The 50,734-nt window shown below is 42.2% G+C and carries 48 protein-coding genes and 3 pseudogenes; 14 read left to right on the top strand and 37 right to left on the bottom strand.

Going from position 1 to position 50,734, the window contains the following annotated elements; all coding sequences use genetic code 11:
* The coding region (murJ, locus tag O9334_RS00255) for a murein biosynthesis integral membrane protein MurJ (RefSeq protein ID WP_287998277.1) at window positions 1-1,453 on the top strand (1,453 nt) is incomplete at its 5' end.
* A 193-nt stretch (window positions 1,454-1,646) separates the two neighbouring features.
* Here murJ and O9334_RS00250 read toward each other — a convergent pair.
* The 3 genes from O9334_RS00250 to O9334_RS00240 are packed head-to-tail and all read right to left on the bottom strand — an operon-like array spanning window position 1,647 to window position 5,550.
* Window positions 1,647-2,297: a hypothetical protein gene (locus O9334_RS00250; protein WP_287998274.1), complete on the bottom strand. Its 651-nt coding sequence runs from the start codon at window positions 2,295-2,297 to the stop codon at window positions 1,647-1,649.
* 41 nt (window positions 2,298-2,338) lie between these two features.
* Window positions 2,339-3,619, bottom strand: a complete 1,281-nt coding sequence (gene hisS / locus O9334_RS00245; protein WP_287998271.1) for a histidine--tRNA ligase — start codon at window positions 3,617-3,619, stop codon at window positions 2,339-2,341.
* Window positions 3,620-3,639: 20 nt separating this feature from the next.
* Window positions 3,640-5,550 carry a heavy metal translocating P-type ATPase gene (locus O9334_RS00240; protein WP_287998268.1) on the bottom strand — a complete coding sequence of 637 codons (1,911 nt, stop codon included), beginning with the start codon at window positions 5,548-5,550 and terminating at the stop codon, window positions 3,640-3,642.
* A 6-nt stretch (window positions 5,551-5,556) separates the two neighbouring features.
* On the opposite strand from O9334_RS00240, the gene O9334_RS00235 reads away from it, so the two are divergent.
* The 4 genes from O9334_RS00235 (at window position 5,557) to O9334_RS00220 (ending at window position 10,423) form a co-directional block, all read left to right on the top strand.
* A complete protein-coding gene (locus O9334_RS00235; RefSeq protein ID WP_287998263.1) occupies window positions 5,557-5,865 on the top strand; it encodes a hypothetical protein in 309 nt (102 codons plus the stop codon).
* A 134-nt stretch (window positions 5,866-5,999) separates the two neighbouring features.
* A complete protein-coding gene (locus O9334_RS00230; protein ID WP_287998259.1) occupies window positions 6,000-6,206 on the top strand; it encodes a type II toxin-antitoxin system HicB family antitoxin in 207 nt (68 codons plus the stop codon).
* Window positions 6,207-6,533: 327 nt separating this feature from the next.
* Window positions 6,534-9,839 carry a patatin-like protein gene (locus O9334_RS00225; RefSeq protein WP_287998256.1) on the top strand — a complete coding sequence of 1,102 codons (3,306 nt, stop codon included), beginning with the start codon at window positions 6,534-6,536 and terminating at the stop codon, window positions 9,837-9,839.
* Between the two features lie 305 nt (window positions 9,840-10,144).
* Window positions 10,145-10,423, top strand: coding sequence for a UPF0175 family protein (locus O9334_RS00220; RefSeq protein ID WP_002797556.1), 279 nt, complete (start codon window positions 10,145-10,147; stop codon window positions 10,421-10,423).
* A 148-nt stretch (window positions 10,424-10,571) separates the two neighbouring features.
* Here the strand turns inward: O9334_RS00220 and fabI are convergent, their stop codons facing one another.
* Window positions 10,572-11,348, bottom strand: coding sequence for an enoyl-ACP reductase FabI (gene fabI / locus O9334_RS00215; protein WP_002797558.1), 777 nt, complete (start codon window positions 11,346-11,348; stop codon window positions 10,572-10,574).
* Between the two features lie 214 nt (window positions 11,349-11,562).
* Between fabI and ntcA the strand changes: the two genes are divergently transcribed.
* Both ntcA and O9334_RS00205 read left to right on the top strand, forming a co-directional pair.
* The gene (gene ntcA, locus O9334_RS00210; protein ID WP_002793163.1) at window positions 11,563-12,240 is read left to right on the top strand and encodes a global nitrogen regulator NtcA; all 678 of its coding nucleotides are present in this window, start codon (window positions 11,563-11,565) and stop codon (window positions 12,238-12,240) included.
* Window positions 12,241-12,247: 7 nt separating this feature from the next.
* On the top strand, window positions 12,248-13,735 hold the full coding sequence (locus O9334_RS00205; RefSeq protein WP_287998246.1) for a DUF3084 domain-containing protein: 1,488 nt from the start codon (window positions 12,248-12,250) through the stop codon (window positions 13,733-13,735).
* Window positions 13,736-13,748: 13 nt separating this feature from the next.
* Here the strand turns inward: O9334_RS00205 and O9334_RS00200 are convergent, their stop codons facing one another.
* From O9334_RS00200 to ccsB, 5 genes are all read right to left on the bottom strand, one after another.
* The gene (locus O9334_RS00200; RefSeq protein ID WP_190380914.1) at window positions 13,749-14,333 is read right to left on the bottom strand and encodes a Uma2 family endonuclease; all 585 of its coding nucleotides are present in this window, start codon (window positions 14,331-14,333) and stop codon (window positions 13,749-13,751) included.
* Window positions 14,334-14,473: 140 nt separating this feature from the next.
* On the bottom strand, window positions 14,474-15,718 hold the full coding sequence (locus O9334_RS00195; RefSeq protein ID WP_080754292.1) for an ATP-binding protein: 1,245 nt from the start codon (window positions 15,716-15,718) through the stop codon (window positions 14,474-14,476).
* Between the two features lie 285 nt (window positions 15,719-16,003).
* A complete protein-coding gene (locus O9334_RS00190; RefSeq protein ID WP_287998243.1) occupies window positions 16,004-17,326 on the bottom strand; it encodes a serine/threonine protein kinase in 1,323 nt (440 codons plus the stop codon).
* A gap of 56 nt (window positions 17,327-17,382) precedes the next feature.
* Window positions 17,383-18,276: an aspartoacylase gene (locus tag O9334_RS00185; RefSeq protein ID WP_045359310.1), complete on the bottom strand. Its 894-nt coding sequence runs from the start codon at window positions 18,274-18,276 to the stop codon at window positions 17,383-17,385.
* Window positions 18,277-18,453: 177 nt separating this feature from the next.
* Window positions 18,454-19,440 (bottom strand): c-type cytochrome biogenesis protein CcsB, encoded by a 987-nt coding sequence (gene ccsB / locus O9334_RS00180; RefSeq protein WP_045359308.1) that lies wholly within the window; start codon window positions 19,438-19,440, stop codon window positions 18,454-18,456.
* 132 nt (window positions 19,441-19,572) lie between these two features.
* Between ccsB and ftsH the strand changes: the two genes are divergently transcribed.
* Window positions 19,573-21,537, top strand: a complete 1,965-nt coding sequence (ftsH, locus tag O9334_RS00175) for an ATP-dependent zinc metalloprotease FtsH (protein WP_287998237.1) — start codon at window positions 19,573-19,575, stop codon at window positions 21,535-21,537.
* 135 nt (window positions 21,538-21,672) lie between these two features.
* Here ftsH and O9334_RS00170 read toward each other — a convergent pair whose 3' ends face one another.
* The 3 genes from O9334_RS00170 to O9334_RS00160 all read right to left on the bottom strand — a co-directional run bounded on the left by O9334_RS00170 (window position 21,673) and on the right by O9334_RS00160 (window position 24,670).
* Complete coding sequence (locus O9334_RS00170) at window positions 21,673-23,589, bottom strand: hypothetical protein (RefSeq protein ID WP_287998232.1); 1,917 nt, start codon at window positions 23,587-23,589, stop codon at window positions 21,673-21,675.
* Entirely contained in the window at window positions 23,558-23,911 is a 354-nt protein-coding gene (locus O9334_RS00165) for a hypothetical protein (protein WP_045359305.1), read from the bottom strand. The genes O9334_RS00170 and O9334_RS00165 overlap by 32 nt, the downstream gene beginning before the upstream one ends.
* A gap of 207 nt (window positions 23,912-24,118) precedes the next feature.
* Window positions 24,119-24,670, bottom strand: coding sequence for a thioredoxin family protein (locus O9334_RS00160; RefSeq protein WP_045359304.1), 552 nt, complete (start codon window positions 24,668-24,670; stop codon window positions 24,119-24,121).
* 36 nt (window positions 24,671-24,706) lie between these two features.
* On the opposite strand from O9334_RS00160, the gene O9334_RS00155 reads away from it, so the two are divergent.
* Together O9334_RS00155 and O9334_RS00150 are read left to right on the top strand one after the other, a co-directional pair.
* The gene (locus O9334_RS00155; protein WP_004163818.1) at window positions 24,707-25,111 is read left to right on the top strand and encodes an NIL domain-containing protein; all 405 of its coding nucleotides are present in this window, start codon (window positions 24,707-24,709) and stop codon (window positions 25,109-25,111) included.
* A gap of 235 nt (window positions 25,112-25,346) precedes the next feature.
* Window positions 25,347-26,756 (top strand): isochorismate synthase, encoded by a 1,410-nt coding sequence (locus O9334_RS00150; RefSeq protein ID WP_287998224.1) that lies wholly within the window; start codon window positions 25,347-25,349, stop codon window positions 26,754-26,756.
* A gap of 150 nt (window positions 26,757-26,906) precedes the next feature.
* Here O9334_RS00150 and O9334_RS00145 read toward each other — a convergent pair whose 3' ends face one another.
* From O9334_RS00145 to O9334_RS00055, 19 genes and pseudogenes are all read right to left on the bottom strand, one after another.
* Window positions 26,907-28,283: an aldehyde dehydrogenase gene (locus tag O9334_RS00145; RefSeq protein ID WP_287998220.1), complete on the bottom strand. Its 1,377-nt coding sequence runs from the start codon at window positions 28,281-28,283 to the stop codon at window positions 26,907-26,909.
* Between the two features lie 31 nt (window positions 28,284-28,314).
* Entirely contained in the window at window positions 28,315-29,793 is a 1,479-nt protein-coding gene (locus O9334_RS00140; RefSeq protein WP_045359300.1) for a hypothetical protein, read from the bottom strand.
* 63 nt (window positions 29,794-29,856) lie between these two features.
* Window positions 29,857-30,648 carry a TIGR03943 family putative permease subunit gene (locus O9334_RS00135; protein WP_287998214.1) on the bottom strand — a complete coding sequence of 264 codons (792 nt, stop codon included), beginning with the start codon at window positions 30,646-30,648 and terminating at the stop codon, window positions 29,857-29,859.
* 24 nt (window positions 30,649-30,672) lie between these two features.
* Complete coding sequence (locus O9334_RS00130) at window positions 30,673-31,683, bottom strand: permease (RefSeq protein WP_045359294.1); 1,011 nt, start codon at window positions 31,681-31,683, stop codon at window positions 30,673-30,675.
* 414 nt (window positions 31,684-32,097) lie between these two features.
* The gene (gene larE / locus O9334_RS00125; RefSeq protein ID WP_045359292.1) at window positions 32,098-32,907 is read right to left on the bottom strand and encodes an ATP-dependent sacrificial sulfur transferase LarE; all 810 of its coding nucleotides are present in this window, start codon (window positions 32,905-32,907) and stop codon (window positions 32,098-32,100) included.
* Between the two features lie 215 nt (window positions 32,908-33,122).
* On the bottom strand, window positions 33,123-33,383 hold the full coding sequence (locus tag O9334_RS00120; RefSeq protein WP_002780565.1) for a type II toxin-antitoxin system RelE family toxin: 261 nt from the start codon (window positions 33,381-33,383) through the stop codon (window positions 33,123-33,125).
* A complete protein-coding gene (locus tag O9334_RS00115) occupies window positions 33,384-33,599 on the bottom strand; it encodes a hypothetical protein (RefSeq protein ID WP_045359291.1) in 216 nt (71 codons plus the stop codon).
* 96 nt (window positions 33,600-33,695) lie between these two features.
* Window positions 33,696-34,073, bottom strand: a pseudogene (locus O9334_RS00110) (PEP-CTERM sorting domain-containing protein); the annotation flags it as partial.
* An 11-nt stretch (window positions 34,074-34,084) separates the two neighbouring features.
* Window positions 34,085-34,651: an IS630 family transposase gene (locus tag O9334_RS00105; protein WP_080754277.1), complete on the bottom strand. Its 567-nt coding sequence runs from the start codon at window positions 34,649-34,651 to the stop codon at window positions 34,085-34,087.
* A gap of 11 nt (window positions 34,652-34,662) precedes the next feature.
* Window positions 34,663-35,154, bottom strand: a complete 492-nt coding sequence (locus tag O9334_RS00100; protein WP_045359021.1) for a helix-turn-helix domain-containing protein — start codon at window positions 35,152-35,154, stop codon at window positions 34,663-34,665.
* A 66-nt stretch (window positions 35,155-35,220) separates the two neighbouring features.
* Window positions 35,221-35,541 (bottom strand): annotated as a pseudogene (locus O9334_RS00095) (PEP-CTERM sorting domain-containing protein); the annotation flags it as partial.
* A 271-nt stretch (window positions 35,542-35,812) separates the two neighbouring features.
* A complete protein-coding gene (locus O9334_RS00090) occupies window positions 35,813-36,241 on the bottom strand; it encodes an HNH endonuclease (protein ID WP_045359288.1) in 429 nt (142 codons plus the stop codon).
* The gene (locus tag O9334_RS00085; protein ID WP_045359286.1) at window positions 36,238-36,624 is read right to left on the bottom strand and encodes a hypothetical protein; all 387 of its coding nucleotides are present in this window, start codon (window positions 36,622-36,624) and stop codon (window positions 36,238-36,240) included. Before O9334_RS00085 ends, O9334_RS00090 begins: the two co-directional genes overlap by 4 nt.
* Before the next feature lie 160 nt (window positions 36,625-36,784).
* A complete protein-coding gene (locus tag O9334_RS00080; RefSeq protein ID WP_002793145.1) occupies window positions 36,785-37,126 on the bottom strand; it encodes a XisI protein in 342 nt (113 codons plus the stop codon).
* Window positions 37,114-37,299 (bottom strand): annotated as a pseudogene (locus O9334_RS00075) (element excision factor XisH family protein); the annotation flags it as partial. The gene O9334_RS00080 and the pseudogene O9334_RS00075, both read right to left, overlap by 13 nt.
* Window positions 37,300-37,310: 11 nt before the next feature.
* Entirely contained in the window at window positions 37,311-37,493 is a 183-nt protein-coding gene (locus tag O9334_RS00070) for a hypothetical protein (RefSeq protein WP_072024829.1), read from the bottom strand.
* A 243-nt stretch (window positions 37,494-37,736) separates the two neighbouring features.
* Window positions 37,737-38,942 (bottom strand): argininosuccinate synthase, encoded by a 1,206-nt coding sequence (locus tag O9334_RS00065; protein WP_008197419.1) that lies wholly within the window; start codon window positions 38,940-38,942, stop codon window positions 37,737-37,739.
* Window positions 38,943-39,104: 162 nt separating this feature from the next.
* Window positions 39,105-41,096 (bottom strand): DICT sensory domain-containing protein, encoded by a 1,992-nt coding sequence (locus O9334_RS00060; RefSeq protein ID WP_190380162.1) that lies wholly within the window; start codon window positions 41,094-41,096, stop codon window positions 39,105-39,107.
* Window positions 41,097-41,261: 165 nt separating this feature from the next.
* Complete coding sequence (locus O9334_RS00055) at window positions 41,262-41,396, bottom strand: hypothetical protein (RefSeq protein ID WP_002736350.1); 135 nt, start codon at window positions 41,394-41,396, stop codon at window positions 41,262-41,264.
* Window positions 41,397-41,478: 82 nt separating this feature from the next.
* Between O9334_RS00055 and O9334_RS00050 the strand changes: the two genes are divergently transcribed.
* Window positions 41,479-42,417 (top strand): SGNH/GDSL hydrolase family protein, encoded by a 939-nt coding sequence (locus O9334_RS00050; protein ID WP_190380163.1) that lies wholly within the window; start codon window positions 41,479-41,481, stop codon window positions 42,415-42,417.
* Between the two features lie 135 nt (window positions 42,418-42,552).
* Here O9334_RS00050 and O9334_RS00045 read toward each other — a convergent pair whose 3' ends face one another.
* On the bottom strand, window positions 42,553-43,680 hold the full coding sequence (locus O9334_RS00045) for a 5-(carboxyamino)imidazole ribonucleotide synthase (RefSeq protein ID WP_287998192.1): 1,128 nt from the start codon (window positions 43,678-43,680) through the stop codon (window positions 42,553-42,555).
* Entirely contained in the window at window positions 43,677-44,186 is a 510-nt protein-coding gene (locus O9334_RS00040; protein WP_045359278.1) for a pentapeptide repeat-containing protein, read from the bottom strand. Before O9334_RS00040 ends, O9334_RS00045 begins: the two co-directional genes overlap by 4 nt.
* A 270-nt stretch (window positions 44,187-44,456) precedes the next feature.
* Between O9334_RS00040 and O9334_RS00035 the strand changes: the two genes are divergently transcribed.
* The gene (locus O9334_RS00035; RefSeq protein WP_045359277.1) at window positions 44,457-45,320 is read left to right on the top strand and encodes a branched-chain amino acid ABC transporter permease; all 864 of its coding nucleotides are present in this window, start codon (window positions 44,457-44,459) and stop codon (window positions 45,318-45,320) included.
* 138 nt (window positions 45,321-45,458) lie between these two features.
* Here O9334_RS00035 and O9334_RS00030 read toward each other — a convergent pair whose 3' ends face one another.
* Both O9334_RS00030 and O9334_RS00025 read right to left on the bottom strand, forming a co-directional pair.
* Window positions 45,459-45,842 carry a DUF4346 domain-containing protein gene (locus O9334_RS00030; RefSeq protein WP_045359276.1) on the bottom strand — a complete coding sequence of 128 codons (384 nt, stop codon included), beginning with the start codon at window positions 45,840-45,842 and terminating at the stop codon, window positions 45,459-45,461.
* 560 nt (window positions 45,843-46,402) lie between these two features.
* Complete coding sequence (locus O9334_RS00025) at window positions 46,403-47,344, bottom strand: hypothetical protein (protein WP_045359274.1); 942 nt, start codon at window positions 47,342-47,344, stop codon at window positions 46,403-46,405.
* 90 nt (window positions 47,345-47,434) lie between these two features.
* Between O9334_RS00025 and O9334_RS00020 the strand changes: the two genes are divergently transcribed.
* Window positions 47,435-48,256, top strand: coding sequence for a sulfotransferase family protein (locus tag O9334_RS00020; protein WP_045359273.1), 822 nt, complete (start codon window positions 47,435-47,437; stop codon window positions 48,254-48,256).
* A 96-nt stretch (window positions 48,257-48,352) separates the two neighbouring features.
* Here the strand turns inward: O9334_RS00020 and O9334_RS00015 are convergent, their stop codons facing one another.
* On the bottom strand, window positions 48,353-48,553 hold the full coding sequence (locus O9334_RS00015; protein WP_002769558.1) for a hypothetical protein: 201 nt from the start codon (window positions 48,551-48,553) through the stop codon (window positions 48,353-48,355).
* Between the two features lie 163 nt (window positions 48,554-48,716).
* Between O9334_RS00015 and O9334_RS00010 the strand changes: the two genes are divergently transcribed.
* The gene (locus O9334_RS00010) at window positions 48,717-49,607 is read left to right on the top strand and encodes an alpha/beta fold hydrolase (RefSeq protein ID WP_045359269.1); all 891 of its coding nucleotides are present in this window, start codon (window positions 48,717-48,719) and stop codon (window positions 49,605-49,607) included.
* A 6-nt stretch (window positions 49,608-49,613) separates the two neighbouring features.
* On the opposite strand, the gene O9334_RS00005 is transcribed toward O9334_RS00010, so the two are convergent.
* Window positions 49,614-50,444 (bottom strand): hypothetical protein, encoded by an 831-nt coding sequence (locus tag O9334_RS00005; RefSeq protein ID WP_045359267.1) that lies wholly within the window; start codon window positions 50,442-50,444, stop codon window positions 49,614-49,616.
* Window positions 50,445-50,734 lie beyond the last annotated feature (290 nt).

Raw genomic sequence — 50,734 nt, 5'->3', positions numbered from 1 at the left:
TGCCTACGTTATCCCCGGTTTTCTGTTAATTCTCCTCGGTGGTATTAACGGCCCTTTTCACAGCGCTTTGGTCAGTGTTTTGGCCAAAAGAGATAAATCCGAGTCCGCGCCGATTGTCGAGACTATTACCACCCTAGTCAGCGCGATTTTATTAGCTGTCACTGTCTTTTTAATCGTTTTTGCCAATATTTTTATCGATGTTCTCGCTCCCGGTTTAGATGCCGCCACCCGCAGCATGGCCATTCAACAACTGCAAATTATGGCCCCCATGGCGGTTTTAGCGGGTTTAATCGGCATTGGTTTCGGTACTCTCAACGCGGCAGACCAATACTGGCTACCGAGTCTCAGTCCGCTTTTTTCCAGTGTGGCGGTAATTATCGGGGTGGGTTTGCTGGCCTGGCTACTTGGCGATCGCATTGATAATCCGCAATACATTCAACTAGGGGGTTTTGTCCTCGCCGGCGGTACTCTCGTCGGGGCGCTCTGGCAATGGTTAGCACAAGTGGGCGCACAAGTCAAGTCAGGTTTAGGAAAATTAACATTTCGTTGGGATTGGCGGATTCCGGGGGTGTCGGAGGTGTTGCGGGTGATGATTCCAGCGACCTTATCTTCAGGAATGTTGCATATTAACGTTTATACCGACCTCTTTTTCGCTTCTTTTATCGAAAATGCTGCCGCTTCCATGCGTTACGCCAGTTTTATCGTTCTCACGCCCTTGGGCATCATGTCTAACATGATTCTCGTGCCGTTTATGCCGATATTTTCTCGACTGACGGAACCGGAAAATTGGGGAGAATTGAAGCAAAGAATCCGTCAGGGTTTATTATTGACGGCTTTAACCATGTTACCCTTCACGGCTATCTTTATCGCCCTCGCTTTCCCGGTAGTTCGGGTTATCTATCAACGGGGTGCCTTTAATCTGGCTGCCTCGGAACAGGTGGTTCCCGTATTAATGGCCTACGGTTTCGGGATGTTTTTCTATCTTGGCCGCGATGTTTTAGTACGAGTGTTCTATGCTTTGGGTGATGGTGACACTCCCTTTAAGGTGAGTATGGTGAATATTTTTCTTAATGGTGTGCTGGATTTCCTCTTGTATAAACCTTTTGGTACTCCGGGGATTGTTTTAGCAACCGTGGGGGTTAATATCCTTTCTATGGGCATTTTTACGGTAATTTTAAATCGTCGTTTAGGGGGTTTACCCTTGGGAGAATGGGGTTTATCCTTATTGGGATTAACGGTAATTACAATACTTTCTGGTGTTGCTAGTTGGGGTGCTAGTTGGGGTTGGGAAAAGGTTTTCGGTGCTGGTAATATTTTCTTACAATTGTTACAGTTGGGTTTTGCTTCGACCGTAGCGGTGGGTTTATTCCTCCTCGGTGCGATGTTATTGAAGTTACCAGAATTAGACCTGTTAATCTCGCGAGTTCGTCAGAAGTTCTTGAAAAAATCTTAGGTTTAAGTTGCTGCCTCACCTCATCATTACATAGGGTTTGCTGAAAAAGTTTTTTCTGGGGGCAGGGTGTAGGGTGTAGGGTGTAGGGTTTTACCGATTTTCATCTGGTCAATTACCTAATTTTCAGGGAAAAAGTCCCTGAGATAATTAGAACCAGATATTTTCGGAGGTAGGGGTGCAGAATTGCGAAAGGTTATTTACTTTTAGGAATTGGGGGCAGTTGCGGTGATTTTCGGCGAGAATTAGAACCGGATATTTTCGGGGGTAGGGGTGTAGAATTGCGATTAGATAAACTTTGAAGGCTCTTTTTCATATTAGCAGGTTCCGGCAGTTCTAGAGTTACCCCTTCTCTAGCAATCATTGTTTCCTCTGGTAGGCATAAATCAAAAACAAAGGCGGAATTATTGGTTAAATCGGCCAGTTCTAATTTTACCATTTCTGGAGAGTATTCTCGTGCTAATAAAGGTTCAATTTCGGTTTTAATTAACTGTTCTAATTGAGCCAGATAATTGATCTTAACAGGAGTAACAATTAAAGTTAACATTTCTTGCCAACCTTGCCCCCCCAATTCTGCCAGAATATCCCCATAACAGCGAATTTTCCAGCTACCTATTCCCAAATCTCGATAGGAAAAAATTTCCAGCCACCCCCCAGCATCCGATCGATAATAATGGGTATATCGTTCACTACTTTCGGGAGATTCGTAATCGATACGCACTTCGATATTGACAAAAGGAGAATCCAGACGGGCCAAGAGACGATAGTTTCCCGAGACAATTTCTAGAGAATTAGTAGAAATTGTGCTTCCGTGATTCTCCCCTTGTTTTTGCAGTATAAATTCCATAATCTTAGCCTAGGCCTAATGTTTGGCCATGACGCTAAAACTTAGGATTTGTGCCGAGAGATTTGCGCTTTTAATTCCCTTGCTTGTGTCAATAAATCCGCTTGGGTTAGACTAATTTGTTCTTGGGTGGCCATCCATTTCAGTTGTACCGTGCCATTTTCAGCCTCAGCATCCCCCAAAATTATACAGCCCACGGCCTTAGCTCGATCGGCCCGTTTAAATTGTTTTCCGAAAGCGCTGCCGCTTAAGTCTAACTCGACGCTAAACCCCAATCCGCGTAATTGCTGCGCTAATACCGCACTGCGTGCCTCAGCTTTTTCTCCTTTGGAGACGAGATAAAAATCGGGAACCAAAAAAGATAAAGATTGCTTTTGTTGTAATAATATAATCAGACGTTCTAAACCGATCGCCCAACCCACTGCTGGTGTGTCTGGTCCGCCTAATTGAGCTATTAAACCATCATAACGACCACCACCGCAAACCGTAGCTTGAGCGCCTAAATCATCGGACTGAATTTCAAAGGCCGTATGGGTGTAATAGTCCAATCCTCGCACTAAACAGGGATTAAGATTATAGATAACTCCCAAATCGGTTAGTAAAGATTGCACCCGTTCAAAATGCTTTTGAGAATCACTGCCGAGGTGTTCAAGAATACTGGGGGCATTCTTACAGATAATCTTGGTTTTCTCGTCCTTACTATCCAAAATTCGCAGGGGATTTTTTTCTAATCTCTGTTGAGAATCCGCGTCTAAATCAGTTTTGTAGGGAGTCAAATAATCTAGCAGGGCCTGACGATAATTTTGCCTATCTTGGGCATTTCCCAGGGAATTAATATCTAATTTTAGGTTTTCTAGCCCCACAGCTTTTAATATCTCGCTGGCAAGGGTAATTACTTCCACATCCGCCCTAGGATCATCACTTCCCAACAATTCGACCCCAATTTGATGAAACTGTCGCTGCCTACCCGCTTGCGGACGTTCATAACGAAACATCGGCCCCTTATACCAGAGTCTTTGTACTCCTCCGGCGGCCTGTAATTTGTGTTCAATATAGGCGCGAACGACCCCAGCCGTTCCCTCTGGTCGCAAAGTCAGGGAACGTTGACCGCGATCAAGGAAAGTGTACATTTCTTTACCTACCACGTCCGTCGCTTCCCCGATACCCCGTTCAAAAAGTTGCGTCTGTTCAAAAATGGGAGTTCGTATCTCTTGATACAGCGCAGTCCCTAAAATTCTGCTGGCAGTTTCCTCTAACCACTGCCAGTAACCGACCTCCGCCGGTAAAATATCTTTTGTGCCTCGGATTGCCTGGATTTCGCCCATAGTTCTCTGTATTTTTATCCCTATTTGAACAATCTTAAACCGCTTAGAGTCACTAATACCGTCGATCCTTCATGACCGATAACACCTAGAGGTAAAGTTATATCACCGGCAAAATTGGCTATTAGCAATATGCCGATAAACGCGAGGGCGAAGGTGATATTCTGTTTAACGATGCGATTGGCACGACGACCAAGGTTAATTGCGCTGGGAATTTTGGCTAAATTATCGGACATAAGGATAATATCGGCCGTTTCCAAGGCCACATCACTACCAGCTTTTCCCATGGCAATCCCCACATTAGCCATGGCTAAAGCGGGCGCGTCATTAATGCCATCCCCCACCATAGCGACAGTGTGATATTTTTTTTGCAGATTTTGGATAACGGTTAACTTATCTTCGGGCAGTAAATCAGCGTAAACCTCCTCAATACCGAGTTTTTCAGCGACTTTATCGGCACTTTGTTGATTATCACCCGTAATTAAAACGATATGTTCGATACCGATCTTTTTTAGCTGCTTCACCAGATTAACTGCCGATTCCCGCAGGGTATCGGCCACAGCGATCGCACCGATTATTTGATTCTCTTGTACTACCCAGACGAGGGTTTTACCTTCTTTTTGTAAACGTTCGCGGATAGCTAAGATATTCTGGTCAAGATCAGTAATATGGTCACGAATATAGGCAAAATTGCCCACAGATACCGACTTATCGGCAATTTTTCCCGTGATACCCCGTCCTGATACCGCTTGCACCTGATTAGCACTGAAGAAATTTATACCACGTTCCCTGGCTGTGGCGGTAATAGCGGATCCGATGGGATGTTCCGAACAGGATTCTAGGGATGCAGCCACCGCTAACACCTCATTTTCGCTGACTGCATGGATAGGGATAATTTCCACCACTTGCAACTTACCGAGGGTGAGAGTGCCGGTTTTATCAAAAGCGATCGCTCGTATGCGGCCGATCATCTCCAATCTTGCGCCATTTTTGAATAAAATCCCCTGTTTTGCCCCGTTAGCGATACCCGATAACAAAGCTGGCATAATTGAGGCCATTAAAGCACAGGGAGAAGCCACCACGAGAAAAATTAAGGCCCGATAGATAGTGGTTTCCCAGGTCCAACCCCAGAGAAAAGGCGGTAAAATCCCGAAAATTAAGCCCAAAATCACGATAATTTTCGCATAACCCCGCTCGAAACCTTCGATAAACTGTTGGGAGGGAGGGGATTCATTTTGTGCTTTTTCTACCAAACGAATCACCCTCTCAATTAAGCGACTTTCGGGGGGAGTTTCCACCTTTAAACGTAGCACTCCCGCACCGTTGAGAGTTCCCGCAAAGACTTCTTCCCCGATGGTTTTATCCACGGGAAGCGATTCTCCGGTAATTGGCGCTTGATTAATGGGACTGTTTCCCTCCATAATAATGCCGTCAATGGGGATTAATTCGCCCGGTTTGACTAAAACTGTGTCACCGATCCGTAATTGCTTGATAGGAACCTCTTTTTCCCTGTCTCCCGTGATTAATCTAGCAGTATCGGGAGTCATGGCCATGAGAGAACGAATATTGCGATCGGTTTTCGCCATGGCAATCTGTTCTAATGCGCCACTAATAGCGAAAATCAGGATTAAAACGGCTCCATCGATGATTAGATAGTAATTACTATCCCAGAGTCCCAAAATCGCCGCCCCTAACGCCGCTACAATCATTAACAGGTCCACATCCAGTTCTTTTTCCTCCCATAAAGTCGTCAATCCTGCTTGGGTACTCTCGTATCCTCCCACCACATAGGCGATCGCTAGTAGGATAAAAGCCGGGCCGATCAGATTAAGGTGTAGGCATAACCAACCAAAAAAGACTAAAATAGCGCAAATTCCTGCGGCAACTGCCGAGGAATACTCAGACAACCAAGAGGACGAGATACTCTGAATCATGAATCGATGGCAATTACTTTTCTCCCCATTCTAGAAAAAATTAGATCGATGCAGAAAACCGCTATCACGTTATCCCCTGCAGCCAACCTAGCCGATAATAATTGGAATTTTGCCGAGGTTTGGATCGATACGCTGATATCTCCTCCCTATATCTTGCTTTTACTCGCTGAATCTTCAGGAAACTATCGCGTGTACGATCCCTCTGAGGGTTATCAGGTGGTATTTACTGGTGCGAGTTACGAGGAAGCGGAAAATTGGCTATTAGAGGACGAATTTGAACCGGTAGAGGGACGACTTTCGGCAGTAGAGATATAATTTCCTTATCTTCCTTTCCGCTTTTCTTCAAAACCCTGATTCTGTATGCTGTTTAGCAAGAATTAGCGATCGCCGCTTAACCAACTCAGGCCCTAATAGGTAAAATATAACCTGCGAGATTATAGTGAGAAGTTATGAAGTTGACTTTAACACTTGACCGTGACGAGGATGGGGTTTGGGTTGTAGAATGCCCCAGTATTCCGGGTTGTGTCAGCCAAGGTCAAACGAGAGCAGAAGCTCTAGAAAATATCAGAGATGCGATTATCGCTTGCCTTGAAGTTCGTGCAGAACGTGGACTACCGCTCACGATTGAAACTTGTCAAGTAGAGGTAATGGCCTAATCATGTCCTCTGCTCTTCCTGTTCTCAACGGACGTGGTAAAAGGTACGCTTCGTAGTCTTATTCCTACTGCTGGAATTACGTTACAAGAAGCAGAATCATTGTGGTCGGCAGTTTTAAGCTGCTGGGGCCACTAAATTACTCGTTAAGACTGCACCGGAGTTGGGAAAGTCGAGATATATTTGGAAATATTTCACAACAAAAATACATAATTTATTCGGTAATTTGCCCTTTTTTTTGATAATTCTTGATAAAAACTTTCTGGATTTCGACTCATTAGCGGATTATACTGAAAGAGTATAATTACTTAGTCCCTAGGAGGCGAGGTTATGAATAGTAACCATCAACACAATTTGCCCCTGCCAGTTTTTTCCCGCGAATTTCGGCTCGGTATCGTTTTATACGGGGGAGTCTCCCTAGCAGTATACATGAATGGGGTCTGTCAGGAGTTCTATAATGCGATTCGAGGGAGAGGGATTTACAAATTGATCAAAGCGTTAACCGATTCCGATATCGTCGTGGATATCGTGTCGGGTACTTCTGCGGGAGGGGTAAACGGTGTTCTGCTCAGTTACGCGATCGCTAACAGTAATCTAGAGGAAGCGACAAACTTTAAAAAATTTGCGGAATTGTGGCGCGAACAGGGCGATATTCAAAAACTTTTAAGAAAATCGTCGCCGAATGGTGAAAAATTTTCTTTTCTAGATGGAGAGGGATTCTACCAAGAGCAATTTAAAAAAGCTTTCCAAGAACCGACTTTTCCCTCGATAGGAGACTGGTATTCCGACTTCGGGGAATTAGATTTATTTATCACTGCGACCGACTTTAAGGGGAAAATCAATCAGACGTTCGATAATGTCGGCAAGGTCATCGATATCAAAGATCATAAAGCCTTTTTTCATTTAAAATACCGTCAGGATCAATCGGAGTACGTCGAGAATCCTTTTAGAACCGTCCAGTCGAACGAAATCACAGAAACTGCTTTAGCGAAACTCTGTCGAGCCACTTCCTGTTTTCCCGTAGCTTTCCCAGTAGTTACCGTGCAACTCTCTCCAGAAGACCAGGAAAACAAAGATACCGATGAGATTAAAGTCGATAGAAAACTGGTGGAATGGGGTCAATTGCAAGACCGGGATTTAGAGCCTAGCTATCGGGAAAACAAGAAAAATTATCCTATCTATCTCATCGATGGGGGTGTGTTAGATAATCGTCCTTTTACCTATACGGTAGAAACCATTTACGGACGGACTGCCTATCGTTCGGTCAAACGGATGTTATTTTATCTCGATCCTACCCCCGATCGCTTTTTCGATGACCTGGCCCGAAAAGAGAACAAGCTACCCTCGGTAGATAAAGTTCTTCTAGGGGCTTTAACGGGTCTTCCTCGTTATCAAAGTATAGCGAAGGATTTGCAATTGATCGAGGAAGGAAATCGTAAAGTTACTCGCTACAAACTTCTCAAAGATACAATCCTACAAGCTATCGATAAGCGAGAGAATAAAGAGCAAGATTTATTGCAACAAAATGCCTATATTAAATGTCGCTTATTCGGGTTACTTGATCGAACAATTCATGAGGTTTTGCTCCGGAAATCTCCCTTCGAGACTAAGCAGGATTGCCAGAAGGACTTTTTAGACAAAACCGCCGAAATTCTCAAGGACTTAAAGAGTTTAGAAGATGTGCAGATTCCGGCAAGGGCAAAAGCTGAGAAACAAGCTATCGATTTAGAAACTATCTATCGAGATATACAACCGATCGATCTTGATTTCTTAATTCGCAAACATTCTTTTTTACTCGATAGAATTGCCCAATTATCGGAGGATAAAATACAGCAGGAATTTTATCCTTCCCTTCCGGGTAACTTTCCTGATTGCCATTTAGCTCTACGGCAATTTGTCGCCCTACGCTATCTTTCCTATCAACTAAGTTGGCAATTAGAATTATTAAAGCTGATTCAAAAATCGATCCAGAAAATTTTAAACTACTACGACTTTTCCGAGTTGGCGGGTACCGATGATGTATCAAAATTCGATCTCGAAAAAATTTATCACTTTTTGATCACTTTCCATAAAACCCTATTGAGCGTCAATTTTAAATCAAGCTCTGAATTTAGTGATAAATTGTCATCGGGGGATTTGTTGCTCGCCTATTACGAATTTTTTAAGAAGATTCATTTTCCTCAAGAAATTAATTTTAAGAACGAAAATGTTAATTGGTCAAACCTTAAATTATTGTTGCCAGAACAGGAGTCTTCTGTCTCAAAAAAAATATTCGATCAGATTTATAAACTTCCTATCTGTAAAGTTTTAACCCTACATGGCTTTAAAGATAAAAGCTCTGAGATCGATCAGATCAAACTCCAAGTTAAACAGCATATCTCAGTTGCTAGTCTCCCCAAAAAAAAAGATTCTTGTTCGGAGGTAAACCTATGGGTTGTAGAAAATTTAGAGATAATCGAGATTGTTCCATCCAGAGTAGATGATCGAGATAATTCGGACAATAATTTGACAATTTTACAATTAATTGAAAAAAATTCCCAGAGGTTTATCGAATCGCTAACTCCTTATCTTGATCCTGATTCTAGTCAAAAATTGCATCGATATTTTCAAGATTTTCAGTCTATCGATCAAGTCCTCTATTCCTACGAGTATTTAAGCGATATCGCCACAAAAAATACAATTAAACTTGCCCGTATTTCTCCTAAAGATGCGGAAATGGGATACGGAAAATACTGTTATCATATTGAACAACGGGAAGAGAAAAAGACTGAAAAATCTAAAATTTTAGGTCATCAGTACAATGCCTTCGGTGGATTCTTTAAAAAATTCTACCGAACGAATGATCTTCTCTGGGGCAGACTAGACGGACTTAACCAATTAGTAGATAGTTTACTGACTCCGCAATCCTTACACAATTTTCTACTTTTCAACACTAGAATTCATCAAGATGGGCAACATCTGGATTATCTAGATAACTTGGTTCGAGAGGCTTTGCCGAAAGCAACAGAAAAAGAGAGAAACGATATTCTCCGCTACCTAGGAAACTTTCTCTGCGATCCAGATGATTACACACAGAATCATCAAAGAGAGTTTAAACAGTTCGTTGAAAACATCGTGAGAGCGGGACAGCGAGAAATCCTTTGGAACGATTTTCCTGATGTCTTGAAAGATTTAGAGCCGGGAGAAATGAAATGTATTGAGAAAAGTCTCAGAACTAGACGAGAACAAGCAGAAACTTTGCTCAAGCAGCTAACCGAACAACAACAAAAATTAATTTTCCAGGAGCGAAATCTTGCGAAAGTCCTTCAGGAAATCGAACAAGATGATACTCCGGGAGAAGCGGCAGAAAAAACGACTCTATTGCTGGATTTATTGTTCCAACAATATGAAGAGAGCAAAAATAAATTTACGATTCAGTCGCCTTGGTTTTGGTTGAGAACTATTGTTTCAACCCTAGTAGAAAAGCGTAATGGGTTCGGCGCAGCCGTATTAGCGATTGCTGGTAGCGCTATCCGAGTGATGCAATTACCCCAGCCTATCCAGTGGCTGCTGATCCCTATAATTCTTATGATAATATCGATAGTATTTCCAATTCTATCGCTCGTTCACTCCCTATTAGTCTGGCTCGGATCATAGAATCTTATAGCAAATTTCTAGGCGTTGTCAAATTGAAAGATGATCCGAATCAGCTTGGAACTGAAATTACTTTGATAGCAAGGATTGCATTGCATCTTTCATATTCTGATCTGACAACGCCAATTTCTAAATTACCGACAGACATAGAGATTCTAAAATCGAAGACCAACCCGTTAAATACTCAATCGTGTCAGACGTTTTCGTGGTGGGGAGTCGGTGGTCAATATCAAATTAGGTCATACTTCATCTTGAGGAGAAAGGATATAAACATTATCAGTAAACCCCAAAAAAAAGGAAGCTAAATCATGAAAATTACTATCGATATTCCCGATGAATTGCTTCAACATTACAACTACAATAATCTTACCCGTGAAATTTTAGAGGCTTTGGTGGTGCAGGCCTACCGAGCGGAAAAAATCACCAGTGCCGAGGTCGGAAGTATTTTAGGTCTATCTTCTCGTTGGGTGGTGGATGCTTTTTTGAAAAACCATGATGCCGATTTACATTACAATGAAGTCGATCTAGAGAGCGATCGCAAGACTCTTCAGCAACTTCGCAACAAACACGATCATAGTCTTTTATGATAGTCGTTTCAATTAAATTGAAGATAGATTTCGCCTTTGATACCCCCTTGATCCTAGGGTTGATTCATAGTAGGGTTGATTCATGAATCAACCCTACTACCCTTAATAAGGGGGGCGCTGATGGTTTTTAACACCTACCTACTTAAAACTACATTCCCATAATTTCGTAACCGGAATCTACATAAATAATCTGACCGGTAATACCACTAGCAAGATCACTGGCTAAAAAAGCGGCCGTATTTCCCACTTCAATTTGTGTCACCGTGCGATGTAAAGGAGCGATTTCTTCCACATGATGGATCATATCAAGAATTCCCCCCACGGCCGAAGATGCCAAGGTGCGAATTGGACCGGCGGAAATACCATTAACTCGGATCTTTTGGCCACCTAATTCCGCGGCTAAATAGCGAACACTCATTTCTAAACCGGCTTTTGCCACCCCCATTAAATTATAGTTAGGAATTACCTTGACACCGCCGAGATAGGTAAGAGTGATAATACTTCCCCCTGCCGTCATCAAAGGTTTAGCTGATCGCGCTAGACGGGTTAGGGAAAAAGTGCTAATATCTAGGGATTTAGTGAAAGCTTCCCGAGGGATGGCGGTAAAATCGCCCGTTAAACCCTCTTTATCGGCAAAAGCGAGACAGTGAATCAAAATATCCAGTTTGCCCCATTTTTCCGCCACTGTAGCGAAAGTATCTTCTACCTGTTGGTCATTTTGGACATCGCAGGGGACGTAAAAAGCGGGATTAAGTTCATCGGCCAATTCTCGCACTTTTTTCTCAAAACGGCCTTTTTCGTCGGGGAGATAGGTGACACCGATATTTGCACCAGCTTGATGGAGTTGTTGGGCAATTCCCCAAGCGATCGAGCGATTATTGGCAATCCCCGTCACTAGGGCGTTTTTTCCCGTTAAATCTAACATAGTTCTCGTTTCTCTTACAAAAATCTCCCCAATAGCCGACCCCAGCGAGATTCGGTATAATAGGGATACAGATAAAGGGGCAGCAATGATCACCCCTCCCCCATTGTCTGGCAAAAAGCGCCCAAAACTTTTCCCAGTTTAGGCAGCGGTTATGTTTAATAGAGGTGACACTCGTTGCATAATAAAAACAATTTTCCCCTTTTTTGGATGTGAGATGGACTTATCCCTAATACAAGACAAACCCCTAGCAGATGTGTTCCGTCGAATCGGCAGCGGCAATTTCCCCCCGGTGGTGGAATTGTTCGAGCGTGGCAAAACGATCTTTTTCCCTGGAGATCCCGCCGAAAGAGTCTATTTTTTGCTGAAAGGAGCCGTTAAGTTGTCGCGAGTCTATGAAGCGGGAGAAGAAATTACCGTGGCTCTACTGCGGGAAAATAGCGTCTTTGGTGTGCTATCCTTACTCACCGGCCAGCGATCGGATCGTTTTTATCATGCCGTGGCTTTTACTCCGGTAGAATTACTCTCGGCCCCGATCGATCAGGTAGAAAGATCCCTCCGCAATAATCCCGATTTATCAATGTTGATGTTGCAGGGGTTGTCCTCGCGGATTCTGCAAACGGAAATGATGATCGAAACCTTGGCTCACCGGGATATGGGTTCCCGTTTGGTCAGTTTTTTATTGATTCTCTGTCGTGATTTTGGGGTTCCCACCACCGATGGCATCCGGGTGGATCTAAAATTGTCTCACCAAGCGATCGCAGAAGCGATCGGTTCTACCCGCGTCACTGTCACCCGTTTATTGGGAGAGCTGCGGGATCAAGAAATGGTCTCAATTTACAAGAAGAAAATTACCGTCCATAATCCCGTCGCTCTCAGTCAACAATTTACTTAAATTCTGGATGACTAGCGCTTATATTTTGGTTTTGGCCATCGTGGTTTTAGGTGGTCTGATAGCGGCGGTTGGCGATCGCATAGGGAGCCGTATCGGTAAGAAAAGGATGCGTTTATTTAATCTGCGTCCGAAACAAACCGCAACTTTAATGACGATTGTAACGGGAATTTTGATCGCCGGCTCCACTTTAATTGTCTTGTTTGCTTCTAGTAAATCCCTGCGTCAAGGGGTTTTTGAACTGGATCGTCTTTTAAATGAACGTCGTGCCGCTATTAAGGATTTGGAAAGTCAGGTAAGAAAAACCACCGAACAAAAAAATCAGGTGGAAAAGGCTTTAAAAACGGCTAAAAGTGAACAGATAGCCGTGCAGAAACGTCTAGAGGTTCTTAACAAAAATTATCAAGCTTCTCGTCAACGTTTGCGATTAGTTTCGGGACAGTTGGAAAAGTTTCGGAAGGAAGTGGCTAATTTAAACAATGAACGAGTTATTTTAACTAATCAAAAGGCACAGTTAATCAGTCAACGAGATCAATTGTCCCAACAAAAATCAATTCTTTCTAGTCAGATCAATCAACTACAAACCACCGTTCAAGTTAGAGATAAAGAGTTGGCTAATCAACAAAAGTTATTAACGGCCAGACAAGCGCGACTTCAACAGTTGGAAACCCAGCAAAAAACCCTACAGCTAGAAATTGATCGCCGGGATCAACGCATTGGAGAACTCGATCGCTCGATCGTCGATAAAAATTTAGCTTTGGAACAGCGCGAGGGAAAATTAAAAGATTTAGAAACCCAAATGGCTTTTCTTAAGCGGGAAGTGGAAGTTTTAGAACAATACTATCAAACCTATCAAGAATTGCGGGAAAAACAAATCGCTATTTTCCGGGGACAGGTGTTATCTTTTGGTGCTTTTCGTATTGTTGATCCCCAAGCTATTGTCACCGTTATCGATAAATTATTGCGAGAAGCGAATATAAATGCTATCCGCGCCACCCAACCGAATCAGCCTAATTTTGACCAACGTTTAGTTAAGATCACAAAAGCACAGGTAGAACAGTTAAGTCAACAATTACAGGACGGTAAAGAATATGTGGTGAGAATCCTTTCAGCAGGTAATTATGTCTTAGGAGAAACCGAGATTCGTGTCTTTGCTGATGTGGTTCCCAATCAAAGAGTTTTTGAGGAGAAACAGGTAATCGCTGCCGTTTCCATCGATCCCGAAAATATGACAGAAGAAGACCTACAAAAGCGCTTAGATTTACTCTTAGCTTCGGCTCAATTTCGCGCCAGAAGTGCGGGAGTTTTAGGGTCAATTCAGGTGGAAGATGGGTTATTAACTACGGTAGTTAACTTTATTGGTCAAGTCAAAAAGTCGGGTAATTCTATCGAGACACTTGAGGCAATTGCTGCTAGTAAAACTAATACGGCCGGACCCTTAACTTTGCGTTTAGTGGCGGTAAAAGATGGTAAAATTGTTTTTAGTACGTCCTCTTAAAAGATAGCCAAAGTTAGGAGTTGAGATTAAAATCAATTCCTTCGTAAATATCGGCAATATTTAAGCTAATTCCTAAAGAATCTAGGGATATAATTCCCCTGGCTGGGGTGTATTCTTGCAGTAACCAATTATTCTCTGATGTTTTGCTATAGGATTCTATTAGTATCTCCCCTTGACTGACGAGAAGATATTGGTTTAATTGGGGTATAGAACGATAATAACGAAATTTATCACCCCGATCATAACCAGAGGTGGAAGGAGATAAAACTTCGATAATTAGGCAGGGATTTAAAATTTCATCATTGCGATTATCACTGAATAATGGTTCCCCGGCAATGATCATTAAATCTGGGTATAAACCGCGATTATATTGGGGTATCCATAGACGTAGATCGCTAGATTGAAGACGATAATTAGTTCCTCTTAAAGCTAATTTTAGCAGGACAATAAGATTAATGAGAATACTATTATGATTGATGCTTCCCCCTGTCATCTCGATAATTTCCCCGTCGTGATATTCGTGTTTAGTTTCCGCGCTAGTTTCTAGGTTGCGATATTCTTCTAAGCTGAGAATTTCGGGAGGAGATTGAGTCAACATTTTTCTAGATTAGAGCTTATTTTATTTGATCATAACATAATTAAGTAGGTAGGTGTTAAAAATTGTCAGACACCCCCCTTAATAAGGGGGTATCAAAGGCAAAATCTATCTTCTATTTAATTAGAAACACTTACTTAATGCTACCTATTTAATCCTAATTCTCCTTGCAGAAAATCAATAAATTGTCTAGCAGTTCTTCCCGATCGCCCATTATGTTGGGTTGCCCATTGTTTGGCACGAAATTCTAAGTCTTCTAAGCTAATTTTTAATTTAGCTAAACTGGCTAAATGACGCACTATTTCCAAATATTTTTCTTGATTAGCTGGTTCAAAAGTGAGGGTTAAACCAAAGCGATCGCTAAAGGATAATTTTTCTTGTACTGTGTCCCAATTATGCACTTCATCCCCATCTTTTGGTTGTGGTCGATCCGCAAAAAATTCTCTGACTAAATGTCGGCGATTAGAAGTGGCATAAACTACGACATTTTTCGGTCTAGCGGTGAGACTGCCCTCTAAAATAACCTTTAAAGCTTTAAAAGCTTCATCGTCTTCTTCAAAGGATAAATCATCGACAAAGATAATAAATTTTTGAGGCAAATCTCGCAAGATTTCAATAATTAATGGTAGGTCTTTTAATTGCGATTTTGCCACTTCAATTAAGCGCAATCCTTGACTATGGTATTTTGGCAGCAATCCCTTGACTAGAGAGGATTTTCCCGAACCACGGCTGCCATAGAGTAAGACATTTAAAGCAGGATAACCTGCCAATAAAAACTCAGTGTTTTTAATCAAGGTTTTCTTAGCCATTTCATAACCGACTATGTCTTGAATCTGCACGGGATCGGGATGAGTAATTCCTTGTAATCTGCCTTCTTGCCACCTTAAAGCTTGATAACGGGCAAAAATTCCTGTACCACATTCGCGATAATAATCTGCTAAATCTTCGACTAATTCCGTCCAATCTGAACTGGAATGCAGGAAACTTTCTAATTTATTGTCCACTTCCCAAGCAGGGAAAATTAGAAATTTAATTTGTTCAAAAATTGTCGAACTGCTTAAGCTATAAATGCTAGAGTTATAAAGAGATTGGAGGATAGATAAATCCTGTTTAACGCCATTAATTAAAGATTCGGGTAACTTCCAAACACTTTTTTTCTGTACCTGTTGACTAAAGGGATTATCATCTAAGAGAATTTGTTCGACTAGAAAATCATTCCAACTGATATTTTTAGATGCTAAAGCTTGAAACCATTGACCATAAGCTTTGAGAAAATCGGCAACATTATCCGTAGCTAATAGGGTAATAAATGCCTGGCCAATAGCATTATCAAAAACCCCTTGATACAAAACCAACAAGCTGACTTTTTTGTAAATTTCAGAGATCATTTTTTCTTCTCCACTAATAACTAACATTTCATGGCCGCCTTTTGGCAATTCCTAATCCGATTTAATAATTGCCGCCTTGTAGCCGAGGTAATGCCAATCAGTTATTATTCTACCAAGATAGGGGAATCTCTGCAAGATTAAGGTTAAAAGGGAAAAATGCCTACCGACTAATTCCTAGGATTTCTTGAATTGATTCTCGATGAAATTGATAACCTATAGCAGTTATCTTCATGGTGAGGTGTGAGGTTTTCGTTTTGGGGGGATGGTCGATGATGCCCTGTCAGGTTACACTTCATCTTGAGGAGAAACGCTATATTTGATGAAATTTAACCAATCTTGGATTTCCTGTCCTAACCAGAGACATTCATCCTCGCGGAGATTCTGACCGATAAGATAATAATTTTTAGCCGTCCGCAGACGAATCTGATAGTTACCTTCTGTGCCATTGCTATGGAGAAAAATACCCCATAAATCTTGAGTTCTGAAGGCAAATTTTTGGTAGATAAAATTTAAAACTTTATATTTAATTAAAACTTCTTGAGGGGTAAGAATTAATTGCATCTCACGCAAACAAATAAAACCAATTAGAGCTATAATAAAGGTAAGAATCGGGGAGATAAAGATACTGACAGTAAGGGCAATCGCCAAAGACCAGAGAGTAGCTGCATCGGAAGGTAGCTTAATTTTTGGGGGTAAATTAATCTCTAAATTATCCCGGTGTTTAGCGATACGGATGGAACTGTGGGGAGGTTTTGGTAATTTCTTAGGATCGATTAAACTTGAGGCTTGGCGATAGTAGGGATGTTGGAGAAATTTCAGGGCTTCTCTGGCACTTTTAAACCGCTTTTCTACCGCCATATCGGTCATAGTTTCTAACCAATCGATTAAATCATCATCAATTGTCACCAGTTGGCGAAATTGAATTTTAGAGTCGCGGTGGGGCAGTTCTATCGGCACAATTCCCGTCAATAAATGAATTAAAGTCATGCCCAAGGCATATAAATCAGAACTGGGAACCGCCCGGCCCCAAAATTGTTCTAGGGGTGCATAACCACTCGTTCCCACCACGGTAAAAGTAACTCCTGTTGCTGCACCCCAGGACTGGACTGCCCCAAAATCTACTAAATAAACGTTATTTTCCGAGTTAATAATTAAATTACTAGGTTTAATATCTCGATGTAATACTGGGGGCGATAATTCGTGCAAATAGATGAGAATTTCGAGAAGTTCTTGGGCAATAGTCCGAATTACCGTAGGGGTGAAACGTTGCCCCCTTTCTAAGCGATCGCTTAAGGATTCTCCCGGTATATAATCTTGTACAAGCACAAACCAAGGAATCCCGTCACCTTGATTTTTATCGAGGGAAAAATAATCGCGATAGCGGGGAATACGGGGATGATGGAGAGAAGCTAAGACGGCTGCCTCCCGTTCAAATAATTTTAATTCTTCCCACTCCATCTGGGGACTAAAAGCGAGGAGTTTAATAATTACCGATTCTTGGGATAATACATCGGTAGCTAACCAAGTTTGACGACCGATAGCGGTATTTCCTAGGCGTTGTTGCAGTTGGTAACGTTCAGCTAAAAGAGAATTAGAAGTAAAGGTCATAGTGGCTTTTCCCTTATTTAGACCGGTTTTTTGTCAGGAAAACTGCTGTGGAGGTACTAATTAATATCGATTTGTTTTTTTGCTGTCCAACAAAGGGCGATTCCTTTTTCTTTATAGGAAGATTCTCCGACAAAGATAGGATATAATTCAGATTCACCACGATAGATAATTTCCTGACCATCAAATCCTAGAAAAATCGGTTGATTGGGTTGAATTGCCTGATAATCTCGTTGGAGAATCTGAGGATGTAACATGGCTTTAATTTCACCCTGTTCATCCCTAGGATAATCGATCGAGCCTAAACGTTGGTAAACTGTTAGGGATTCGCCGAAAGTATCGAGACGGGCAGCCAGATAATTTTCCTGTTCGATATAGTCTAGGATTTGATAGATGAGTGTTTCGGTTTGACGAAAAAGATAGGGACAGATAACACCATGGTTAATTGGACCGATTTCTAGGGTAAAAGCTAGGGGACAAATTCCTTTTAGAAAATGATTTTCTTCCTCGCTGACGGGATGATAAATTAAGCGCACATCAGGATTAATTTTAGTCAGATAGGTAAATAGTTTTAATAGCCAAGGATGGGGGTTAGAATAAATAATCGCCAGCATCATGTTAGATGTGGTGCTGTGAATATCTATTAATAAATCGATGGATTTTTCTCGGATTTCTTTGACTATTTTTTTTGCTCGTTTTTGTTCGTATTGCTGACAATCGGGATTAACTAAATCTTTTTGGTTAAAACAACGATTTAAATCCGTATCGATATATCTAACCCGTTGCTTTAGGGCTAAGGGATTAGCGATGAGAGTGTGGGATTGAAAACTGTTGCGGGCCAGGAGATTAGGTGAGTTTTGCAGGTATTTAACCAAATAAGCGGGAGTTAGTTCATTGCCATGCACACCGGCAATTAAAGCCAGATTTTTAATAGTAGTTTTCTGCTCGATCATTTTTTATAATTTTTGAAAAGTTGTAATTATTTATGGTTTGCTAAAAAAGTTTGTTGGTGGGGTTAGGAGACAGTTATCAGTTATCAGTTATCACTTATCAGTTATCAGTTCACTGAGAAAAGTCCCCACACCCCACACCCTACACCCTACACCCCACACCCCACCCCTATAACTGATTTAGAAAAACCAGCCGTAGGAATGAAGACCTTTACCTAAAAGATTCACCCCTAAATAACATACCCAAACCACAACAAAACCACTCGCTGCTAGAATAGCTGGTTTTCTTCCCTGCCATCCCCGGGTAATGCGGGCATGGAGATAAGCGGCAAACACTAACCAAGTGATTAGCGCCCAAGTTTCTTTCGGATCCCAACTCCAATAGGAACCCCAAGCTTCATTCGCCCAAACCGCCCCGGCGATGATGCCGATAGTGAGAAGGGGAAAACCGAGACCAATGACGCGATAACTGATATTATCGAGGGTTTCTGCCAAGCTGAGACGTTGGGGTGAAAGAGTCGCCATCGCTGTTAAGGTGGGAGTTAAAAGGGCGGTTGTGCCACCGTTAGCCGTTTCCAGGAAAATTGGGGCGGAAAGAGTGGTAGATAACTTATTTTGCAGACGATAGGCTCCCGTACCCACGGAACTGCCTTTTAACTCGATATTTTGACCTCTAGTGACGATCAGAAAAGCGATCGCCATCAGGGAACCCACCATCAAAGCAGCATAACTTAACATCATGACGCTAACGTGCATCATCAACCAATTCGATTTTAAAGCTGGAACCAAGGGCGCCGAAGTTTGCATTTCTCCGGGTAAGGACAAAGTGGCAAAAGCAGTAATCCCCATGGCTACAGGAGTCGTCACCACCCCCACCAGGCGACTGCGGCTAGTGTACTCAGCAATTAAATGAACGGCAGTTACACCCCAAGCGAGAAAGAATAAAGATTCGTAAAGATTGCTGATGGGGAAATAACCCGCTTCTAACCAGCGCGCCCCCAATAAAGCGGCGATACAGAGGTTAGCGATGGCCACTCCCGTGCTGCCCAGGCCGGGCAACAAAGGTATGCTAGGAAAGGCTGCCCCGGCCCAATAAACCAGCATGGTTAAAAACAGGACTAAAAAAGAAGTGTTATCGAGAAAGTTCTCTAAGCTAACTAAATTCATGGGATTTCTCTCGTTTGTCGCTCGCTCGCTACCAAGTATTCCATCCTCTATCCTATCCCATCGGTAAGGCGATCGAGACAGGGAATTGTTAGTATGAACTTTGTATTTTCACTCTCACCCACCCTAAAAATTATGACTAATCAAGAAGATAATAAATTTTCCTGGTCGCGGTTGCCGCGGTTAGGCAAAATCCTGATCATTTGTTCTGGTGTTGCCGCTTTAGGCTATTTTCTTATCCCTCGTCCCTCAGAATTATCCAATATTCCCCTCGAACCCTACAGCGAATTTATCAGTAGAGTGGAACGGGGCGACATCAGTAGGGTCAGAATTGGCAATCAAGTCATCTTTTATCAATTAAAAAATCCTTTAGAATCCCTGCCTATTCCGGGTAATCCCCCCCTTAATCCCCCAGAATCAAGTAATCCCTTTCACGGTGATTCTAGTTCTCTGGTGGGCAAACCGAGCAGTAATCTAGTCTCCGAACGAGTCTTGGCCACGATTCCAGTTTATAACCCCCAATTACCCCAACTATTACAGCAAAAAGGCGTAATCTTCGAGGCGATTCCCGTGGCCGAAAACAGTTGGATCACCACTCTCCTCGCTTGGGTGGTTCCTCCCTTAATTTTAGTCGCCGCCATGCAGTTTCTGTTCTATCGCAACGATGACACGCGTAAATCGCTGCTTTTTAACAAAAATCTCGCTAAAGTTTATGGAGACGGCGAAAAATATCCGATTACCTTCAGTGATGTGGCCGGGGCCGAGGAAGCAAAAACCGAGTTAAAGGAAATCGTCGAATTTCTCAAGGATGCCGAGCGCTTTAATAAAATTGGGGCGCGTATTCCTAAAGGTGTTCTCTTAGTCGGACCGCCGGGGACGGGAAAAACCCTCTTAGCAAAAGCGGTCGCGGGAGAAGCGGGAGTGACTTTTTTTAGCATTTCGGCCTCGGAATTTGTGGAATTATTTGTCGGAACCGGGGCAGCCCGGGTGCGGGATCTATTTGCCCAAGCGAAGAAAAATGCCCCTAGCATCATTTTTATTGATGAATTGGACGCGATCGGTAAATCGAGAAGTTCGGGATCGGGAACTAGCGGCAGTAATGATGAGCGCGAGCAGACTTTGAACCAACTTTTGACAGAAATGGACGGTTTTAGCCCCAAAGAAGCCGTCGTCATCGTTTTAGCCGCCACCAATCGCCCAGAGACTCTTGATGCCGCTTTATTGCGTCCGGGACGCTTTGATCGTCAAGTTTTGGTGGATCGTCCCGATTTAGCGGGAAGATTGGCAATTTTGCAAATATACGCCCAACGAGTCCAGATGGGTGAAGATGTTAACCTCAAAGCGATCGCCACCCAAACCCCCGGTTTTGCCGGTGCCGATTTAGCCAATCTCGTCAATGAGGCGGCTCTCTTGGCTGCCCGTAATAATCGGGAAAAAGTCAGTCAAATTGATTTTAAAGAGGCGATAGAAAGAGTTATCGCTGGTTTAGAAAAGAAAAGTCGGGTTTTATCCGAAAAAGAAAAGAAAATCGTCGCTTATCACGAGGTCGGCCATGCTTTAGTCGGCGCTGTCATGCCGGGAGGTGGTCGGGTGGAGAAAATTTCCATCGTTCCCCGGGGTTTATCCGCTTTGGGTTATACCCTGAAAATTCCCACGGAAGACCGTTTTTTGATGACAGAAACCGAATTTAAAGAACAAATTACTATGTTATTGGGCGGTCGGGCAGCCGAAGAATTAATCTTTGGCAGTGTCACTAATGGCGCTTCCGATGATTTACAAAGGGCGACGGATATTGCGGAAAGAATGGTGACAATTTATGGTATGAGTAAATCCCTGGGACCCCTAGCCTACGATAAAACAGGACAGGCTAATTTTTTAGGTAATAATCAGGGTAGTCCCCGCCGTTCGATCGGGGAAAATACGGCCAAAGCGATCGATGAAGAAGTTAAACAAATTATCGACGCTAGTTACCAAAAAGCTCTAGCAATTCTCAGTCACAACCGCAATTTATTAGAGTCGATTACCGCTAATCTTTTGACCACGGAAGTAATCGAAGGAGAAGAATTGCAAGAATTCTTAAATCAAGCGCAAATGGTCTGATCAATCTTCATAAACAGTCCAGAATATCTAAGTAGTCGTGCAAAATTAATTTCCTAGTGAAGATAGGCAAAAGGCAAGAGGCAAGAGGCAAGAGGTGGTTAGATATGTATAATTAATTTTGCTTAGGTACTTAACTTAAGGAGAAGACAGGATCAAAGCATTAGAAAATTGATATTTACCTGCTTTGACGGTTAATTTGCCCTTTTTCCATGACAAAGAAACGGGAGAGTTATCTCGACTTAAACTGTTATAAAGGGCGAAATTTTTTGACCAATCGTGCTTTTGACCGTTACGAGCTAACATCGGCAGTAGATTGATTTGATTATAGGTCAATTGTAAACTCTGCCCTTGACTGCCTTTAAATAAGACGCTGCCTTGGTTAATTTGAGTTAAATTTACTTGACTTTTTTGCTTAAATATGCTCTTGAAATTCTCATAACTGCCCTGGGTTGCCGCTTCCCCCACTTCCAGGGCAAAACCCGCATAATTGTTACCTGTGGGTAAAGCTTGGTAGGTATTATCATCAGGATAAGGGGAATTAGGAATCTCGATAATTTCAGGAGAAGAAAGATTAATTAATCTCAGGGCTAACCAAGTTTTTTCTAATTGAATAAACCAGATATTATCATCTTTTTCTACCTTGGCCGTTTTCGGTAATTGCCAGAAAAAAGCTTGATCTGCTGGTCGTAACCAGATTAAAAGATTACGATATTGTCCGATTTCATCCCCGGGATTTTTGCCCGGTTTTACGCCATTTTTGCCAGTGTTAGCCACAAAAAAATCCACACCTTTATGTTGATTAAAGGCCATTAATTTAAACGGGGCCACATCGCCATCGGGGAAAGTTCCCGCCAGACTACCCATTTGATAACTAGGGCCGATAAATTGAGTTTCCCAATAACCCGGACTTTGATTATTGCCCGGTTTCCAGTTTTCATACAGGGGTTTACTGGCGAGAATTTCTACCGGTTTATTAAAGTTTTTTCGGGCTAATTCCATCACTGCCAAAGGAGGACGGTAACGACTGGTAATTAGATAAAGAGAGTCCAATTCCGGGCGATTATTGGGGACAGGGGTATCACCAAAGTATAACCAAAAAGTACGGGCTGCACCCGATCGCATTACCTCATTACTACCACCATAATCGCGTTTTACAGGGCCACCCCAACCACCGCGATAATATTTAACACTAGCGGCCATGGATAACCAATCTAAGGCCATTTTTGCCCATTGTTTAACTTCCGTATCTTGAGCAAAATCGTAGAGATTGAGATAGGGAGCAAAGGTATGACCGTGATAAACTTCTGAATCCCATTCTCCCATACCGATGTTATATAAAGCTGAAACGTAACGCTTGATTTTACTTTTATAAATTTGACGAGTTGCTTCATTTCCTGTTTCTTCCGCCATCAGATAAACCGATGTTTCGCGCATCGCTCGCAGGTTATCAGTATTGCGACCATCTACCCATAAACCCCGTCTTGTTATACTCCAATCATTACCCGTTCCTTGGCCAGTACCGTGGATAGGGTGGGGCCGTTGTAAAGGGTCGGTTTCTGTCCAAATTTTCGCCGCATTATACATTCTCTGACGATAAACTGGATCGAGATACTTTCCGAGAAGAAAATACTTTCTAATTTGTCCTTTTAGGGTAAAAGAAAAATAATAATCTATATAATCAGTGTGGGCCTGTTCTCGTGTTTGTGGGTCATCCTGCTGCAGGAAATCTAGGGCTTTTTGCCGGTTTCCTGCCAAGAAATCAAACATGGCCAGATGATAGGATCTTTTCTCGTTTTCTCCCCACAAATTGCCATAATTTTCCCGATTAGCAAAATGGTTAATAACTTGCTTTGCCCTTTGTTGAAATTCTGCCTCTAATTCCGGTGTCCAATCGTTAAGATATTGGGTTTTAACTTCGGCAACGGGGAAGGAAGCGATCGAGTTTTGAGAAACAGAATAGAGGGAATTAAAGCCAATAGTAAATAGGGCAATTATTCCCGCTAAAATTAGATATTTAATTCTAGATCCAATCGTCATCTTCGGCAAATTCATCGATGTTTCCTTGATTTTCTGGGGACTGAGGTTGATTCTCTTTATCTAATTGTAAAGGAACCGGTTCAGGAGCGATAATTTCTGGTAATAATTCTTCGGGTTTTTGACCATCTACCTCCACCACAATCATTTCCGTGACGGGAAACCAAAGTATCCGGCCTTGATCATCACAAACCGTCAGCGATCGAGATTTATCTGGAGTCTCGGTTGCGAAGAAATCTCCTAACATTTTGGTGGGTAAAATATTCTTACTTTCACCCCCACTAACTCCTAGGAATATATATTCGTTACCTGTGGTCAAATGTTGGACAATAATCGCCATAGTTAAAAAATTCAGTCAATGAAATGTAAGTAGTCGTGTAAAATAAATTTCCTAGGGAAGATAGGCAAAAGGCACTCATGCAAGAGGCAAGAGGTGGTTAGATATGTGTAATTAATTTTGCTTAGGTACTTACCTATTGATAGTTGACTCTTGAATTATAGCTTTCAGCCATAAGCTTTCCACTGATAACTGATAACTGATTACTGATTACTGCTTAACTTGACTGCCGTGACTGCGGGGATCGGTTTGACTAGCGCCCGCAAGGATATTAAAATCAGAAGTCTGTCCCGTAGTGGTGGCATAGGGTAGGGTAGAATTAGTTAAAAGTGCTTCTAAATTAGCAGTTAAAATTGATTTTGGTTGTTCTCCGATCGCTTGGGCAACTGGTTGTCCTTGGTTATTTAAAAAGACAAAATGGGGAATACCATCCACACGATAACGGAGAATTTCCGGCAACCATTTATTATTATCAACGTTGAGCATGACAAAATTAATGGTATTACCGTATTGTTTTTTAATTTCGGCAATTTCAGGGGCCATCGCCTGACAACTGGTACACCAATTAGCATAAAATTCTGTCAGGGTGGGTTTACCATTGCTGAGGGCAAGATCGAAAGGTGTCGCTTTTTCCGCTTGCGCTTCCAAAGATACAGAACTAGCGGTGGTTTGAAACCCGAAGAAAATCGCTACACTAAGGATAACTGCCGTTACTGCCAGCAGCAGATTTCTGGTTTTGTTGGTGGGTGTGGTGGCTGTCATGGATAGTCTCTCAAAAATTATTCCTATCCTATCCTAATGAAAAAACGCGTTACTCTCACTTTTCCCAAAAAAGCCGTCCATATGCCCGTTACCTATCGACTGGCGAAGGATTTTAACGTCGCCGCTAATATTATCCGCGCCCAAGTTGCCCCCAATCAAGTGGGAACATTAGTATTAGAATTATCGGGAGATATCGATGAGTTAGAAGCGGCGATCGAATGGTTACAATTACAAAATATTGGCGTTTCGCAAGTTAGTCGCGAAATCGTCATTGATGAAGAAAAATGCGTCGATTGTGGCTTATGTACGGGAGTTTGTCCCACGGAAGCTTTAACCCTTGATCCCGAAAGTTTTCGTCTCAAGTTTTTGCGTTCCCGTTGTGTGGTTTGTGAACAATGTATCCCCACTTGTCCCGTGGCGGCAATTTCTACAAACTTGTAAAGTAGCAGTTATTAAATTAATTTTTTTGCCCATTTAAATAATAGCCATCTCTGGAGATTTTAACCCCTCATTTGTCTCCAACGCAGTTAATCGTCACAAATATCCCCTTCCCTTTCTGCCTAAAGACCCTTTCTCCGATATCATAGTTAAAAAGAGATCCTTGACTCTGGCCACATCTGTGGGGATTACATACCATTAATCATGGTTTTTTTGCAAAAAATACAAAAAACTTGACATGACTTCTGCCGTTCCTCGCCTTTCCTATCCTGATAGTCCGATTGCTGATCTTCGCGGCCTCTATAACTTTATCCTCAACCCGCAACTGTTAGCCGCAGAAAAGGGAAATCCGTCGTTCGTTAGTTTTTGTCAAAAAATTTCCCCCGTTGATCCCCTAGAAATTCTCTCTCGGATTGCCCCTAGCTATGCCACCCATTGTTATTGGGAAAATCCCGAACGAGAAACCGCTTTTCTCGGCTACGGCATCGCCTTTGCTGCCACTTTCCACGGCAAACAACGTTTTTTAAAAGCTCAAAAATTTATTGAAAACTGTCAACAAAGAATTATTAAAATTGATAACTATAGCGAGATTACTCCCCGCATCTTTTGTAGTTTCACTTTTTTCGACTCGGAAACAGCTACCCCCTTTCCCTCAGCTACCCTAACCCTGCCTAAGTTTCAAATTATCAAAAAACAGTCGGAATATTTTTTCCTTACCAATCTCCTAATCACCAGCGAAAAAGAAATAGAAAACTCCCTCGAAGAAACTATCAACAACCTCAAAATTATCCAAAATAACTCGAGCAATTGCCGACAAAATCCCCACCAGGATCCCTGTAGTTACTATATTCATCCTACCTATAATTTTCAAGCGGCTGTTGCCGATGCCCTCCAATCTATCCATGCTCAAAAATTTAGCAAAATTGTCCTCGCTCACGCTCTTGACGTGATTTCTCCCCGTCCTTTTCATCTGGTAAACTGTCTCGATAATTTGCGTCAGCGTCATCCCGATTGCTACACTTTTTCCCTCGGCAATGGACGGGGAGATCATTTTATCGGCGCTAGTCCCGAACGCTTGTTAACTGTCCATCAGGGGCAATTAATCACCGATGCTTTAGCGGGATCCGCCCCCCGGGGAGAAAATGCGCTCGAAGATGCTCTTTTAGCCAATAAACTCCTCGCTAGTGAAAAAGAACAACGGGAACATCGGGCTGTTAGTGACTTTATTAACCAAAAATTGCGACAAATTGGCTTAAATCCTCAAAATTCTCCTTCTAGATTGCTAAAACTCTCCAATATTCAACATCTCTGGACTCCTATCCATGCCAAACTAAAACCCTCCATCCATCCCCTCGAAATTGTTGCCCAACTACACCCCACTCCTGCTGTCGCAGGGGTTCCCACGGAGATCGCTTTAGCACAAATTCGTCATTATGAAACCTTCGATCGCTCTCTTTATGCCGCTCCTTTGGGTTGGATTGATTGTCAAAATAATAGTGAGTTTATTGTTGGTATTCGTTCGGCCTTAATTAAAGGCGATCGAGCGCGATTATACGCCGGTGCGGGTATTGTTGCCGGTTCCGATCCGGAAAAAGAACTAGCAGAAATTCAGCTTAAATTTCAAGCTCTCTTAAAAGCTTTAACCTAAACTGTAAGTAAGTAGTTATAATTAAATTGAAGATAGATTTTGCCTTTGATCCCCCCTGCCCCCCTTAATAAGGGGGGTGCCGATCCCCCCTTAATCCCCCCTTAATAAGGGGGGTATCTGACAGTTTTTAACACCTACCTACTTAGCTTTTTACCGAACCAATAACTTAAATAAGCTTAACTTCCCCTTAAAAGGCGGATATTTTAGAGCGGGATTGAACCAAAGAGGTGTTTTCATAATGGCTTTTTGGTGACTAAAATTCTCAAAGGAAAAACGACCATGATAGCTACCAAAACCGCTATTTCCCCGACCACCAAAGGGTAAACTAGGATTAGTAAAATGAAAACTATTGTTGTTAATACAACCTCCCCCAAACTGGACTGATTCTAACCATTTCTTTTCGGTCTTTGCCTTGGTAGTAAACAGATAAAAAGCTAGAGGGTTAGGGTTTTTAGCAATAATTGCTAAAGCTTCCTCAAAAGTGCTAAAGGCAATGATCGGTAAAATCGGCCCGAATATTTCCCCTTGCATAATAGGAGCATCGAGGGAAACATTAGTTAATAAAGTTGGTTGAATATATAAATTTTCTCGATCGGTTTTGCCTCCAAAAACAATCTCACCATCTTGGAGAAAGTCAATCAGGCGATCAAATTGTTTTTCGTTGATCATTCTACCATAATCAGCACTTAATCTGGCATCCTCACCGAAAAAATTAACAATAGTGTTTGCTAATTCTCTGATAAAATTCTCCTGCTGGGATTGATGTACCAAAATATAATCAGATGCGATACACATTTGACCAGAATTAGAGAATTTTGTCACGGCAATGCGACGGGTTGCCACGGAAATATTAGCATCAGCTTCGATAACACAGGGACTTTTTCCCCCTAATTCTAGAGTAACAGGAATTAACTTTGCTGCCGCTAGTTGATAAATAATTTTTCCTACCCTGGTACTGCCAGTAAAAAATATATGATCAAAGGTAAAACTGTCTAACATATTCGGAATTACTTCCCCACCATCTCCCGAGACAATTAACACATATTCTTCTGGGAATATTTCTTGAATTATTTTAATTACTAATTTTTCCGTCGCTGAGGCAAATTCACTCGGTTTTAATACCGCACAGTTACCAGCAGCAATAGCACCAACTAAAGGCACTAATAACAATTGAAGGGGATAATTCCAAGCACCAATAATTAAAACCACTCCTAAAGGTTCCCGAATAATCTGACTGGAGGAAGGGAAATTTAAGAGATTAGTTTTAACAGGTTTGGGTTGCATCCATGAGCGCAAATTTTTTAAAGCGGTATTAATTTCCACCAAAAGGAAACCATTTTCAGTAATCCAACAATCTTCGGGAGGTTTCTTTAAATCGCTATATAAAGCTTGATAGATTTCTGCTTCATATTTAATAATTGCCTGTTTTAACTTCTCTAACTGCTGACGACGGAATTGATAGGAAAGAGTGGCACCACTAACAAAATACTGACGCAATTTGGCTAATTTTTCTGAGTTTGACAGCATCGAAATAATTCCTAACTTAATGATGGTAATTCTATGGCATCCACTGGGGACGAATTCCCGCTAGAGGTAATTCAATTAAATCAGATTTACTTGCTTTTACTCCATCTTGTAGGGGAGGAATTAACATCCACAAACGACCACCGATAATTGTTTCTCCTGAATCGGTAGTCAGGGGATTAGTTGGATTAGTATCATAACTGGTGCGAAGTTGATCAAAAATAATTGCTAAACCATCGGGAGATAAACTAATGTGAATATCACGATAATCGGCTAATTCCAGTAGGGGAGTCACTTGACCGGTCTTCACATCTATTTTAGCAAAATAGGGTTTTTCTTTGTACTCTTGACTGTTAGTAACTAACTCGGTTAACAAACAATACAAATCGCTACCGGTAGCATTAAATTGACAATCTATAATCGAACCTTGTAGATTGAGTAAGCGTTTTTGTAATCCTTGATTATTGACATAAAAAAGCGATCGAATATAACGCATTTTGGCATTATCAGTATTAAAATTCACCATCGCTGCGGCCGTACCATCAGCAGAAAAATTCAAAATTCGCCCAAATTTTGGTAAAAAATCTAGGGGTTTTGTCTCGGTTTTTAAAGGCAAAAGGGCGATTCCTTCCCCCTGGGTGACAGCCAAAGTTTTACTATCAGGTGCAATCAAAAATTCCCCGCCTTGGATGTTTAATTGTTGGGGGTTTTCCCCCGATTTAACTGCCCATAAATCGAAGTTAATTGGATTGCGGCGCTCAATTCTCTGCACGACAATAGTTTTCCCATCTTTAGCTAAATCAAAATGATTATTTTGATAATCTTTATTGTCTAGCACTAACTCAATTTTTGCCGGCGATTGACTGCTATCAACTTGATAAAGCTGCAGTTCACGAATTCCCTGTATCCCCTGATTTTTCGCCACGGCCGAAAAGAGGATTTTTTTACCATCAGGATAGAATTCAAAAGCCATAACGGTCAAATTTGCGGGGGTTAAGAGGGTTTTCTTCTCCTCGGTCAGGTTATAAAAAATTAATCTTCCCTGTTCTTCCCCATTAGTGCCAATATAGGCAAAAGCACGATCCCGACTTTTAAATTCTCTTTCAAAGATTGCCAGGGTTTGTCCTAATCGATTACCGCTGCGAAATTGTTCCCGCGCACCTTCAATTTGCAGATGATATTTTTCTCCGTAGGGAATGGGAGAAGTGAGGGTATAAGCTAATCGTCTTCCGGCCCAACTAAACTTCCCCGGCAGCGGAGGATCGATAACTAGATTTTTTTCTACACTAGCATGATCCATAGGGCGATCAAAAGTGATAATAAATGCTTGATCTTCCGAGCCAATTTCTCGATTTTCCCAGCTAAATTCCTTGACCCTTGGTCCGGTTTGTAAAAGACATTGATTACCACAGCTATTACCTAACCAAATTAAGCCACCAATTACTAAGGTTAGGGATACAATTAATGTTATCGCTAATTTATCAATTGGTTGTAGTTGTAAGGTCTTGATCATTATAGTAGATGGTTAATAACAACAACTGCTCACTGGTCACTGATAACTGATAACTGATAACTATTAATATCCGTAGGGATCCATAGGAGTGGGTATAGATTTCACGGATTTAGCCTTAATTACTAATTGTCTTCTGGTGGTTGATTTTCCTACCTCTACGGGTAAGGATTCCGTGGCCATTTCTCCGGTGATTTCTAACCAAGTGTCATTGGGATATTGACCGCGACTTCCTGATAGTTTCACCGGTAAACCCACGGGATAAGCATCCACGGCACAACAGGTAAGGATAAAGCGACTAATTAATAAATAATTATCGAGTAATTGGGGCAATTGCACCACAAAACCTGTGACTTTTACCGGTTGTCCCGTGTAAGCATCAGGTTCGGGGTAAGCATTCAAAGTTCTTACCCATTCAATTAAACTTTTTTCCTCTGGTTTAACGGTAGTGCCAAAGGATTGAGTTTGCACGCGAGTTAGGGGTAAAGATTCACTAATTCCCCTCTGTAATGCGATTTGACTGCTGAGGGGCTGCGGGGCGATAAATAGGCCTAAAAGGGCAGTGATTACTAATAAACCTGAGCCAAAATGTTGAGGAAGAATGGTAATATGCGATCGATTATCGTTACTATCTAAATTAATCTTTTTTTGCCACTGCTTTAATAATGTCCAAAGCTTGACTATTCCCAGAACAAATAAAGCAATACTGGTGATGAGAACCAGAAAAAAATAATTAGGATGGATCAGTAAATTTAACTGTCCAGTTATCCAGTATTTAAATAGTAACGAACCCCAACCGATTAGGGCAATAATATCGATAAATTGGGGGGCGATTATTTTTAGACGTGATGAATTCATGGGAAAAACTATCAAGGAACTGACCTAAAATAAATAACTGTGAGCTAAGGTGAGTAAAAAAGTCATTTGCGCTGCTAAAGCAAAGAGATAAATTAACATTCTCGGTTTAAAAATAGACAACATTAAACCAATCCCTTTCAGGTCAATCATCGGACCGAACACTAGAAAAGCCAGCAGGGAACTACTGGTAAAACTAGAGGCAAAGGAGAGGGCAAAAAAAGAATCAACCGTGGAACAAATCGAAACAATGACAGCTAACAGCATCATTGCCAAGATCGAAGTAATCGGATCCTGACCCAAATTAAGAACAAATTCCCGGGGAACAAACACCTGTAAACCGGCCGCTATAGCACTTCCTAAGATTAACACTCCTCCTAATTCGCGTAATTCCATCACCACGTTTTCCAGAAAAGTTAACCAGCGCCTTTTCATCGGGATAGCTTGCACTGCTGGTAGGACAGCAGTGGCGGCAAAACTTTCGTCTAAGCGCAAAGTTTTGCCAGAATTACCGATCAGAAAAGAACCAGATTGTAGTAGTAGTGGGATAGATTCTTTTTCCGGTGTTTGCGGTTGCCAATTGAGACTTTTTGCCAAAGAGGTTTGGAGGAGCGGTCGGGGATCTTTTTGGATACTAAAGATAATACCGATAACCGTAGCGATGAACAAAGAAAAGATAACTCGATAGAAAACAATTTCCGGTTGATCGCGAAAAGCTACCCAAGTGGACCAGATAACAATCGGGTTAATTGTCGGCGCTGCTAAGAGAAAACTAACCGCTACTGCATTCGGCATTCCTTGCACAAGTAAACGTCGCGCCACCGGTACATTGCCACACTCGCAGACGGGAAACAAAAAACCAATACATCCCCCCACAAATGCTCCTAAAACAGCATTTCGAGGCATCAAGGCAACTAGGCGACGTTCATCGACAAATATTAAAAGAATACTAGAGAGAATCACCCCTAGCAGTAAAAAAGGCATCGCTTCCACCAACAGGCTCAGGAATAGGGTAAAGGCATTTTGTAGTTGACTCATCTATCCTCGCCTTGGGAATTGGGGGTTTAGGGGTAAAGACTTAGGAACCCCAGAAAAAGGTTCATCAGTCCGCTCCCCGGCTTTTTAACATTTTTTTAATATATCTGATCGAGTGACCAATTATCAGTTATCAGTGACCAGTTATCAGTTATCAGTGACCGGTTATCAGTGACCAGTTATCCGTTACAGCCTTTCTCGCTGAGATGAAGTATAACCCTGTTTGGTATTGACCACCGACGACTGGCTCCCCAAAAGGAAAACTTCGTACCTCACCATTAAGATAACTGTTAGAGCAGAACGTAGGTTGGGCTTCGGCCGTGAGCTCAGCCGAACGGTTGAAGCATGAAACCCAACGCTGTTAGAGCAGATTTGAGTTTTCAGTCCACTGTTTACTGTTCACTGTTTACTGCTGAACTAGAGGACTCGATTAAGCTTGCCGCTTTGATAACCTTCTAGATCGAGGGTGACATAGATAAAGCCTAATTTTTGCAGATCAGCGACTAATTCGCTTAAATTTGTCCGATTAATAAAGTCGGGAATTTCTGCTGCCGGTAATTCAATCCGTGCCGTATCGCCGCTCGATCGCACCCGTAATTGACGATAACCTAATTTTCGCAGATAAATCTCCGCCCGTCCGACTCTTTGCAATTTCTCCAGGTTAATTTCCTCCCCGTAGGGAAAACGGGAACTTAAACAGGGTTGCGCTGGTTTATCCCACCAAGGTAAATTTAAGTAACGAGATAGTTGACGAACTTCGCTTTTTGTGATAGCAATTTCCGCCAAAGGTGAACGAGCGCCGCGTTCCCTAGCGGCTTGAATCCCGGGGCGATAATCCCTTAAATCATCAGCATTAACGCCATCGATGACGTAGGAATAACCACGAGCGAGAGCGATGGGTTTAAGGGTGTCGTGTAGCTCACTTTTGCAGAAATAACAGCGATTAACGGGATTACTGGTGTAATTGGGGTTATTCATTTCCTCTGTTTCCACCAATTCGTGCAGAATACCGATATAATCGGCTTGGGCGATCGCTTCTTCCAATTCTTCCGGCAGTAGGGAAGGGGAAACCGCCGTAATTGCCAATGCTTGACTCCCTAGCAGATCATAAGCCACTTTTGCCACTAGGGTACTATCCACGCCCCCAGAATAGGCAATCAAGGCTTTTTCACTGGTTTTTAAGAGGTTTTGTAATTGTCCGAGTTTATCAAGTAATTGACTGTCCATGGCGGCGATTTTGGCAACTGGTTTAGGGAGACCGTTTTTTATTATATGCCGTGCCGTAATTAATCAGGGCTACCGATCGATTTATGCTGCCATAATTTTGTCAATAATTGGGCTATTTTTGGCAATTTTTACTAGAAAATAATCTCGCTATCATAAGGATAGGCGGTTAAAATGTATCTTAGCTTATTGCTGATCCCAATTATTTTAGTAGGTATTTAGTCATAAACTTCACTTCTATGACCTACTCTAACAATAATAATTATCCTACTCTCTCGATCAAATTCATAAATAACCCGATAATCTCCTACTCTTAATTTGTAAAACCCTGACCATTCTCTCGTAAGAGGTAGGGGAGTTATCTGTTCAAAGTTGATAGCTAACCATTTAATTTTATTAAGAATCCTCAGTCTGATAAAATCTGTGATCAAATCTAAATCAGTTATCGACTCTGGTTCAAAAGTAACAGAATAGCTCATTTAAGGTTCTATCCCATATCTTTTATCCACCTCAGCTGCGGGAATAGTCGCTCTTCCTTGTAGTCTTTTTTGTCGGATTTCTAATAACTTTTCTTTAAAAGATTCCTTAACTTGTTTTCCCTCATCTGGATCACCAAAGTATTCATCTAGAGTATCATCTACTGTATTACGGATTAAACTTTGTAACTCTTGGGGAGTCATGTCTTTTATCTGCATATTTGCCCCTATTCAGAAAAGATAATTGACCTATCACTCCCGATTATATCAAGATATCGGGGCAACCCCTCTGTAGTTGCCCCTGCCAAGGATAATTTATCCCCGACGACGAAGGGAAGCGGCACCCAACGCACCAACAGCGATTAAACTCACTATACCACTAGGTTCCGGGGTTGATACAGCACCGCCACCAGTAGGAGTGATATCCCCATTAAGAGCCACAAACCCACCCCCGGCAACATTAGCGGAGTTTCCAGCATAGAAGTAGACACCGAAGGAGTTAGCATTCAGTCCATAGAGACGGAACTGCACCGGGCCGGTTTGGGGTGCTAAACTGCTTAGGTCAAAGCTGTAGGTATTAAAGCTAGTTGTTAAGCTAACTTGTGTCCCTAAATTACTGGTGAACCCATCAACACTAGAGCGCAAGACCAAATTTAGCTGGTTTTCATCATGCCTCGCATCGAGTTGTAAGTTATACCAATTCTCTAAATACCGACTACAGATAAAGCCTCAAGAATATAAGCACGTCCTGTAATCGAAGCAATTACCTTCTGGGTCATAACTTTCAGTCTCTCGGTAATTAATTCTCTTAATTCATCTAAAGAAGCTGGTAATTTCCATCTCAATCCCTTCTTTAAGTATTGCCAAATCTGTTCAATTGGATTGGATTCAGGGCAATAGGGCGGTTGAAATATCAGTATAATGTTGTCGGGAATTTTTAACTTTTTCGCCTTATGAAATCGAGCATTATCTAACTGGATGATTAAAATACTATCGGCAAAATGTTCAGCAACTAACTCTAAAAATATCTGAAAACATTGACTGTTTAAATGAGTGAATTCGTAAAAAAAATGCTCTCCTGTCTTCGGCTCTACCACTCCATATATATAAGTTGCTTGAAATTTCCACTGCACCTTCCCATAAGGTTTTATCCCTTTTGCTGTGATTTTTCTGCCACTGATAGTCTTCAGTCCTATTCGAGTTTCATCTTCACATAAAAAGCGAATTTTTCCCTCTAATCCCATCATTATCATTGCCACCCAACTCAGCATTGCCAGGTTTTCTAAGAAGTTTTTTTAAAATACTCTAACCTTTCTTCTGACTGCTCTAGGCTTTTTGGTCTCGCTATTTTTGGTGACGCTTTTAGTCTATAATATACTAATTTATGAACGGTTTTATACTTTGCTTTTATCCCTATTTTTTTCTCTAACCATTCACAAATCTCGACCTGACTATCAAACCCTTGGTTTTCTTTTAATCTTTTTTCTAAGGCTTTTTCTGCCCATTGGGGAACTTTTCTTGGTCTTCCTGTACCCACTTTTTTCGACAATAATTTTTCTAATCCCCCTTGACGGTATTTTCCTACCCAATCTTGTACGGTGACTCTGTTTCTCCCGATCATTTCGGCGGCTTCTGTCACCGTTTTTGCCTTTTTTGTCTTTAATAAGTACAATACTTGTATTCTTTCTTTTCCTGAACCAGTTTTTTCTTGTCTGAGCAGTTCCTTGAGTTCTGCTTCGCTTTCTCTGATTTCTATCTTAGAAACTCCTGCCATATTTTTCCTTTAACTCTACTAAGATGATATTCTACACTATTTGTAGTCAGATTTTGGAGAATTGGTATTAGTAAAATCGACCTGAAAACCTGCACCGGGTTGTACGGCAAATTCCACGTATTGGTTGGTATCAACAGTGCTACCTGTATTCCAACCGCCAGAACCCAAACTACCCAACAAGAATACAGAATCATCCAGCCGATTTATCCCGGCGGTATCTAACCCAGTGCTGGTTATATTCGCACCCACATTATCCGCCGCTTTGGGATAGGTTGCCGTAGAAGCATTAAATTGACTCCAACCAGCTACTATTGCCGCTTGAGCAGGAGCAATCCCAGCTAAACCCATCAGAGTCAAGGGGGTTAAAATTGTCAGTAATTTTTTCATGGATTCGATGACAGTAATAGGAGAAAATTATGGTCATATTTAACGCTAGTTTTGCGCCAATATCCTGCAACGAAAATATCACAAAGGGGGGGGAAGTCAAGGGTTATTTAATCATGATTTTTTATTGATTTTTATATTTAAGATAGTTTTGGGTTATATAAATATTTTTGACTGGTTGCAAGGTTATAGCTTGGAATGCAGATAAGCGAGGTTCTACCTCTACTTATTTCGTTGACCGAAATGATCAAAATGAACTGCTTTGGTTTTGAAGTTAAATTTTAGGGGGATGCCATCCTGCTAAGATCCATTGTTGTCTAACTGTGGTGGCAATCAAATTATTGAGTTTTAATGCCATAACCGTTGCACGTCCACAAGGGGTTTTTCCTAAAATTTGTGTTCCCTCTTGACTCCATTGAAAATGTTCTGACCATATTTGTTTTCTTGGATTAAAAAGGGGAACAATTTGCTCAGTTTCTGGGTCTTTTGCTTCGGTTTGTCTGCCCTTATAGCCATTGCATAAACGACAAGCTAACCAGAGATTATGTTCATCATCGCTTCCCCCTTTAGCTTTAGGAATGATATGTTCAATCTCCAGCAATCCTAACACATATTTTTGTAAACTTAAACAATACCCACAGCGATTGTTAGCTTGTTGGCGAATTTTATCTTTAATATAGTCGGGAATAGGGCTAGGATTCATGCTTCTAAGGGTGAAATTAATCCTCTTTTAACCGCTTCATTTAATCCTTGAGACTTCTTTAACAAGTTTATTTGATAAATTTGCATCAATGACCAAAGTTCCCTATTTTCAAAGGTTGATAAATCCCTCTCTTGTTGTTGATTGAGCAACTCGCTTAATCTTTGATCCTGTTCTGATGCCATTTGTAATTGAGTTAATTTGATAATTTCTTCATCTGATAATGAATTTAGGGATGAGATTTTTTCGCCTTGATAATTGGGACTAATAGAAAAAGCGATCGCTTCTACTAATATATCATTAAGATCACGGTTAATTGAATGGGCTAAGGATTGAGCTAGATTAAAAATCTCATCAGGTAGGGTTAAAGTAATTGAAATGGCCATAAGCCTTTTTTATGTGGGGTTATAGAGATATTATGATTATAGCTCAAATTCTTGTTACCCATAAGGATAAACTGGTTCAAAAGTAACAGAATAGCTCATTTAAGGTTCTATCCCATATCTTTTATAAACCTCAGATTTCCAGGCAAGATTTACCGATAACTTAACTCACAGCAAACCCAGTTAACTTACGAGTTTCCAGATCATAAAAGGCTAAAACTATATCTTCTTTAGAAATACCCTCCCTTAATAATTCCGTAGCGATACCTTCCTCTGTCCAATCCTCCTCAATATAAATCTTCTCATTTTTAATCCTAATATGGACTTGAATATTCCTGATTTTTTTCTTGCCTTCCCAACCCATAAAAAGCCAAAAATACTGATCATGTATCTCGTCAAAAACCAGACAACTTTCTTGATCTAAATTAGCAGAACCAGAAACCCATTCGTGATATTCTGTTAATACTTTTTTAATGGCATTGCGATATTTTTCTAGTCTATCCATTGTAAAATTTTCTCCTTTTCCATCTCAACAACCAGCAAAAGTAATTGATTTATTTTCACAATAGCCTGAATTGATTCTCGTTGGAAAAAATTTTCATAAATGCTGTCTTTAATGGCTAGATAAATTTGATATTCTGGTTCGGTAAGACTGATTAAATTTCGATATAAAATATATTGTCCTAAAGCTAGGGACTTATACTAAATCTGGTTATTAAAGACTGATTATTTATTCCCCTTTTTGCATGAGTGCATGAGTAGAAAACGGGTTTCTCCGAGAAACCCGTTTTCTGTGCGTTACTCAACGGATTTAGTATTAAAAAGCTTTTGATTTCCACAACAATTTTACGTCCATTTCTTTGAGCATCCAAAGGTTTTTCGGCTGCTAAATCAGCAAAAATTCAGCATCTTTATATTTAATTTTATAAGGGCGCTGATACCCCCTTCCCCCATAGTAGGGTTAATTCATGAATTAACCCTACCTTGGGGATTGATTCATGAATCAACCCTACCTTGATAAGGATGTTGATCCCCCCTTCCCCCCTTGATAAGGGGGGCGTTGATCGCTGGGGGGATCTGAATTAAAACCCACTTACTTAGGGGAGAATTGTTGATTACTTCCCTCTAGTTTTTTCGGCCCAAACTTTGCTGGGTAATCCCCAAACATAGATGAAACCTTCGGCAGCTTTATGATCAAATTGATCCTCGGCTCCGTAGGTAGCTAAATCGGGAGAATAGATGGAATTGACTGACTGACGACCGACCACTTTAGCGTTACCTTTAAACAGTTTCACTCGCACCGATCCCGTTACCTGTTCTTGGGTTTTGAGGATAAAAGCATCGATCGCTTCCTTTAAGGGACTGTACCACAATCCTTTATAAATTAACTGTCCGTAGGTCTCTTCAATTCCCCGTTTATATTGGGTAACATCTCCAGTTAAAGTCAAACTTTCTAAGTCCCGGTGAGCATCAATTAAAACTAATAAAGCCGGGGCCTCGTAAATTTCTCGGGATTTAATTCCCACTACCCGGTTTTCGATCATATCTAACCGACCAACACCGTGTTTACCCACTAGGTCATTTAATTGACTAATGAGCGTGACGGGAGCGAGATTTTCTCCGTTTAAACTGACAGGAATCCCCTGATTAAAACCGATATCGACGTATTCCGGCTCATTGGGAGTATCGGCGATCGCTTTGGTCATTAAATAGATTTCTTCCGGGGGTTCCGTCATCGGATCTTCCAAGGGACCTGCTTCAATACTGCGGCCCAACAGGTTACGATCGATACTAAAAGGCGAGGATTTTTTCACGGGAGACTCGATCCCGAATTTTTCCCCGTAGGCGATGGTTTCTTCCCGGCTCATGCCCCATTCCCGGGCGGGAGCGAGAACTTTTAAACTAGGATTGAGGGCCATAATGCCCACATCAAAACGCACTTGATCGTTACCTTTGCCGGTGCAACCGTGAGCGACGGCATCGGCCCCGTATTTCTCGGCGGCCTCTACTAATAATTTAGCGATTAAAGGACGAGCCAGGGCGGTAGAAAGGGGATAACGATTTTCGTAGAGAGCATTAGCTTGAATTGAGGGAAAAGCGTATTCTTTGACGAATTCTTCTTGAGCATTGACCACTAAGGATTCGATCGCTCCGCAGCGCAGGGCCTTTTCTTGAATCGGTCCTAACTCGTCTCCCTGTCCTAAATCGGCGGCTAGGGTAATCACTTCTTCTACTCCCCATTCCTGTTTGAGATAGGGAATACAGACGGAAGTATCGACTCCTCCGGAATAAGCTAAAACCACTCTCTTGGCGCGTCCCATAATTTTTTCACCTAAAAACGACTAATTGATTACTCTTTTAAGTTTATTATATATCCTGGGGATTTGATGCTTCTTTTTTAATGCTTTTTTGTTTAGTTTTTGATGAAGAAAAGGAATAGGAAGTCACGAGTAAAGAGCAAAAACTAAACGGGCAACCAGCCGCTATTTACGTTTACTAGCCGGACGACGGGAGGATTTTTTCGGAGCGGTATTTTTGGGATTATCGTTAGTTTTATCTTTAAATATTGGAATAGTAAAATGAAACTGACTGCCGTGATTTTTGCCCCTAGATTCTGCCCAAATTTCGCCGCCCCAACCATTGACAATCTGACGACAGATAGCCAGTCCTAAACCGGTTCCCCCGGCACTGCGTCGCAGGGCCCCCTCCTCTTGGTAAAAGCGATCAAAAACCTGTTCTAAACGATTGGGTTCGATCCCGCGTCCAGTGTCAGAAATGGTTACTTCTAGAGTTTTTGGTTTTCCCGAAGCGACTTCGATCGAGACATTTCCCTCCCGTCCGGTAAACTTACAGGCATTATCGAGAAGTTTGGAGAGTAATTCCACTAACCACTCGCCATCGGCTAAAACAAAGGGCAGATTAGGGGGGACAAGATTGATAATTTTTGGGTTTTCGTTGTCGAGATTGCAGGAGTGAACGTGACTGATGGCTAATTCCACACATTCCGATAAAGATAAAGCTTCGGGATTCCAATTAACCCGGCCACTTTCTAACCTGGACAGAGTTAAAAAATCTTGGATTAATTTACGCATTCGTTCCGCATCTTTCAGGGCAGTATCAAGCATAATTTGGCGCATTTCCGCCGGCATATCCGGTTCCGAGGCCAAACTTTCTAGACAGACTTGAATGGTGGAGAGGGGGGTGCGTAATTCGTGGCCGGTAATGGCGACTAAATTAGAACGAGTGCGATCGAGGGCGGCTAATTGTTCGTTTAAATCCTGTAAATTAGCGTAGGCTTCTGCTTGAATGAGGGCGACTCCGATTTGAGTGGCCACCGCGTCCACCAGGGCGACATCCTCGCTTTTCCAAGTGGTGGTATAGGGTCCACAGTGATGCAGTTCCAACATTCCCAAGAGACGACTTTGGTAAAAAATCGGCACTAATAACCAGGAATAGATGGAACATTCCCGCACGAGATTTTGAATGGAATCGCCGGGGAGACGGGGATCGTGAATAGCGTCTTCAATTTTCAGGGATTCTCTCAATTCCAGCGCTTCCTGAAAAAGAGGATTATTTTTCAGAGGCCATTTTTGTCCTTTGATGGAACTAATGCCGGAGTTTAAAAATTCGTGTTCGATGGTGGCGTTAATGTCGGCTTCCTTACAACGATAGACCACGCAGCGACAGACTCCCAATCCCTGTCCCAATTTCTGCACTGCCACCTGGAGGATATCTTCCGGATCGAGGGAACGACGGATCGCCGCCATCACCGAGTTGATCAGTCTTTCCTTGTGTTCTTTCGATGCCAAGGAACGATTGGCTTTCAGCAGTTTATACTGTCCCGCTTGCAAATAAGTGACCAATCGCTGGACAAAGGGATCCGGTTCCTCTTGATGATCCCTGTCCGTCAATTCACAGATCAGGTATTCTTCTTGGGCGCACCTAATTTTCTCCGCCAGTTCGGGACGATAATCGAGAATATGATTTAAAAGAATTTGGGCCGCCTGTTGACTTACATGGCGATCGCTCGTCCAAATCCCCTCAAAACGGCGATTATTATCCATAGCTGCCCTATTTTCCCCTTCGGCTACCAGATGGGTTCGCTCCCGACAGATTAAACAACTAGCATAATGGCGACCGATAACCACTAGATGCCATTCTTGGGCTAAACTGTCCTCCGGTTGAAAAGCGATCGTCTCGTAAACGTCGGAACTATGCTTAAAATCGGTTTCTGGGGCCGACAAAACATAAACTTGCCCGCTTTTGTGGGCAATGCGTCGATAGCGATGGGCCTCTTGACGATAAAAGCGCTCACGCTGAAAACTGGCAATCACTAATGGTTGATCGTCTTCCGCTAAAACCTGATCCTCCATGGCGTGGGATAGCGCGGTCAGGGATACTTTGAAGTACATCTGCGATCGCCATTGGGGGAGTAACTGCAACAGTTCTGTTAAAACAGAAGTTGATCTGCTCATCGATGATCTGTTTCGAGTCGAGTGTGACTAGCAAGCGCAATAGAGGGAACTAGCAATTTCTCCCTTGACCCTATCCTACAGGCTCAAGGGGACAAGAGGTGAGATCGTGATGGCAAGAAACTTAAACTGAGTGATGCCAAAAGTGAGCGAAATTAATCTAGTTAACTAGATGTAGGCGACTTTCATTGCCCAAAGGATCAGAGCAATAATACTACCGATAACGATAATCGACGATATCGCCACTACTGCCGGTTTATCGGCTCCCTCGAATTTCATAATGCCACGATTTAAGTCTGACATTGCCCTTAACTCCTTTTCATGAGATGGATGTGGAAAGTATGAGACACTTTAGGATCATAAATTAGCGAACTCTCATCTATCCGTGTTATTAGAAATTGGTATCATTCGGCTGTCTTTAATCATTCTAGGCGTTCTTTTCGCCCTTGGCCTTCTCCTTGAGGCTATTTTAAGAATTGTCTTCGGGTTCGGTAATCCGCTTATTTACAAAGCTGATGCCGAAATTGGCTATCTTTTGGCTCCTAATCAACAAACGCGCCGGTTTTCCAATTTTATCGCCGTTAATCAGTATTCGATGCGGAGCGATCCGATTACACCCCAACGGCCTCCGGAGACGACGAGAATCATGTTAATCGGTGATTCGATCGCTAATGGCTCCTGGTGGACGGATCAAAAAGAGACCATTGCTGCTTTAATCACCAAAAATTTAGGACAAAATCTGACGGGTTCAGTGCAAGTTCTCAATGCTTCCGCTAATTCTTGGGGACCGCGCAATCAATTGGCCTATCTAAGACGTTTCGGCACCTTTGAATCCCAGGTGATTGTGTTATTAATGAACACTGATGATCTGTTCGCTTTAGCTCCTAGTTCGGCGGTGGTGGGACGAGAAATTAATTATCCCGCTCGCCGGCCGGCTTTAGCTTTAATCGAATTATACGATCGATATTTTAAGCGTTATCCTCCCCTGCCACCAGTGCGAGAAGGAGGCGATCGAGTGGGCAATAATTTAACCGCTCTTGCCCAAATTCAAGCCCTTGCTCAGGCTAATCAAGCCCGTTTAATTATCGCTATTACCCCCCTCATTCGCGAAGCTCAAAAACAGGGGCGAGATTATGAATTAAAAGCCCGTCAAAGACTAGCGGATTTCACCAGCAACCAGCAGATTTTTTATCTAGATTTTCTGCCCATTTTTCAAGCTCATCCTACTCCTGATTCCCTCTATCGCGATAATATTCATCTCAGCCGAGACGGTAACGAGTTAATCAGTCAAAAACTGACCGAGGCAATCAAAAAGGTCTTTTAATTAGGGTTTACTGAATCAGTTATCAGTTATCAGTTATCAGTTCACTGTTTACTGATTACTGTTCACTGATTACTGTTTACTGAAAATACTCCCCACTCCCCAATTGATAATTGATAATTCATAATTCATAATTCCCTAACAACCATACCAAAGCTTTTCTATCTGCTTTGCTAGGGCCAATAACTCAGAGCGATCGCTTGTATCCCTTAAGAGGGTGACATGGCCTAATTTTCGACCGGGACGGGATTTTTTACCATACCAAAAAACGTGAGCGTCTGGAATTGCCGCTAAAATTGCTCGTTTTTCCCCATAATCGCCGTCACTATCCTCAAAACCCAATAAATTAACCATGACTGCCCCAGCAGATTTTAAATCCGTGGCTCCGAGGGGCAAATTAGCCACTGCTTGCAGTTGTAGGGCAAATTGGGAGGTAAGACAGGCAGAGAGGCTGTAATGACCCGAATTATGGGTACGGGGAGCGATTTCATTAATCAATACCTCTCCCTGAGAAGTGACAAATAACTCAATCCCGAAAACACCCACCGCCGACAAACTACTTAACAGATGATGGGCGATAGGTTCGGTTTGAGCTTGTAAAGATTGGTTAAGAGCGGCGGGAGCGATTACCCAGTGACAGACTTGCTCCTCTTGATAGGTTTCCACCACGGGATAGGTGACGATTTCCCCGGTTAATCCCCTAGCGGCAACGATGGCTAATTCGCGCTCGTAGGGAATATAAGCTTCTAACATCAAGTCAAGACGCTCTAATTGCGGCTTTTTGGCGTTTAATTCTTCAGGAGTGCGGATAATAAAGGTTCCTTGACCATCATAACCGTGTCGTCGCGCTTTCAGCACCAGCGGAAAAGGATAATTTTCTAATTGGGATAAATTATCTATCGCCCAAAAATCAGGCACAGGCAACCCTAGGGAGCGTAAATAACATCTTTGCTCGTATTTATCCAATAGGGGGCGCAGATTTGCCAAACTAGGATAGAATTTCACTCCTGTGGCCGCTAATTCTTCTAGGGCATCTAAATCAACAAACTCATTTTCAAACGTGATCAGATCACAATGTTGAGCTAGTTTTTTTGTGCCTTCCACGTCAGCTATTTCCGCGAAGACAACCCCGTCAGCTAAAGCAACGGCGGGATCGTCGGGGTGTGGTGTTTGTACAATCAGAGAAATGCCTAATTTCTTGGCTTCCTGTGCCATCATCCATGCTAATTGTCCACCACCAATAACACCAACCCTTGTTTGCATCATTGATCACATCCTAAAGATTCCGGGGTAGAGACGCCGGTTTTTGAGTTGACACCCTCGGCTCTTTCACAGAGATTTTTGATTTGTTGAGCGTCAAGCACTGCAAAACTAAAATCAGCACCGTTGATGTTTACTCCCTCGAAAATGGTACGCAGCATGATCGCTTCGGCAAAAATAGCATCGCTTAAATCGGAATTTTTAAAGGTACTCAGATAGGCTAACCCATTGGTTAAGTCCGCTCCATGAAAGTTGCCTTCGATGATAGAGGCTCCGTTAAACACTGCCCCGCGCAAATCGGCAGAACTAAAGTTAGAATCTTGCAGATTAACGTTAGTAAATTGGGCAGATTGCAAATTTTGTCCCGAAAAATCCTTTCCTGTCAGATTCTGGTTTTCATAACTGGCATTGGCTCCTGTGACAGCAGCAGAACTGGCTGCTAAGGCATTGACAGGAGATAGGATAAATAGTATGGCAAAAAAAGCGATCGCTAGTCGAAAGATAGTCTTCATTGGCGGAAAATTCCATCAGTGGGCATTCTTGATTTTATAGCAGTAAGCCATCCGCCGTCAGCTTTTCGCCGGCTGCGAGAAATTGCTGGCACACAAACCTTTATAATAGCTGTCTAAGCTTATACTGCCATGCAATTTGGTCTAAACAAAAATATTTAAGCAAAGGGCCCTCAGCTTTCAGCTAAATAAAGTAAAAGACAAAAGTTAATTCATTTTCTCTCTCCTGACTTCTATTTCTAAGGACAATTTCTGATTTATACAAGAGGTTTGATGGATACACCGCAACTTTTATTCAATGGTTTAGCCGTCGGCAGTATTATTGCTCTGGCTGCTGTTGGGTTAACCCTTACCTGTGGCATTTTGCGTCTGTCTAATTTTGCCCACGGCGATTTTATGACTTTGGGCGCTTACATAACTTGGCTGGTAAATGCACAAGGGATTAATCTCTGGTTAGCGATGCTGGTGGGGGCAGCGGTGACAGCTATTGCCATGCTCGTTGCCGAGAGATTATTATGGAAACCTATGCGCGATCGACGGGCTGATTCTACCACTTTAATTATTATTTCGATCGGTTTGGCTTTATTTCTTCGCAATGGTATTTTAATGATCTGGGGCGGCAGTAATCAACGCTACGATCTGCCTGTGATGACCGCTACAGAAATTTTTGGGATTAAAGTAGCTTTCGATCGCTTGTTAGTCATTGGTTTGGCAATTATAGTTATTATTGCCCTCCATTTGTTATTGCAAAAAACTAAGATCGGTAAGGCGATGCGCGCCGTAGCTGACAGCACCGATTTAGCTAGAGTAACCGGAATTAACGTCGAATGGGTTGTCTTCTGGACATGGATAATTACGGGAGTTTTAACTGCTTTAGCCGGAGGGATGTTCGGGTTAATTACCGGGGGAGTACGTCCCAATATGGGCTGGTTTTTAATCTTACCCATGTTTGCGTCCGTTATTTTAGGTGGTATTGGTAATCCCTACGGAGCGATTGCTGGGGCTTTAATTATTGGTGTTGCCCAAGAAATTAGTGTTCCCTTAATTGGTTCTGATTATAAATTAGCCGTGGCTTTATTAATTATGATATTGCTGTTATTATTCCGTCCCCAAGGTTTATTTAAAGGCACGGTTTAACAGTTATCAGTTATCAGTTATCAGTTATCAGTTATCAGATGTAAGTTTTAAGTTATTTATTTATCTTCATCTTTATCCCTGTTTACTGTTTACTGGACGGCTACGCCGTGCCTTTGGCAACACTGAAAAGCCCAATCTTTAATCCTGAATATATTCTTCCCCGGTGATTAAAGCGTATTCAGCGCGGGTGAATTCTCGACCTAAATAAGCAGCATGATCGAACATAGTAATCGGACAAGGTTGGGTTTCTTCGATCACTTTGACGGCTAATTCTTTGGCAGTCCTGGCGGTGTAAATAGTCTCAGGATTGCGATCAAGTTTTTGCCTAGCACCGATAACTTTTCCCGTTTCTGGATCGACGGCTAAACCTTTTTCGTTGATAATATTGCTGTAATGTTTGGCACAGATTAACCCAGCTTCTCGGTCTAGATAAATAATAAAATATCCTGCGGGATCGAGAGCGATTGGACGTTTGGAAAGTTGATGATCAATAGCTGTGATTTGGGATTTTAATTCGCTCATTTTCTTGACAAAATCACTTAAATATGTAGATGAAAGCAAGAGCAGATTATATCACATCCCCTCAACCTTAGCCTAGAACATTTTATATATCTAGAGTTGTTTCAGATAGATGAGGTACAAGAGCAAGATGGTGCGAACCAATTACGAAAATCTTGCTCCGAGACTTACTGAAAAGCCTCTTCTCAAGCTTCATCTAGCTCTCGATAAGTTCTCAGTTTTAATTTTCTTAAGATAAATTTGATTGGGTGCATCTCATTTTTGTCAATCTACTAAGTTGGGGATTTTTCAAGGGAAACTCTCCGCTAAAATTGGGTGTTATTTCCGATTTTATCACTCAATCCAAAGCTTTAGTGGGTTCTACCCCCCAAACCCCGGAGCGCCTTAGGTTAACTGTGAGATGCTTACAGATGATTGTTGATATTTTTGTACCAATTTAAGAGTCACTGATAATTGCTGATTGTCGGTATTTCTGCACCGGTGCGATGAAATCTAAACTGCGATCGCCTCATCAACAATCTCTAAGTAGTGCCTCACCTCAAATCTAGAGAACTAACGCTTTCTTAATACCATAATTCCGAGATTAGGTCATAATAACCAGCTTGTTGGGGTGGGTAAATACCCGCTTCGATTTTTTCGATAATACTAGGCCAAGCTTGCCTAAAAGCAGCAGAGCGCTCGTTGGGGTGCAAAGTCCAACCCTTGGGATTGGTGAGAGTGGCGCGATAATAGTTGCTTTGTTCTAGGGAGCGAGAAACCATAATTTCCCAAGAGTCAAGTTTTCCTTTCCCGGTCAAAATATTGCCCCAAGCTTTTAAACCATCGGGTAGATTATCGAGAAAGGTATTTTTATAAGAGCGCCAGAGGGGGGTCATCGGTAAAAGGCGATCGTAGCGACGACAATTAAGTAAATAGGCACGACTACCGAAAAATTTAAATTGATAGAATCCGTCGGGATTTTTCGTGCAAGGATGGGGAGAATCAATCGTACCATCGGGCCGCGGCGGACCGGACAAAGGACGCACAAACATCATTTCTGGATGGGTTTCCATTAACTCGATCCCTTCGCGGATCCAACTGTAATCCGGTTCTTGGTAGAGCATCATGTCACTGTCATAATGGACCATATAATCACTGCGACATGCCTCGATTTTGAAGATCGAGCCGAAAATCGGATAACCTTTGTAGTTATGGGTGGAACGGAGGGGACTGCCGAAATGCTTTTGATAGATACGCTGACGATAGCTGGGATCGTAGTTAAAATCCACTAGGCGATCGATTATGCCATCTTGAACTAATTTTTCACCACAGGCTCTTAACTCCTCCATTGTACCCAGTCCGGGGCGATTAACCTTTTCCCCGCTTAGAGGGGCCGTATCAATAGCGAGTACCTTTTCCTGGAAGGGAAACTGACTCATTTTGACTAGATGGGGAATAGTGTTCATCATAAACCAGACATCGGTTCGCGCCGTAAAAAACCAGAGCGAACAACTTGGCAATCCCATTTTGTATAAACCTCACTTTTGTTTGGGTCTTAAATGGGATACATTATAGGGGAATCTTAGCGACAAGTTGACACAATTCCTGATTAACCTATGACTATAGCCCTCGATCGCTTACCCCAATCTTGGCAGGGTTTAACCCATCGTTTAACTTATAAGTATTTTCAGGTACGCATTGATACACCCAAAGACCCCTATAAAATTCTCTTTCGTCCCCAACCCTATCAGGTTTTATTTATTCTTAGCCACATGCGATCGGGTTCGTCTTTATTGACCCATATCCTCAATTCTAATCCTGAAATTATCGGTTTTGGCGAAACTCATCTGGTTTATGAGAGTGAACAGGATTTTAAAACTTTAATGTTTCAACTCTACTGGCGTTTGAAAGATTTAAACATGAATCATAAATATATTTTAGATAAAGTTCTTCACGATCAGAAGTTTTTAGACCATAGTTTTTTGCAATCTGATGCGGTTAAGACCATATTTTTACTACGAGAACCACAGCGCACTTTAGCCAGTATTTTAGATATTAAACCCCATCAAAACGAGCAGCACGCTCTGGGTTATTATACCAGTCGTTTAGCCACCTTAGAAAGTTATGCTCGCTTAATTAACAGCCAAGAAAAGAGTTTATTTATCACCCACGATCAAGTATTAAACCAAAGTCAATTGGTCTTTAATAGTTTACAGAGTCATCTCGATACTAAAACGGGATTTTCTGAAGAATATCGAGTTTTAAAAACCACTGGCAGCCGTGGTATAGGAGATTCTTCCGAGAATATCAAAGCGGGTAAAATTATTAAACAAGCCAGAAAATTAGATATAAAAATTTCCGACGATGTTTTAACCCAAGCCCAAAAAGCCTACGATCAATGCTACGAAACCCTCAGCCATTATTGTCATTGTATCTAGGCTGAATTGGGGATTAGCAATAGCCTTGATTCTCTCCTCCGAGTGCTAAGAAAATCCCCCTAACTCAACTCTAAGTTGAGCTTTTAGCCAGTCAGATTAGCCTTCAATATTAGCAATTGTAAAGCCCATCTGACACTCGTAGAGATTGGGCTGTTGGCTGCCCCCTTTGCCCAAGGAGTGACCACAGCCTAGTTTACCCTCTCGCCACCGGGGTTGCCCCTGCTGGTTGGCTAAAAGACAGCCCTGACAGACAGAACCCGGATCGAGAATGTGTTCGTCGGTTAAAATCACTAACATGACGTTCACCCCCATTGATCTCCGATCATTTTTGTCTCTATTGTAAGGGGTTTTTTCTGAGATGTAGTGGCGCGCTATACAGTCCTTCCCCTTTCCTAGCCGTCACTTAACCTGACGGTATATATTAAGAAAAGCAACAAATACTTTACAGATAAACAAAAGTATGCAGCAAATTCTAGGATTAGAGACACAAGCAAAAATCTGGCATTGGCGGGGATTCAAAATCACCTATCAAAGTGCGGGGGAGACAGGACCTGCGATCGTGCTTGTGCATGGATTTGGGGCATCTTGGGGACATTGGCGGAAAAATATCCCCGTTTTAGGCGAAAAATGTCGCTGTTTTGCCCTAGATTTAATTGGTTTTGGCGGTTCCGACAAACCCGAACCAAAAAACCAGATCGATTACACTTTCGAGACTTGGGGGGCGCAAATTGCCGATTTTTGTCGGGAAGTGGTGGGTGGTCCTGCTTTTTTGGCGGGTAATTCCATCGGTTGTGTGGCTATTATGCAGGCTGCCGTCGATCATCCCGATTTTGTCCTTGGGGTGGCGGCGATTAATTGTTCCCTCCGACTACTGCACGAAAGAAAACGGGGGAAATTACCCTGGTATCGTCGTTTCGGCGCAGATATTGCCCAAATAATTCTTAAAAATAAAGCAATTGGCGCTTTTTTCTTCCAACAGATTGCGAAACCCCAGACAGTGCGTAAAATTCTCCTGCAAGCTTATCGGCGCTCGGAAGCGGTAACGGAGGAATTAGTAGAAATAATCTTAAAACCCGCCAGAGATCAGGGAGCGATCGAGGTTTTCCTCGCTTTTACCGGTTATTCTGGCGGACCACTGCCGGAAGACCTACTGCCGATTCTCCCCTGTCCGGCTATTCTGCTTTGGGGTAGTGAGGACCCCTGGGAACCCTTGTCCTTGGGCCAAGAATTAGCACGATTCCCGACAGTAAAACAGTTTATCCCCTTAGCCGGTTTAGGCCACTGTCCCCAGGATGAAGCCCCAGAAATAGTTAATCCGATTTTATTAGACTTCCTGCAAGCTCCTATCTAAGTCCCTCTAGTAACCAGAAGGCCGGGCATTAATGGGTTGTTGAATGGTGAAGCCTTGGTTAGTGCTTTGAGGGGGAACTTGATTGGGGGTGCCATTATTGTTAGGTGGCATTCCCTGATTAGGATAACCAGTGACATTAGGTTGATTGCCGTAGACGGGGGCCTGATATACGGGGGGTTGATAATAGTTGGATTGGTTGCTAGAGCCAGGGACCGGGTTAGGGTTGGTATTATTCTGGGAGGGTAGGGGCGGAACATTTTGTTGATAAGGGGAATAATTTCCCTGGGGGTTGACTTGATTCGGGTTGCCCCCGGGGTTGAGATTAGGAGAATTATTCGAGTTAGCAGTCCGCAAGCGATTTTCGATTTCCCTTTGTAAAGGATAATTGCTATTGTTGCCACTAATCGGTTGCACTTGAATCGGTTGCAGACTTTTACTAGCCTTCGGTACTGGATTTGGCTTAGTCTGCGGCATTAACGGGGCGAATAAAGAGGGTTCCTGGTTGTTATTGGGATTAGTATTTAAAGGATCAAAAGTCCCCGTCGAGGAAGGTTTCCTCAGAGGAGCGGTATTATTATCGACAGAAATGGCCGGCAGTGGTACAGCAATGGGGGGAAGAGCATCGGTAATCTGGTCAGCCCGGATTTCCCGTTCCTCCAAGGACATTCCTGGGGTATCTAATACCGAACCCAACCATTGAGGATTCTGTTGATATACCCAGAAAGCCATGAGAGCCAAGGAAAATATTCCTAACGGTAGCCAAAATAAAGGTTGGGCAAAGGGTTTTAATCCTGCCAAGAAATAGCGCATGGAAGAAGAATCTTTATAGCCACTCATACTGCTTCACTCTCTATAGGTTCTCCCCTATGCTATCAAATCAGTGATCAGTTATCAGTGATCAGTGATCAGTTATCAGTGATCAGTTATCAGTTATCAGTTATCAGTTATCAGGAGTCAGGAGTCGGTCGTCAGGAGATTATTTTTATTTAGGGTTTGCTTAATAAATCTAAAAACCTTGTTGGATAATATCTTTAGGCTTTTTTGAAATCAAAAAGTGCCAGATATGGGAGGGATCGGGGGGGAGAATTAGGCACTTTTTCCCTGAAACTTAGGTAATTGACCACCTG

Origin of the sequence: Microcystis sp. LE19-8.1F (assembly GCF_027531715.1) — a bacterium.
GTDB lineage: Bacteria > Cyanobacteriota > Cyanobacteriia > Cyanobacteriales > Microcystaceae > Microcystis > Microcystis wesenbergii_A.
This window is presented reverse-complemented; position numbering and strand designations above follow the sequence as displayed.

Bases quoted from the DNA above. Each gene is read 5' to 3' on its own strand.
- O9334_RS00250 (WP_287998274.1), bottom strand. From the start codon at position 2,297: ATGGAATTTATACTGCAAAAACAAGGGGAGAATCACGGAAGCACAATT.
- hisS (WP_287998271.1), bottom strand. From the start codon at position 3,619: ATGGGCGAAATCCAGGCAATCCGAGGCACAAAAGATATTTTACCGGCG.
- O9334_RS00240 (WP_287998268.1), bottom strand. From the start codon at position 5,550: ATGATTCAGAGTATCTCGTCCTCTTGGTTGTCTGAGTATTCCTCGGCA.
- O9334_RS00235 (WP_287998263.1), top strand. From the start codon at position 5,557: ATGGCAATTACTTTTCTCCCCATTCTAGAAAAAATTAGATCGATGCAG.
- O9334_RS00230 (WP_287998259.1), top strand. From the start codon at position 6,000: ATGAAGTTGACTTTAACACTTGACCGTGACGAGGATGGGGTTTGGGTT.
- O9334_RS00225 (WP_287998256.1), top strand. From the start codon at position 6,534: ATGAATAGTAACCATCAACACAATTTGCCCCTGCCAGTTTTTTCCCGC.
- O9334_RS00220 (WP_002797556.1), top strand. From the start codon at position 10,145: ATGAAAATTACTATCGATATTCCCGATGAATTGCTTCAACATTACAAC.
- fabI (WP_002797558.1), bottom strand. From the start codon at position 11,348: ATGTTAGATTTAACGGGAAAAAACGCCCTAGTGACGGGGATTGCCAAT.
- ntcA (WP_002793163.1), top strand. From the start codon at position 11,563: ATGGACTTATCCCTAATACAAGACAAACCCCTAGCAGATGTGTTCCGT.
- O9334_RS00205 (WP_287998246.1), top strand. From the start codon at position 12,248: ATGACTAGCGCTTATATTTTGGTTTTGGCCATCGTGGTTTTAGGTGGT.
- O9334_RS00200 (WP_190380914.1), bottom strand. From the start codon at position 14,333: ATGTTGACTCAATCTCCTCCCGAAATTCTCAGCTTAGAAGAATATCGC.
- O9334_RS00195 (WP_080754292.1), bottom strand. From the start codon at position 15,718: ATGATCTCTGAAATTTACAAAAAAGTCAGCTTGTTGGTTTTGTATCAA.
- O9334_RS00190 (WP_287998243.1), bottom strand. From the start codon at position 17,326: ATGACCTTTACTTCTAATTCTCTTTTAGCTGAACGTTACCAACTGCAA.
- O9334_RS00185 (WP_045359310.1), bottom strand. From the start codon at position 18,276: ATGATCGAGCAGAAAACTACTATTAAAAATCTGGCTTTAATTGCCGGT.
- ccsB (WP_045359308.1), bottom strand. From the start codon at position 19,440: ATGAATTTAGTTAGCTTAGAGAACTTTCTCGATAACACTTCTTTTTTA.
- ftsH (WP_287998237.1), top strand. From the start codon at position 19,573: ATGACTAATCAAGAAGATAATAAATTTTCCTGGTCGCGGTTGCCGCGG.
- O9334_RS00170 (WP_287998232.1), bottom strand. From the start codon at position 23,589: ATGAATTTGCCGAAGATGACGATTGGATCTAGAATTAAATATCTAATT.
- O9334_RS00165 (WP_045359305.1), bottom strand. From the start codon at position 23,911: ATGGCGATTATTGTCCAACATTTGACCACAGGTAACGAATATATATTC.
- O9334_RS00160 (WP_045359304.1), bottom strand. From the start codon at position 24,670: ATGACAGCCACCACACCCACCAACAAAACCAGAAATCTGCTGCTGGCA.
- O9334_RS00155 (WP_004163818.1), top strand. From the start codon at position 24,707: ATGAAAAAACGCGTTACTCTCACTTTTCCCAAAAAAGCCGTCCATATG.
- O9334_RS00150 (WP_287998224.1), top strand. From the start codon at position 25,347: ATGACTTCTGCCGTTCCTCGCCTTTCCTATCCTGATAGTCCGATTGCT.
- O9334_RS00145 (WP_287998220.1), bottom strand. From the start codon at position 28,283: ATGCTGTCAAACTCAGAAAAATTAGCCAAATTGCGTCAGTATTTTGTT.
- O9334_RS00140 (WP_045359300.1), bottom strand. From the start codon at position 29,793: ATGATCAAGACCTTACAACTACAACCAATTGATAAATTAGCGATAACA.
- O9334_RS00135 (WP_287998214.1), bottom strand. From the start codon at position 30,648: ATGAATTCATCACGTCTAAAAATAATCGCCCCCCAATTTATCGATATT.
- O9334_RS00130 (WP_045359294.1), bottom strand. From the start codon at position 31,683: ATGAGTCAACTACAAAATGCCTTTACCCTATTCCTGAGCCTGTTGGTG.
- larE (WP_045359292.1), bottom strand. From the start codon at position 32,907: ATGGACAGTCAATTACTTGATAAACTCGGACAATTACAAAACCTCTTA.
- O9334_RS00120 (WP_002780565.1), bottom strand. From the start codon at position 33,383: ATGAGCTATTCTGTTACTTTTGAACCAGAGTCGATAACTGATTTAGAT.
- O9334_RS00115 (WP_045359291.1), bottom strand. From the start codon at position 33,599: ATGCAGATAAAAGACATGACTCCCCAAGAGTTACAAAGTTTAATCCGT.
- O9334_RS00105 (WP_080754277.1), bottom strand. From the start codon at position 34,651: ATGCTGAGTTGGGTGGCAATGATAATGATGGGATTAGAGGGAAAAATT.
- O9334_RS00100 (WP_045359021.1), bottom strand. From the start codon at position 35,154: ATGGCAGGAGTTTCTAAGATAGAAATCAGAGAAAGCGAAGCAGAACTC.
- O9334_RS00090 (WP_045359288.1), bottom strand. From the start codon at position 36,241: ATGAATCCTAGCCCTATTCCCGACTATATTAAAGATAAAATTCGCCAA.
- O9334_RS00085 (WP_045359286.1), bottom strand. From the start codon at position 36,624: ATGGCCATTTCAATTACTTTAACCCTACCTGATGAGATTTTTAATCTA.
- O9334_RS00080 (WP_002793145.1), bottom strand. From the start codon at position 37,126: ATGGATAGACTAGAAAAATATCGCAATGCCATTAAAAAAGTATTAACA.
- O9334_RS00065 (WP_008197419.1), bottom strand. From the start codon at position 38,942: ATGGGACGCGCCAAGAGAGTGGTTTTAGCTTATTCCGGAGGAGTCGAT.
- O9334_RS00060 (WP_190380162.1), bottom strand. From the start codon at position 41,096: ATGAGCAGATCAACTTCTGTTTTAACAGAACTGTTGCAGTTACTCCCC.
- O9334_RS00055 (WP_002736350.1), bottom strand. From the start codon at position 41,396: ATGTCAGACTTAAATCGTGGCATTATGAAATTCGAGGGAGCCGATAAA.
- O9334_RS00045 (WP_287998192.1), bottom strand. From the start codon at position 43,680: ATGATGCAAACAAGGGTTGGTGTTATTGGTGGTGGACAATTAGCATGG.
- O9334_RS00040 (WP_045359278.1), bottom strand. From the start codon at position 44,186: ATGAAGACTATCTTTCGACTAGCGATCGCTTTTTTTGCCATACTATTT.
- O9334_RS00035 (WP_045359277.1), top strand. From the start codon at position 44,457: ATGGATACACCGCAACTTTTATTCAATGGTTTAGCCGTCGGCAGTATT.
- O9334_RS00030 (WP_045359276.1), bottom strand. From the start codon at position 45,842: ATGAGCGAATTAAAATCCCAAATCACAGCTATTGATCATCAACTTTCC.
- O9334_RS00025 (WP_045359274.1), bottom strand. From the start codon at position 47,344: ATGGGATTGCCAAGTTGTTCGCTCTGGTTTTTTACGGCGCGAACCGAT.
- O9334_RS00020 (WP_045359273.1), top strand. From the start codon at position 47,435: ATGACTATAGCCCTCGATCGCTTACCCCAATCTTGGCAGGGTTTAACC.
- O9334_RS00015 (WP_002769558.1), bottom strand. From the start codon at position 48,553: ATGTTAGTGATTTTAACCGACGAACACATTCTCGATCCGGGTTCTGTC.
- O9334_RS00010 (WP_045359269.1), top strand. From the start codon at position 48,717: ATGCAGCAAATTCTAGGATTAGAGACACAAGCAAAAATCTGGCATTGG.
- O9334_RS00005 (WP_045359267.1), bottom strand. From the start codon at position 50,444: ATGAGTGGCTATAAAGATTCTTCTTCCATGCGCTATTTCTTGGCAGGA.